The organism is Paenibacillus lignilyticus, from assembly GCF_017942085.1.
Lineage (GTDB): Bacteria > Bacillota > Bacilli > Paenibacillales > Paenibacillaceae > Paenibacillus_Z > Paenibacillus_Z lignilyticus.
Map to the genome: position 1 here is coordinate 1 of NZ_JAGKSP010000007.1, position 57,671 is coordinate 57,671.

The window sequence follows — 57,671 nt, forward strand, 5'->3', positions numbered from 1 at the left end:
TTGCGGCGTTTTCGCCGCTGAGAGTCGCATTTTGCGACTCTCGGCCATCGGCGTGAGCGGGGTCTTGGGTTTCTTGAAGCTGAGAGTCGGGTTTCGCGACTCTCAGCCTCTTTTTGCGGCGTTTTCGCCGCTGAGAGTCGCATTTTGCGACTCTCGGCCATCGGCGTGAGCGGGGTCTTGGGTTTCTTGAAGCTGAGAGTCGGGTTTCGCGACTCTCAGCCTCTTTTTGCGGCGTTTTCGACGTTGAGAGTCGCATTTTGCGACTCTCGGCCTCCATTTTTCTTATAGAGCTCCCCTGCAAGGGATTAGAATTTGAACCGCGGTGCCAATGCCCAGCCGGCTATAGATATGAACGCCGTAGCTGTCTCCGAACGTCAGCTTGATGCGGCGATCGACGTTGCGGATGCCGTAGCCGGAAGCCCCGTCGCCATCCTCTTCGCCGAGTATCCGTTCGAGCTTCTCCGGCCGCATGCCCATGCCGTCGTCGATGACATGGAGCACAAGGGTGTCTTCCTGTATGCACGCCTTAATAATCACGTTAATGCCGGCTTCATCGTCCCAGATCCCGTGATTGATCGCATTCTCGATAAAAGGCTGCAGCATCAGCTTGATAACCGGATAAGGCAGCGCGGCTTCTTCAATGTCATAGTGGATATGAAGAAGGCCTTCGAAGCGCAGCTGCTGGATGGCGATGTAGGACTTCGTCAGTCGCAGCTCTTCGGCGAAGCCGACAATGGTTTTCCCTTTGTTGAGTGAAATGCGGTAAAACTTCGCGAGATGGGTTACCATGTCCTGGATGCGGTTGTCGCCGCTGCGCATCGCCAATGACGAGATGGAGGCCAGCGTGTTATAGAGGAAATGCGGATTGATTTGCGCCTGCAGCATGCTCATCTCCGCTTCCTTCTTCGCAATCTCCTTCTTGTACACCTCGTTAATGAGTTCCTTCATGCGTCTGGCCATCTTCATCATGGCGAAGGATAACAGCCCGACCTCATCATGCCAGGTCGACACGGCCTGCACATCGAAGTCCTCCGACTCGATCCGGCGCGTGAGCTGCAGTAGCTTCTCGATGCGAATCGTGAACCATCTTGCCGTTATATAGATGAGGATGATGGATAGAATTAAGCTGGCGATGGCGATCGTAAACAGGCGAGAGAACGCGATCTTTACGTTCATCAGCAGGCTGTTATAAGACACGATGGAAACGGTTTTCCATCCATTGTCGATGGAGTTGAATACGACAAAAACACGCTCGCCTTTGTACATGCCGATAAAGCTGCCGGCTTTGCTGTTTCCCCAATCCCCCCGCACGAACTCCTTCAGATTATGGTTAATCTTGCTCTTGTCCTTGCCGGAAATAATCGCCCCATCCTCGGAAACGATGAACAGCTCTTTGTTGTTGTTTTCTTTGGCCATCAGAGCGTAAATGTCGACTTCCGGAATATCCATGGTCAGGATGCCGTAGGGGTAGTTCAGGCTGTTATTGTCCAGCAGGCGGGCGAGTACGATGCGGGACGGTTTGCGCTCCTCAAGGCCCTGCGTCACTTGTTCGCTCGTTGGATTAGTCGCCGGCATGACGGTGAACGTCACGCTGCCGTAGGACTTACTCGCCAAGCTATACCAAGGGTAACGCATCAAGTCATTCTCTGCGCGTTTAATAAACACCTGATCGGTCGGCAGCGTCAGATTTGTCGTATAGACGGTCACGCTGCTCAGATCCGTGTTGGTGACCAGCAAATTACGGAACGAGCTGTTGATATATTCATAAGCATCGACGTATTGGTTATTGTCTGAATAGTCCATGGTCAGGAAGTCGCGAAGCCGGCTGTCCAGGTACAGGGAGGAGGACACTTTGGAATAGGAGTCGAGCTTCATCTTCAGATTGGAGCCAATCTGATCGGTCGTGGAGAGCATGTTGGAATACATCTGCCGAGTCAGCTCGCTCTTCATCGTTTCATAGGAATAGACGGCGAAGAAGATGAGCGGGACTACGGAAACAAGACCGAAGACAACGAACAGCTTGTTGCGTAAATGCATGTTGAGAAAAGGTCTTATGAGAAGGCGATAAATGAGGCCGGGCACGAAGCTTCCCTCCGAATCAGTAAATTTGTTTGCGATAGTGGTTGGGAGTCATGCCTGTCGTCTTATGGAAAATGGAACAAAAATAAGAGACGTTCTCATAGCCGACCAAGCCTGCGATTTCATGAATTTTGAGCGATTTGTCGGCGAGCAGCGCGGTTGCCCGTTCCATTCGTGTCTCCGTAATGACCTCCAGAATGGTGCGTCCGGTCTTCTCTTTATAGATGGTGCGGATGTAATTCGGCGATAAGTAGACTTCCTTCGCGATATCCTCCACGGTTAGCGGCTTGTGATAGGAACGGTCAATAATCTCTTGAATGTGCCGGGCAATATGCTGATGGCGGTCTTTATCCTTCTCGGAGATGGCCATGATCAAGCTGTGGCAGACATGCAGGACATGCTCCCCGATATCGTCAAGGGTCTGGCAACGGCTCATAATCTCCCATTCGCTGCTGAACGGGCCGATTTGCAGCTCATTAATCGCACCGCTGAAATGCTGCTCCACGGCCGTAATGAGACGAACGGCTGCGGAGCGGGCGAGGTGAGGGTGCACGTGTTTCTCTCGCAGCTTATGAATGAACAGATTGACCTCTTGCTCCGTTTCCTCCGAGCGCTGATGCACGATGGTGCGGCAAAGCGCGGCACGGTGCTCTTCAACCTCCACCTCTTCCGTAGACGGCTGATGAACGTCTTCGGCGGATAACAATGCCCCGTTACCGAAATAAAAGGCCTGCTCCGCAGCGCTGCGTGCCTCCTTGAAGAGGGTATAGGCATCCTCCAATTTGTCGCTTGTCCGGGACAAGCCAATGGTAAGCGAAACGGGAAAATCCGCTTCGATCAGCTTCTGCAACTGCTGCCAGATCTCCCGTTCGCCGTCAAAAAGGGAGTCCGGGAATACGCCGGCGAATGTGCGGTATTCCCAATCGATCAGCTCCCCAATATAGCCGAGTGCGAGGAGACGCTTGTGCACCGCTTCGCCAATGCTTCGCTCAAGGGGGTCCGGCATTCTCGTATCCGGGGCAGATCCGTCATTGCGTCTTGGACGGTCGATCACCAAGCAGGCGGTTTTGTAAGGACCGCGAAAGGGCGGCGAGGTAATGGAGTCCAGCTGCAGCAGCTTCTGCACCAGTTCGACGCGCCGATCCGGTGTTTCCTCCATGAGAAGATTCCGCAGCAGTTTTTCTTTGGCCATCTCCTCCGAGCGCTCGGTTAGTTTGGCTTCCTCGCACTTCTGTTTGACCTTCTCCATGAGATGCCGCAGCTCTTCCATGTCGATGGGCTTGAGCAGATAGCCCGATGCTTCGACGGCGAGTGCGGCTTTAATGTATTGAAACTCATCGTGACCGCTCAGGAATACGATTTTGACCCGTTTTCGAATCTGCTTCGCCCGTTTCACGAACTCCAATCCATCCATGATCGGCATGCGAACATCGGTCAGGATAATATCGGGGTCCAGCTGCTGGGTTAACTCCAGCGCTTCTCGGCCGTTTCGGGCAGTCCCTACAACCTGAATCCCCATCGATTCCCAAGGCACATAGCTAGTAAGCGTTTCCAATTCTATCTTTTCATCGTCTACGAGCAGTATCGAATGCATAGGCGAGCCACGTCCTTCCTATGTGAGAGCGGGATGATCGTTACTTGTTTTATTGTAGTCGCCCTACGGTATTTCAACAATGGCATGGCATGAAATCAGGTGTTTTGGGGTATGAATTCGCGGATGTTTGCATGGAATGCCTGCGGAAAGCTCCCCTATAATGAGGGTATTCAAGACGATAAGGCAGGGGGAGAGCGTAATTGAAAGCGCATATCGAACAACCGTTGCAGCGTGCGCCGCTGCTCGGAAAGAATAACGGTAAGTGGAAGCGTTTGCGCCAGCAGAAGTATTTATGGCTCATGATCATGCCCGCATTCCTTTGTACGCTGCTGTTTTCATATACCCCGATGTTTGGACTCTATATGGCGTTCATCAATTATCAGCCCGGCGGCTCGTTTTTCGGCTCGTTTTTTCACAGCGAGTTTGTCGGTCTGCGGTGGTTTCAATACTTCTTCGACAACGGCGACTTCTGGCTGATCATGCGCAACACATTGGCCCAAAGCTCATTGAGTCTGCTGTTCGGATTCCCGGCACCGATCATTCTGGCCATCGCGATCAATGAAATCAGCAGCGGGGCGTTCAAACGGATTGTGCAGACGATTTCGTATTTGCCGCATTTCATCTCCTGGGTTATTGCAGCGAACATCATCGTCACGCTGTTGTCGTCGCAGGGGCTTGTGAATAAAGTGCTGATGCTGCTGCACATCACCGACAAGCCGGTCGGATTCTTCCAGAACGGGCATTATTTCTGGTGGATTATCGCTTCCTCCAACATGTGGAAGGACATGGGCTTCAACGCGATCATGTACCTTGCGGCCATCGCTTCCATTAATCCGGAGCTGTTCGAGGCGGCCAAGGTAGACGGCGCTTCCCGTATGAAGCAGATGCTGTATGTGACGCTGCCCGCGCTTCGTCCGACGATTGTCATCCTGCTCATTCTGGCAGTCGGGGGTATTCTGAATGCCGGGTTCGACCAGCAGTACTTGCTGCAAAACAACCTGGTCTTGAAGTATTCCGATGTTATCGACACCTATACGTACAGGTACGGCTTGCAAAATGGGATGTTCTCCTATGGCGCGGCTGTAGGATTGTTCAAGTCGGTGGTCGCTTTTATCTTGGTGCTGCTGGTGAATAGGCTGGCGAAGAAAGTTAATGATCAATCGCTTTTCTAACAGGGTCTGGGGAGGAAAGAGAGCATGAAAAGCAGGGCAATGGGAGACATGCTTTACTCCGGCGCGGTGTATGCCTTTCTACTGGCAGTCGTATTCGCAACGTTCTATCCGTTCTGGAACGTGCTGGTGCTATCGGTCAACAGCGCTTCGGATACCATTAAAGGCGGTATCTACTTCTGGCCGAGAGAGCTTTCATTTACGAGCTACAAAGAGATTCTGACCGATGGTCAAATCATTCACGCCGTGTGGGTAACCGTAGCACGGACGGTGATCGGGACGCCGCTTACGATTCTGGTCATCAGCTTGCTGTCCTATCCGCTGAGCAATCGCGATTTGGTGCTGAGAAAGCCGATTACGCTCTATTTCATCTTCACGATGTATTTCGGCGGCGGATTGATCCCCTACTATATGGTGCTGAAAAACGTACATTTGATCGACTCGTTCTGGGTGTTTATTTTCCCGGGGCTGATGAACGTGTTCTACATGATTCTTGTGCGGACGTATATCGAGCAGCTTCCGCAGGAGCTGACGGAGTCGGCTAAGATCGACGGGGCTAACGATTTGCAAGTGTTCATCCGCATCATTCTGCCATTGACGACACCGGTGCTGGCGACGATCGCTCTGTTCACGGCCATCGGTCATTGGAACGCTTGGTTCGATTCGTATGTGTTCACCTATAAGCCCAGCTTGAAAACCCTTCAGGCGGTGCTAGTTAAGATACTTAATCAGTACCAAACAGGCAGTATGGTGTCCGAAGCCCAGCAGCTGGCCGATTCCTCGAAGAGGCTTGCGGTATCGTCGGATACGATCCGTATGGCAGCGACGATGGTCGCAACACTTCCGATTGTGCTGGTTTATCCGTTCCTGCAGCGGTATTTCGTGAAAGGCATGACACTGGGCGCAGTCAAGAGCTGATTTTATTTGCGGGTGCTGAAAGGAGCGTGAGCGGGGGCAGGGGCGGCTAATTTGGCGCACGGGCAGCAAACGATCGAATTACCACGGAATGTCTTTGGAAAAAGCCAGCAATCATCTATCATTGTATACGGGGGGCGCTACAAGCTATGAAGAAGAAACGTATATTCACAGTCATGCTCACAATCACGATCTTTGCAACGTTGCTTATCGGCTGCAGCAGCAAGAATAACAACACCGCAACGAATAATCAAAACGATACCGCGACTACGGCCAATTCTACGGATTCCGCCAATGCGGACAATGCGGCGGAAACGAATAGTAAACCGGCAGAGCCGATCACGCTTACCTTTTTCGATAAAAATACGGGCGATGCCTTCACGAACCCGGTAGCGCTGGAAGTTACCAAACGTACGGGCGTCTCCGTTGAAATTCAGCAGCCAAGCGGCAATCCGTCGGAGAAGCTGAATCTGATGCTTGCCAGCGGCGACTTGCCGGATATCATTCTGATGGACCGCGGCAGCGATATCGTGAACAAATATATTGCAGCCGGCGCTATCATTCCACTGGATGATCTGATCGAGAACTTCGGCCCTGACGTGAAGTCGCAATACGGCGAAGTCTTGCAAAAGACGCGTTATACGGACGGCAAAAACTACTATTTGTCCAACTGGTATGGCATGGATAACAGTCCCGTATTCGGCATTCAGATGCGCAAGGATTTGCTGAAGGAGCTCGCGCCGGACAAAGCGGAAGGCGGCCAGGCGTTCACGACGGATGAATTCGAGCAATTGCTGAAGGACTTCAAAGCGAAATATCCGAACATTGACGGGAAAGCTTCGATTCCGCTCACGTTAAACGCGGAGAATATGGGCGCAGTCCTTGGCACATTCAAAGGGATGTGGGGGATGAAAGCCTACTACGAAGACGGAGGCAGCCTGAAGTTCGACGTTAAGGACCCGAAATACCGTGAAATGATTCTATACATGAACAAATTGTACCGCGAAGAGCTGATCGATCCGGAATGGGCGGTCAATAAAACGCAAACATGGGAACAGAAGCTATCCAATGGCTTTGTTTTCTCAACGGCTTCGGCCTATTGGGATCCGGGTAACGCGAACAACGCTTTGCTGAAATCCGGCGGCGTGGATAAACAGCTGTTCTCCTATAAAGTGGTTGCACCGGGAGTTGATCCAAGCGCGACGACGTTCGGTCCGCGCAGCCCGCTCGGCTGGGATGCGATTGCCATCTCCAAGAACAACAAGCATCCGGAAGAAACGATGAAATTCATTAATTTCCTGGCCAGCGAAGAAGGGCAATATCTCCTCATGTGGGGGATCGAAGGCCAAACTTGGGATATGAAAGACGGCAAACATACGCCGAAGCCGGAAGTTCTTCAAGGCTTGAAGGAAGACTGGGCCGCTGAACAGAAGAAGACCGGTCTTCAGAAATGGACGTGGTTCGTCAAGAACGGACTGGGCAGCGACGGTACCCCTTATCACATCGGCGACAACAATCGGGGCGAAATCGACCTGATGGCGTTCAAGAATCTATCCGACACGGTATGGGATACGTCACCGTACGATAATCTCGGACCAGGGGGCGGAACGCCGGAATCGCTCAGCTACCAGAAGGTTCAAGATATTATGAAGCAATCGATTACGAAGATCATTATCGCGAAGAGCGAGCAAGAGGCAAATGCCGGTTTCGACAGCATGCTTGCAGAGATGAAAGCAGCAGGCGACGAGAACGTGGAAGCGATTATTACGGATAATTACAACAAACGCCAAGAGCTGTGGAAGTAAATCGATTTGCCGGGAGAGGGCTTGGTGAGCCCTTTTCGGAAGCTGAGAGTTCGAAACTGGAACTCTCAGCGACCCAATGTCACTGTCAGCCCCCAAATAACCTATACGGTTATCTCCGGGGAATCGGGATTCGAAGGGCCGCCGGATTCGGCGGCTTTTTGGCGTGCGCGGAACCGACGGACTTTCATCAGGTTGCCGCAAGCTCGCTCATCGCAGAACCGTTTGGAGCGGTTTCGCGTTTCGTCGTAGTAAACCGCCCGGCAATCCGGATTATCGCAGATACGCAAACGGGAGGGTTCGCAATCGGTGAGCAAGCGGCCGAAAGAAGCGGCGACCTCCGCTCCGATGCGGGACCAGCCTGTTTGTAACGGAGTGGTATCCAGGCGGAAATCGGAGTTCGATTCCGCGATGTGGAGAATCATGGGTCCGCTCGATAATGCACGGTTCAACCCTTCAAGATTTATGGGATCCACCGCTTCGCTCACGGTCAGCTTCTGAACGATATGGAGGATATGCTCCCGCAGCTGTTTCAACTCGTTAACTTCTTTCGCGGTCGGAGCCCCCGGATAAGGAAGGCTGTGAACGGTCAGCCACTGTTCCAACCAGTCCGGCTTATCCAACAGTTCCTCGGTATGACCGCTGCCTCTCCAGTCGCGATAGTCGCTTCTCAGAAAATCCTCCCATAATAAAAACATCGCGCACGCCCCTCTTGCTTCCTGTGGAATTTTCTTTATTGTAACACCCAAGGCATTCCTTAGCTAGTTACTTGACGGGCATAGCCGTTCATGTTAAAGTGTGTTCCGTAACTGCTATTTTATAACTAGATAGTTACAATTAATGTAACCTTCTATTCGATCCGCTACTCATAGTTATCCTATGCCATGTACAAAGTAAAAGAAAAAGAAAAGGTGAATATACGATGTACCCCATGCGTAATCAGAACCGCAGCTGCACGGATACGAATCAAATCCAATCCTTTCTCGAGCAAGCTCGGACTGGCTTTCTCGGATTATCCGCAGGCGATGTCCCCTATGTTATCCCGCTTAATTATGTTTGGGTGAATAACGCCATCTATTTTCATGGGGCAGAAGAAGGTAGGAAAATCACTTATATCGCCCAGAACCCGCAGGCTTGTTTCACTGTCTGTGAGAATTACGGGACCATCACGAGCCCGGTACCGGCCGATACGGATACCGCCTATATGAGTGTCATCATCGAGGGAGCGTTGCTTCCTGTTACGGATATCAACGAGGCAATGGAAGCGATGCAGGTCATGCTGGATAAATATGTGCCCGGTTATTATGATCGACCTCTGGGGCGGGTTCATTTGGAACGGTATATTTCCAGTTTAGGCAGTAAAACCGCCATTTATAAATTACCTGCCGATTCGTTGTCGGCCAAGGAGCAAGCAGCACCTTTGGAGCGGATGTTCTATGATGGGAAAACCGTTCATCATGACCGGGCATAAAGAAGCGGGGCAGATATGCGTATCTGCCCCGCTTTTGTCATTTCGCCAGCGGGAGCTTCACTTCGAAGGAAGTTCGCCCATCGTCGCTTGCCGCGGAGATCGTACCGTGATGCAGCTCGACGATGTTTTTGGCGATGGCAAGGCCAAGCCCTGAGCCGCCCGTATTCCGCGAACGGGAGTGCTCGCCGCGATAGAACCGCTCGAACAGCAAGGGAATGATGGATGATGGCAATGGCTCCCCATAGTTAGCGATTTCGACGACGGCATGGCTGTTATCGATTCGTGTCGTGATATCGATGCGCCGGCCGCTTTTTCCATATTGGATTGCGTTGACGATTAGGTTCTCGAATACCCGGACCAGCTTGTCCCCGTCCGCATTGATGATAAGGGGATGATCGGGAAGAACCAGACGACACTCCATCTCCGCCTGTTCGAATTGCAAACGAAATTGGCCAGCCAATTGTCCGATCAATTCAACGAGATTGATCGGAGAGGGCCGAAGCTTCATGCCGCCGCTTGTCCGCGTATATTCGAACAGATCATCGATCATCGATTTCAAGTGCATCGATTTCAGGTGCGCGATTTGAACGTATTGCCGCAGCTCGACTTCATCCTGATATCGGTCATCATTGATCAGGCCCAAATACCCGACGATGGACGTCAGCGGCGTGCGCAAATCGTGGGAAACATTCGTGACCAGCTCGACCTTCGTCCGCTCGGCGCGCCGTTCTTCCTCGATGGACAGCTTCAGCTGCGCCGTCATGCGATTGATATTGTCGGCCAAAGCTCCGAGCTCGTCTTCTCCGCGAATCGGAAGTCGGAAATCGAAATTGCCGCCGGCGATCCGTTCGATGCCTTGCGAAATTTCCATCAGGTAGCGAATGGTCGATCGGCTGAAGACGAAGAAATAGACAATCGTAAACAATAGGCCTGCTAAAGTAAAGGAGACGGCAACACCGAGCTTGTCGTTCACGAGGTCCACGATATTGGCGAGGAACGGGAAATCGGTGCGATACACGGCTAACGCAAACAAGCCAAGAAAAACGACCGTCATGCTGGACGCCAACGCGCTTAAGGCGAACAAATACAACATTTTGAAACGAAGGCTCACCCATGGACTTTTATGGATCAATTTTATACCCAACTCCCCACACGGTCTGGATAAGCTTAACGCCGCCCAGCTCGCTCTCCAATTTATCGCGAAGCTTGCTTATATGAACCATCACGGTGTTGTTGGACTCCATGAACTTGTCCTTCCATACCGCTTCGAAAATCGCCTCCGCACTGAACACCTGCCTGGGATGGCTGGCCAGCAAATACAAAATATCAAACTCCGTGGACGTCAAATTCACATTTCGTTCCTCAACGGTAACGGCATGCAATTTCTTGTTGATTTTCAGAGATTGGATCTGAATCTCATCCTGGTCTTGAGCCGGCTGCGCCTGCGTATTCAAAAGCATGGACCTGCGCAGCAGCGACTTAACTCTGGCCAGAAGCTCCAGAGCATTGAACGGCTTGACCATGTAATCGTCGGCCCCCGTCGTCAGTCCCATGATCTTGTCCATGTCCTCCGCTTTGGCGCTCAGCATCAGGATCGGAATGCCGTCGTACTCCGCACGCACCGTGCGAACAACCTCCAGGCCATCCATCTCCGGCATCATGACGTCGAGAACGATCAGTTGGACCGACTCCTTGGCCATCACGTCCAGCGCTTCGCGACCGTTGTTTGCAGTTAACACTTGGTAGCCTTCGTTGGTTAAGAAAATTTTGATCAGCTTGGCGATTTCCAGGTCATCGTCCGCGATCAGAATTTGAATCGGGTTCATAGAATCTCTCCGTTTGAATTGAGTTGAAATACCGCATTTGTAGCATTAGCTTATCAGATATCGTCTCCGCAACCTACCGCATGAATCCACAAATAAGAAAAACTTAAGGTTTCTTTTAAGGCGTTTTATGAACCTCTCCGGCTCGGGGCGTTATCGTAAAAGGGCAAGAGCATTTCACGATAACGAGGAGGTTCGTGCGAGATGGAACAACAGGTATACCAAGCCGAACACTATATAGACGGTCATTCGAAAGCTAATGTCGTGCAAGCAGCTTATTCCGAGATTCACCAAGGGCATCTGGTCTTAATTAACCGCGAGCACCCCATCCGGCAGGAAGTTTCTACAGACCGATTGCTGCCGCTTAGTTCGTTTCCGGCGATCCATACGCTGAGCGAGAATATGCTGCTGGATCGGACTTGCTTGCGGCATTTGGCTGATTTGCTTGAGGCTTGTGAAGGGATAAACGATATTATCGCGGTCAGCGGATATCGAACCCGTATGGAGCAGGAGCAGATTTATGAATCCTCGCTGGCCGAGAACGGCGCTGCATATACGGCATGTTATGTTGCGTTGCCCAATAAGAGCGAGCATCAGTCGGGACTGGCCATAGACGTTGGCAAGCGGAACATAGACGTGGATTTCATCGCGCCGGCGTTTCCCGATAGCGATGTCTATTTGACCTTCAAGCAGCTGGCTGCGGGGTATGGGTTCGTCCAACGATACAAGGAAGGAAAAGAAGCCATTACGCATATTTCTTGCGAGCCGTGGCATTTCCGTTATGTCGGTTATCCCCACGCCGCGATCATGGATCGCAACGATTGGTGCCTGGAGGAATACATCGATCAGCTTCGAAGCCACCCGTACGAGGAGGATCATCTTGTATTCGAGGATGAGCGTGCTTACGTCGAGATTTATTATGTACCGGCGGCAAGTGAGGGGTCGACGACGACCATTCCCCTTATACCTTGCGAGCGTTATGCGGTTTCGGGAAATAACTGCGATGGATTTATCGTGACGGCATTCCGGGTTAAAGGAAGCCAAGCTTATGTCTAAACCGAATTTCGGCGGACTCGATTGGATAAAATTTATTGTCGCTCTTATGGTCGTTGCCAATCATACAGGTCCGTTTCTGTCCTACAGCGCCACGGCTGATTTTGTTCTAAGCAATTTGCTTACGCGCATCGCCGTTCCGGTCTTTTTCATGACAGCGGGGTATTTATTTTATCGCAAACTAACCGGGGATCCGGCGAAGGACCGTAAAACGCTGTACGGTTACATGCGGAGAACCGGGAAGCTATATCTGATCGCGATCGTGCTGTACATTCCGCTGAATGTGTATAAGGGTTATTTTTCGGATTCCTTCACCGTTTATTCGCTGTTCAAGGACATTGTGTTTGATGGCACGTTCTATCACCTGTGGTATTTGCCGGCATTAATGCTGGGGTTGTTGATTACTTACGTGATCGATCGGATGAAGTCCATGAACGCTATGCTGGCTGTCGCGGGCGGCTTGTACGTCGTGGGACTGCTGGGGGATAGCTATTATGGCATTCTGCCAAGCGGCAGCGGAATCACTCGAGTGTACGCGGGCATGTTCACCGTGTTCGATTACACGCGCAACGGGTTCTTCTATGCTCCGATCTTCTTGGCGCTCGGCGCTTGGGCGGCCAAGCATCCGTCTCCGGCCAGATCGCCGATGGCCAATGCGACTTTATTTGCCTGTTCGCTCGGCATGATGGTTCTCGAAGGCTCGATACTGCACGCCTTCGATATTCCGAGGCATGACAGCATGTATATTTTTGCGCTGCCCGCGACGTATTTCTTGTTCCATTGGGCGATGCAGTGGAAGGTCCGGTCGAGCAAAACATTCCGAGAGTGGCGAGTATGGGTCTACATTCTGCATCCTATTGCGATCGTGCTCGTTCGCGGCGGTGCTGAGGCAACGCATCTGGAACGGCTGTTTATCGCGAACAGTTTGCTCCATTTTGCCGCCGTGTGCCTGGTGTCGGTCGGGATGTCCGCCGTTACGGTATGGGCTGTGGAGAACCAACGGAAACGGAAGCACAGGCCAAGTCGCTTTGTGCTGGAGCAATCCTAATGGGCTTGACTACAAATAAGAAATATTTAAGGAATCCTTTATGGCGTGTTATAAACCTCCCCGGCCCGCGGCGTTATCTTAGAGATAGAGCAACGGACAAGAAACTTAGGAGGCATTACACATGAAAACAAAGCTGTACCTACTATACGGCGGTAAATCCGTCGAGCATGACGTGTCATTGAAAACGGCAGTTACCGTACTTCTTTCCATAGATGAAAGCCGCTTTGAGGTATATCCGATTTACATTACGCGCGATGGCTTATGGTGCTCGCCCGGACGTCTTTCCAAGGAAGGTTTAACGGTTGAGCAGTTGATCGCGCGGCCCTCGTCTACAGACGCAGCCCGTACAATCGGCGAAATATTGACGGGCGTGCTTGCGCTGCCCGGACCTAAAGTCGTCATGCCGCTTCTGCATGGCCCGAACGGGGAGGACGGCACGGTGCAAGGGTTGATGGAGCTGCTGAACATCCCCTACGTGGGGAACGGCGTGCTGTCGGCTGCCCTTACGCTGGACAAGGCGATGTCGAAACAAGTATTGGCCCAAGCCGACATCCACCAAACGGAATACGTCGTTTGCCGCTACGAGGAGTGGAAAAGGGATGAAAAGGCGATCCTCTCCGGCGTCGAGGAGAGCATTGGTTATCCCTGCTATGTGAAGCCGGCTTCTCTCGGATCGAGTATCGGCATTAGCAGATGCTTAAACCGAAAAGAGCTGCTGGCCGGCATTCTCGAGGCGTTCTCTTATGATAAGAAGCTCGTGTTCGAACGCGAGGTGTCCGGCAGAGAGATTCAAGTGGCGGTCATCGGCAATGAAAGGCCGCTTGCATCGCTGCCCGGGGAATTTATCCATGACCATAGGTTCTTCGATTACGAATCCAAGTACTTCGATAAGCAGCTCCGCATGTCCATTCCCGCTGAGCTGCCGAACGGCTTGACCGAGCGAATCCGCGAGCTGGCGATCCGAGCCTACCAAGCTCACGGCTGCGAGGGACTTGCCCGTGTCGACTTCTTCCTGGACAGAGAAGGCGATTTGTTCTTGAACGAGATTAATGCTTTGCCCGGATTCACGAATTTCAGCATGTATCCGGTGATGTGGGAACGCACCGACGGAACGACATATGCGCAGCTGGTCGAGAAATTGATCGACCACGCAATGGACCGTCATGAGAACAAACAAACGATTCGATATTCGAAATAAGCGAGGTGGAAGGGATGTTAAGAGACACATGGGCTGAAATTAGTTTGAGCCGCATTCGCGAGAATATGCAGACCATTCGCCGCACCTTACATCCTTCCGTCAAGCTGATGGCCGTCGTGAAGGCGAACGGCTACGGACATGGCGACCTTGAGTCAGCTGCGGCGGCGGAATCGGCAGGGGTGGATTATCTGGCCGTCGCCTACCTTGAGGAAGCACTGCATTTGCGCGCCAGCGGCATCAAACTGCCGCTGCTCATATTGACTCCTATTAAACCGGAGTTGGTGCAAATGGCGCTCGAGCATGATTTAACGTTAACCGTAACGAGCGCCAAATGGTTTGCGGAGCTGCGGAAGCTGATTCCGTATGCCGCTTCGGGAAAGCTTCGTATTCATGTGAAAATGGACACGGGCCTTGGGCGGATCGGAATTCGAACGCAACAAGAATGGGATGAGCTTGTTCCATGGCTTCGCGCGGAGGATGTCGAGGTGGACGGCTTCTACACGCATTTCGCGACGGCAGGGCAAGCGGACACCGGCTTTCTGGAGCAGCAAGCCGCGCGCTTCCTGGAAATGAAGGAATGGGGGCGCTCGTCCGGCTTAGCCATCCGTCATTATCATTGCGCGGGCAGCGCCGCGGCATTGCGGTTTCCGCAGCTGGCGATGGATATGGTGCGGATCGGGGCGGCCATGTACGGCTTCTATCCGGAGAAGCTTGTGCGCTCCGTGAAGCTTGAGCCGGCACTAAGCCTGCATAGCCGATTGATTCAGGTGAAGCGGCTGGCCAAAGGCGACTATCTCGGCTACGACAATTCGTACCAAGCCGAGGAAGACGAGTGGATCGGAACTGTGCCGATCGGGTATGCGGATGGCTGGAATCAGCGGATGCAAGGTACGGATGTGCTGGTTGAAGGACGGCGTGCCAAGATCGTCGGCAAGATCTGCATGGACCAGCTGATGATCAAGCTTCCGCGGCCTTGCCCGGAAGGTACGCTGGTGACGTTGATCGGACGGCAAGGAGCGGAGCGCATTACGATCGCAGAGCTTGCGGAACCGCTTGGCTGCGCGCAGCAGGAGATATCCACGTCACTGTCTTCGCGCGTCACGAGAACGTATACCGAATACGAAGAAACGCGGACATTAGTGGACAGCATGACGCTCGGACTATGGAATGAGCACATGATCATCGATCACGCTGAACATCAAATATGTAACCTTTAAAATTTATATAGATAGTTACTTGCATTCACTCCCGGCACATGATATAGTACTTCATGTAACCAATTAAGTTTATTTAGATGGTTACATTGTGGTGTGGAAATCGTGTAAACCGAGTGTGAATGTTTTGCTATACAAATTCGCTCAAACGCTTGATGACAGTTTCATGCAGTTGATATTTCGTTCCCTCAAGAACATTACTCTCCTGAGATTCAAGCCTGCGTAGCTGGGCTGCGCGTAGTTATCACAAGCTAATTTACATCAAGTCACTGCGCTAGTTTGCTCGGCCACCCACAAACTCAAATCAAAAGGAGATTATCAAATGACTAATCCACAAAGCATTCGTCCATTTCACGTGAACATTCCGGAAGCGGAACTAACTGAATTGCGCAATCGCATCAACGCAACAAGATGGCCGGAGAAAGAAACGGTTTCCGATCAATCGCAAGGCACGCAGCTTGAAACGATGCAAGAGCTTGCTCGTTATTGGGCAAACGAATACGACTGGCGCAAAATCGAAGCGAAAATCAACGCCGTGCCTCATTTCCTTACGGAAATCGACGGTCTGGATATTCACTTCATCCACGTTCGCTCGAAGCATGAGAACGCAATGCCGATTCTCATTGCGCATGGATGGCCGGGTTCGATCATCGAACAGATGAAGCTGATCGAACCGCTGACCAATCCCACGGAGCATGGCGGAAGCGCATCGGATGCTTTCCATGTCGTCATTCCATCGATGCCCGGATACGGGTTCTCGGGTAAGCCGACGACGACCGGCTGGGATACGGAACGCATCGCGCGCGCTTATGGTGAACTGATGACGCGTCTTGGCTACGAGAAATATGCTGCACAGGGCGGCGACTGGGGTGCAATTGTCGTGGATGCTATGGGCGTTCAAGAGCCTAAGGGATTGCTCGGCATTCACACCAATATGGCGAAGGTAATTCCGGCTGATGTTGATGCGGCGATCTGGTCCGGCAACCCGCTGCCGGAAGGTCTGTCCGATGAAGAGAAGAAAGCATGCGAGCAAGTTCGCGAGAATAAATTCTATTACGCCTTCATTATGGGAACGCGCCCGCAGACTTTGACCGGTCTGGTGGATTCGCCTATCGGTTTGGCAGCGTTCATGCTGGATCACGACTGGAAGAGCCTTGCCCTCATCACAAGAACGTTTGCCGGCATTCAAGAAGGTTTAACGCGCGACGATGTTCTCGACAACATCACCCTCTTCTGGCTGACGAACTCCGCGATTTCCGCGGCTCGTATTTACTGGGAGAACAAGACGTCCTTCTTCGCCGTTCAAGGCGTCAAACTTCCGGTTGCCGTAAGCGTATTTCCGGATGAGCTCTTCGAAGCGCCGAAGAGCTGGACAGAGAAGGCTTACCCGAATCTGATTCACTACAACAGACTTCCTAAGGGCGGACACTTCGCTGCTTGGGAGCAGCCGGAATACATGACGGAAGAAATCCGCACAGGACTACGGTCGTTGCGATAAACGAAGCTATATATGGAAGTAAAGGAGCTTGCCGCGAGGCAGCTCCTTTTATTTTTACCCTGTATAAATAGGACGTCGCGTTATGGTTAAGACTAATTTTCAAGCTTTCGGATAAGACATGGAGTGTGGATAGGGAGTAACAGAGGATGCTGAAAGTAACAAACCGCTTGTGGATGAAATCTGTTTCATTAAGATGGCTTTTCGGGCTGAAGCTCGTTTACGATCTCGTCCTGACCGGGATGTTTTATTTTGAGAACTCCATCACGGTCTTTTGGAAGCTAAGCTTTATTGTGTTTTCTGTACTGGTTTTTTTATTCGTCAATCTCTTCTATTCCAGTTTGAAAAAGCATTGGCTATTATACCTTTTGGTCATCGATTTCTTGGTATCTGCTTCGTACGGCTATATCTACATCGGGGGCAAAATCCCCAACCATCTGTTTAACGGCATTACGGCTCTAGCCATATTCATGTTCGTGAAGAATACCCGGCTGCTCATCGCATCCGGCGTGCTGCTGCTGTTTCTCTACTTGGCTGCCATGTGCACCATAGATTGGACGTTGTATCAGCATCTGAATGTATCGGGTTATTTTATATCCTCTTCGTTTATCGTGTTTGCGTGTATTGTGAGCTTTATGATTCATTTCTATAAAAGAGCAAGCGCGGATACGATGCAGCTGTATGATCAACTGAAGCAGTCCCATGAGCAGTTGAAGGAATATGCCCTCCAAACAGAGGAATGGGCGGCCGCCAGGGAGAGAGTAAGAATTACTCGGGAAATCCATGATGCGGTCGGTCATAAGCTGACGGCATCGCTGGTTCAAATTCAAGCGGCTCATAAGCTCAGCAAGCTTGATGCCGCACGCAGTGAGCAAGCCTACCTGGAATGCGAGGGGTTAATCCGATCTGCTTTGCAAGAGGTGCGTCTATCCGTAAGGGTGATCAGAGATGAACCTCATAGTTTGACTTCCTTCAATGAAAAGCTAACCAGCCTAGCGGAAGAATTCACTAAATTCGCCAAGGTTCACACGGTCTTGGAGGTTAAGGGGACGCCGGCTGCGCCTCTTCCGGGAGATCTTCAATTAACCGTTTATCGGATCATTCAAGAATCCCTTACCAACGCTCAGAAGCATGGCCACGCGACGAATGCCGTCATTGTGTTGACCTATGCCGAAACCGGATTTTCATTGACGATACGTAATAACGGAGAGCGGCCTGTTGAACTCAAGCCGGGGTTTGGGTTAATGAACCTGCAAGAACGAGTGATGGAATGGAACGGAGAAGTCCGTTTTAGGATGGATCCGGGCAACGACTTTGCTGTAGAAGTAACGATTCCTTATTCCAAAACAGAAACGGAGCAACGAAGTTGAAAATCCTCATTGTCGACGACCAGCGCCTGATGAGAGAGGGGCTTGCGACCATCATTGGTTTGGAGCCGGGGATGGAAGTGATCGGGACGGCCGAGGATGGCAGGGATGCTTTTGCCCAAGCGGTGGAAAAGCAGCCTGACGTTGTGTTGATGGATATTCGTATGCCGGGCATGGATGGCGTGGAAGGATCGGAACTGATTCTCAAGCACTTTCCGGAGACGAAGGTGTTGATTCTGACGACGTTCGATGACGCGGAACTCATTTTGCAGGTTCTGGAGAAAGGCGTTCATGGCTACTTGTTGAAGGACATGCCGTCGGAGGCTATCATCTCTGCGATCCAATCGGTATACAACGGCGGAACGGTGCTTCAACACGATATTACGGCTATGCTGCTCAAGGAATTAAAGAAAGTGTCGGATATGAGCCCTGATCCGGCGCATCCGCTAAGTAAATCGGAGCCGCATGAGCTGAGTCAGTTGACCGAGAGAGAGAAAGATGTGATCGCGTTACTGGGCAAAGGTCTTAATAACAGAGAAATTGCCGGGTTGCTGCATCTTTCGGAAGGTACCGTGAAGAATCATGTATCCAATTTAATCGCGAAGCTGGGGCTGCGCGATCGGACGCAGGCAGCGATCTATGCGGTACGTCATCTTTTATAAGGAAAGGGCGTGACTTTTGGCAGGTAAGCATGAAAGTGTTCATGCGCGGCGTTCCGATGGGAGGGCTCTTGCCAGTTGGAGTTCATGACTTTTCACAGCATTGCTTAAGCCCTTTTCTTGATATAATACCTGGATGTTAGAAGAGAGGAAGGGATGTAATGAAAAAGGGTTGGTTTGAACTAGGCAAGGACAAGTGTGATAAAGGTTATCTCCGCGATGGCTCGGGCAGCTCGAAGACGTGGAAAATCCATATTTATTCGTATGAAGACGAAGACGATTCAACGCCGGATGCCACTTTGATCTTGAATAAGACCGAAGGAAACGGCAATGGATATTTCTTAGTTGAGCTTTCCGTTACCTATATAGGCCGAGCCACCATGTTTGATGAGGTCATTGCGTTGGTCAATAAGCTGGATGCGCTCAGCAGCGATAACGATTCCCTTAGTTTGACGGAACATTTGATGGTTTGTCACGAGTTTTTTGATTGTGGCCGAAGTATGGCGCAATCCAATAATTTGAATGTTAGAATGCAGTCCCAGTAAGCCGGGGCTGCGTTTTTTATTATCCAACATTAACCATATAAATTAAAATGGATAGTTACTTGCTTTTCGAGTGTAACCATGATATATTGTAACCAGCAAAACAAATATAGATAGTTACTTAAGAGGAGGATGTTAAATATGTACAGAAAAATAATCACTTGGACTCTTCTCGTTGCTCTTGTCGGCGGATCTATTTATGAAATAAATTGCTTCTTGAACTATTAAGATCCGGGCGGAGGAGAACGAACATTGACATTCAAAAAGAGCATGTTGATTGTATTGGCGATGGCCCTGGTAATGATTATTGGTTATTCCGTCTATATGTCCCATCACAATAAAGAACTGGCGAAGGAGCAAGAGCTGTTAACGACGTTTATTAAAAACTCGAATACGCCTTACGAAATCGCGGTATTTGCCGGTGGATGCTTCTGGCCCATGGAAGAGGTTTTCGAGAAAGTGGATGGCGTCTTGCGCGTCGAGTCGGGGTACACGGGAGGACATAAGAAGAATCCCACGTATGAGGAAGTGGGCTCCCAAACTACAGGGCATCTCGAGTCGGTAGAGGTGCTCTATAACCCGCATCAGCTGACGTATGAAGACCTTTTGCAGGTTTATTGGCGAAGCATTGACCCTACGGATGCGGAAGGCCAATTCGCCGATCGCGGCAGTGAATATCGAACCGCCGTGTTTTACAGCAGCAAGGAGCAGAAGGAGCTGGCTGAAGCATCGCGAGATGAATTAGCGGCATCCAAGAGGTTCAAGCAGCCGATCGTTACGAAGATAGCAGCTGCTTCTACCTTTTACAAAGCCGAAACCGAACATCAGGATTATTACAAGAAAAATCCGCTCCAGCATGGGCTGACCGAGCTCGCCTCCGGCCGCGACTCTTTCCTGAATAGCGCTTGGGGCAAGGATCGGGAAGTGAAATTGCATGCCAAGATCGGGTTCAATCAAGCGTTCGATAAAGAAGAGAAGCTGAAAACGTTGACTAAGCATCAATTTAACGTCACTCAGAGGGATTTCGAGGATCCGCCATTCGAGAACGAATACTGGGCCAATGAAGAGGAAGGGATTTACGTCGATATCGTTTCGGGCGAGCCTTTATTCAGCTCTCAGGACCAATTTGATGCCGGTACGGGCTGGCCGAGTTTTACGAAGCCGTTAGAGTCGAACAATATTGTTTTGAAACCGGATCCCGGCTTATTCTCGTCGTCGACCCAAGTAAGAAGCCGTCACGCGGATTCCTTTCTGGGGCATGTATTCGATGACGGGCCCAAACCAACGGGACTGCGATACTGCATAAACTCATCGTCGATGATCTTTATTCCGGCTGCCGAGCTTGATAAAAGCGGGTACGGCGAATATGCCGGACAATTTGCAAAGGAGAAGCTGCCCAGTGAGAGCTGAATTCGCACTTCGCCAATTGAACAAACACATCAAAAAAATCATTCGTGTGCTCCAACCATGTCCGCCGGAGAAACGAGCCCTGATCCCGGCAGGCTACAGCAACAATATCCACTGGCATTTGGGCCATGTTCTGGTCATCACGCATTTTGATGTTCTTGTTCTTTCGGGGCAGCCGGACCTCTTCTCCTTGCCTGAGCGCTATCAAGATTTCTTCGCCTATGGCACGAGGCCCGCGGATTGGCAGGGAGAACCGCCTGAGTGGGACGAATTGATCGCCAAGCTCAAAGAATTGAACAAGCATATCCACGAGACGCTGAGGGACAAACTGGACGAGCCTGTAAGAGAGAACGTCCTGCACGCCGAGAATATCGGCGAGCTCCTCTACTTGACCGCGATGCATATGCACTATCACCAAGGTGTTGTGTACGGCATGCTGAATTCGTTGAATGTTGATAAATAACATACGGGGAGATGGCTATATGAAAACGAACGCTAAACAAGGCGCAGCCGTGAATTTTAATAAAGAAGAGAAGTTAAAGCAGCTAACTAAACAACAATATGACGTAACGCAGCGCGGTATAGACGAGAGACCGTTCGCTAACGAATACTGGGACAACGAAGAAGATGGCATTTACGTCGATGTCGTTTCCGGCGAGCCTTTGTTCAGCTCCAAGGACAAATATGATGCGTGTACAGGCTGGCCCAGCTTCTCCAAGCCGCTGGAGTCCGATAATGTCGTGCTGAAACGCAAAGGTTTCTTCTCTGGAACGGAGGTTAGAAGCCGCAATGCGGATTCCTTCCTGGGCGACGTGTTTAACGATGGACCTGCGTCGACGGGGATGCGGTTCTGTATGAACTCTGCCGCCATGGAATTTATACCGAAAGCCGATCTGGAGAAAAGAGGCTATGGCGCATATGCCGCGCTGTTTAGCGAAGAGTCATAATAATGATGCAGCCTCTATTCTATAGAGGCTTGCTTATAAAAAAAGGCGGCCGAAGTTCCTGACAAGGAATGAGGTCGCCTTTATTGTCTTTCACTAACATCCCCGCGGGGAGCGAAGAGCGGGCCTCCAGGTTACCGTGCGAGCGGCAAAGCCGCGAGCACCTGGTAACCCCAAACGCGCGCCGAAAGTAAAGCGTGTCCCGAACGGGACGAAAGCGAGGACATGCACGCACCTGATCACACGCGTCTCTGAACCGGACTACGTTCTCATGTTCCCGCGAGGGACACCAGGTGGATAAAACCCGCCAAAAGGGAAGCGTGTCCCGAATGGGACGAAAGCGATCGTACGCGCCAAACAAAACTCGCGAGCGCTTCTCTGTGGCTCCAACGTTATTCAAATTCCGGGTGTCCAGAGGGACGGGTCCCTCGGGGTCCCTTGCAGGGGGATTTAGGGGGTCTAAAAAAGTTGTTGACTTCACCCCGAAATTAAGATATCTTTAATTCAAGATAATTAACTCCAAGACATTAAAGGGAGGTGAACGCAAATGTCATTCCAACTCGATGACGACCAAGCGGTCTCGCTTAAAGCTTTCGTTGTGCTTTCCAAAGCCTTCAGAACGTTAATGGACAAAGCCGTTAAAGATATGAAGCAATACGAGCTGTCCTCTTCCGAATTTACGATTCTCGAAGTGCTCTACACGAAGGGCCGAATTCCGCTTCAGCAAATCGGCGAGAAGATCCTGGTCACCAGTGGCAGCATCACGTACAATATCGATAAACTGGAGAAGAAAGGGCTGCTTAAGCGGATCCCGTGTGAAGACGATCGCAGAGTCATCTTTGCGGAAATCACGCAAGCCGGGAACGACTTGTTTGATGACATTTTTCCCAAGCATGCCGCTTCCATACACTTGATGTCACAAAGTTTATCGCAAGAAGAGAAGCTGACCCTTATTGAGCTTCTGAAGAAATTAGGAAAAGGCGTAGAAAGTTAGAAGCATCCATAACGCTTTTTTTTATCATATATCTTTAATTCAAGATTATTAAAACCAAAACAAAATGGAGGTCATAAGAAATGTTAGCATTAGGATTATTAATTATTCGCGTAGTAATTGGTTTGTTGTTTATCGGACACGGTGCACAGAAGCTGTTTGGCTGGTTTGGCGGTTACGGTCCGAAGGGAACGGGCGGCTGGATGGAATCGATCGGCATGAAACCCGGCGTTCTGATGGCTGTTCTGGCTGGGCTCATGGAATTCGTCGGCGGGGCGCTCTTCGCAGCCGGATTGTTCACACCGCTGGCAGCCGCGCTTATTGCACTAACCATGCTTGGCGCAATCGTGAAAGTACACGGGAAGAACGGTCTATGGGTAACGGCGAACGGTTATGAATACCCGCTTGTCGCGCTCGCAGTTGTAGTCGGTGTTGCTTTTGCCGGAGCAGGCTCGTATTCGCTGGACGCACTGTTGTTTAACTAATACGTCTGCCCAATATCTTTAATCAAAGATTGTTAAAATAAAACTATATGGAGGTCATAAGAAATGTTAGCATTAGGATTATTGATGATTCGCGTAGTGATTGGTTTGTTGTTTATCGGACATGGTGCACAGAAGCTGCTTGGCTGGTTTGGCGGTTACGGTCCGAAGGGAACGGGCGGCTGGATGGAATCGATCGGCATGAAACCCGGCGTTCTGATGGCTGTTCTGGCTGGGCTCATGGAATTAGTCGGCGGGGCGCTCTTCGCAGCCGGATTGTTTACTCCGCTGGCAGCCGCGCTAATTGCACTAACCATGCTTGGCGCAATCGTTAAAGTCCATGTGAAGAACGGGCTTTGGGTAACGGCTAACGGATATGAATATCCGCTTGTGGTTCTTGCGGTCGTGATCGGCGTAGCCTTCGCCGGAGCCGGCGCGTATTCGCTGGATGCCCTGATTAACTAATCACGGACACCTCATTATTTTCGGGAAAATGGCGGAATACTAACTGAAATAGCTGCTGATTCTGCACTAAACTAACAATAATTCAATGGGAGTGATTGTTCATGTCATTACAGACTGCCGGTATTCACCACATTACAGCCTTTGCAAGAGATCCGCAGGCGAATGTCGATTTCTACGCAGGTATCCTTGGTCTGCGACTTGTAAAACGGACGATTAACTTTGATGCTCCGGATGTGTATCACCTGTACTTCGGCGACAAAGCCGGCACACCGGGCACCATTATCACCTTCTTCCCATGGCCGAATTCCCGCAAAGGTAAAGTTGGCGGCGGGCAAGTGGGGATTACCACCTATGTAGTTCCTGTTGGAGCACTCGGCTTCTGGGAAGATCGTTTGAAAGGCTTTGGGATTGAAACAACGAAGGTGACTCGTTTCTCCGAGGACTATCTTCAGTTCACGGATAACGAAGGGCTGCGGCTTGAAATCGTGGAACGCGAAGCCGGCGCGAACAATGAATGGTCCTTTGGCGGTGTTCCTACCGATAAAGCCATTAAAGGTTTTGGCGGAGCGGTATTGTTCAGTACCAAATCGGCGCAAACGAGACACGCTCTCGAGCATATCATGGGCATGACCCAAATCGGCGAGGATCAAGGCTATGCACGTTTCCAAACCTCAGCTGATCTCGGGAACCTTATCGATGTACCGGTAGCGGACATGGAGTGGGGAGCAGGCGGCGCAGGTACGGTGCACCATATTGCATGGAGAGCGAAGGATTTCGAGGAACATGCACAGTGGCAAACGGAAGTGCTGAACTCCGGCTATCAGCCGACTCAGATTATTGATCGCCAGTACTTTAACGCGATTTACTTCCGGGAAGCCGGCGGCATACTGTTCGAGATCGCTACGGATCCACCGGGATTCGCAAATGACGAAGCTGCAGATGCGCTGGGCGAGAAATTGATGCTGCCATCTTGGTTTGAGCCAAAACGTGATCAGATCGAAGCGAATCTGCATCCGATCCAAGTTCGTGAATTGGAGGCGAATAAGCAATGAGGCATATTTTCGAACAGGGCACATCTGCCGGTGCGCCGACATTAGTGCTGCTGCACGGCACAGGCGGAACGGAGAGAGATCTGATCTCGCTCGGACAACGGATCTCTCCTGGTTCTTCGCTGCTAAGCATTCGAGGTAACATTTTGGAGAATGGCATGCCGCGCTTCTTCCGGCGGTTGGCCGAAGGCATCTTCGATGAAGAGGATCTTGTTTTCCGTACCAAAGAGCTCTACGACTTCCTGGACGAAGCCGCAGCTCAATACGGCATTGACCGCAGCAGCTTCGTCGCTGTCGGGTACTCCAATGGCGCTAACATCGCAGGAAGCCTGCTGTTCCATTATGCCGATGCTTTCAAAGGCGCGATCCTGCATCATCCGATGGTTCCGCTGCGTGGAAAGGAGCTGCCCGTCTTGTCGGGTACTCCGATCTTCATCGGTGCCGGCACGAACGACCCGATCTGTTCGGCAAGCGAGACAGAGGAATTGCAGCAGCTGCTCGGCGGAGCGGGAGCCGATGTTGCCGTCCATTGGGAGAACTACGGTCACCAGTTGACCGCTTCCGAGGTCCATGCAGCCACGAAGTGGTTTGAAGAGCATTTTCCGCAAGCTTAATTGATGGATGGATGCTCAAAAGGGAGGTGCGAGGAAATCCATGATCTCCATAGATCCGTCGGCTCAAGGCGATCGAGATAATTATAAGCTTCTTATCGGCAGCGTCGTTCCGCGTCCCATCGCGTTTGTGACTACACTATCGGAGCAAGGGGTGTTGAACGGCGCGCCATTCAGCTATTTTTCCATCGTTTCCAGCAATCCGCCGCTCTTATCCGTAGCCGTTCAGCGCAAGAATGGCGTGATGAAGGACACGGCGCGAAATGCGGCTGCAACAGGCGAGCTTGTTATTCACATCGTGGATGAGACGAATGTGAAGGCCATTAATGAAACGGCAGCGAACTTGCCACCGGATGAAAGCGAGATAACAGTAGCAGGGCTCACGCCAATGGATAGCGAAACCGTTAAAGTGCCGGGGATTGCGGAGTCTAAGATAAGAATGGAATGTGTGCTGGAGCAGGCTATAGAGCTTGGCGGAACAGGCGGTACGCCGGGATGTGACCTGTTGATTGCGCGAGTGGTCCGTTTTCAGATCTCGGAAGAGCTTCTGGAGAATGGGAGAATCGATGCGCACAAGCTGGCTCCTGTCAGCCGCATGGCAGGCAATTATTATGCAAACTTGGGCAGATTGTTTGAGATGGAACGTCCGAGGTAAAGGAGTGAGCCATTATGCTGAATATACTTAATCGAATTAATGAGCTATCCAGGAAGCAAAAAGATATCGGCTTAACGGATGCCGAGAAAACGGAACAGGCCGAGCTGCGCAAAGAATATCTTCGGATCTTTCGCGGTTCTGTAGGCAGTCTGCTCTTGCATTCGACGATTATCGATCCCGATGGGAACGATGTTACACCGGAGAAGCTGAAACAGGAACAGGCGAGAAGAGCAGCACACTAGTACCGGCTGGCATAGTTAAAGAAAGAAGCAGCGAGACCATCGCTGCTTCTTTCTTTATTTGAAAACCTTAAAGCGTTCCTCGATCGGCTTGAATTGCTTCTCTCCGGCCGGCGCAGTCGGTTTACCGAATGGCATATGAGCAATGAGCTTCCACTTCTCGGGAATGCTCCATTCGTTCTTCACCTTCTCATCGATCAGCGGATTGTAATGCTGAAGACTTGCACCTAACCCTTCGTTCGCTAAGGCGGTCCATATGACAAATTGATGCATGGCATTCGTATGCTGCGACCAATCCGGAAACCTGTCCTGATATGTAGGGAATTGCGCCTGCAGCCCTTCGACAATGCTTTCATCCTCGAAGAAAAGAATGGAGCCGTAGCCCGCTTTGAAGCTGTCCATCTTCTGCTGCGTGGATTCAAACTGCTCTGCCGGCACGATCGCCTTCAACACCTGCGTCGTGATATCCCACAGTTTATCGTGCTGCTCCCCCAGGAGCAGGACGATCCTGGTACTCTGCGAATTAAAGGCCGATGGCGTATGCTTCACGGCATCACTAATGATTTCTTCGATACGACTATCCGGAATGGGTGATTCTTTGCTCAGCGCATAGATGGTGCGTCTCTCGCGGATCCCCGACAGAAACGCATTGCTTGTTGTAGAAGCCATTGGTACCTCCTCTGATGCTGTTTTAAAAGCACCTTATTATTTGGTAAAACACGACCGGATATGTATGCTTGTCTTCGTTTGCATGCTTGTGTATGATTGTTGTGACTATTCTGTATATTGATTATGTTTTATAGGTAAAACTCGCGGAGGTGGAAGGAATGGAAGCTCTGCTGGGGATCGATATCGGAACCTCAAGCGTCAAATCCATGCTCATGGATGTAGAAGGCCGAATGCTCGGGTTTGCTCAACTGGACTATGAGACGCACATTCCATCCCCGTTTTATGCCGAACAAGATCCGGAGGAATGGTGGCATCTAACCTGCAAGACAACGGCGGCGGCGCTGCAGCAGGCGAACCTCGGAGCAGAGCGGATTATCGGAATCGGCCTCTCCGGACAGATGCATGGGCTGGTGGCTCTGGATGAGAATGGCGAAGTCATTCGACCGTCAATCATCTGGTGCGACCAACGCACCGTTGGCGAGAAGCTTGAGCTTGAGAAGGTATTCACACCGAAAGAGCTGGGCGAGCTGATTCAAAATCCGGTGGCGACGGGGTTCCAGCTTCTTTCGCTCATGTGGATGAAGAACCATGAACCGGAGTTGTATCGCCGTATTCGGTCCGTAATTCTCCCGAAGGACTATGTTCGATACCGGCTAACGGGCGCTATCGGCGTGGAAACGACGGACGCATCCAGTACCTCGGCTTACAATGTCGCGGACAGATGCTGGTCGGAAGAGCTGTTCGCGAAAGTGGGCATTGATCAAGCCTTATTCCCAACCGCCGGGGAGCCGTGGCAAATCAGCGGGAGCGTTACGCGGCAAGCGGCGGCCGAAGGGCCATTCGCTGTAGGGACTCCGGTCGTGTACGGCGGGGCGGATCAGCCGATGCAAGCCATTGGAAACGGTATTGTTTCACCGGGTACAGTTTCCTGTACGATTGGAACAGGCGGTCAATTGTTCGCTCCGATCGTTCGGCCTGTCTATGATGAGCTGCTTCGTACGCACACTTATGTGCACGCTGTGCCGGATCGCTGGTATTTGCTCGGAGCCTCCATGAGTGCCGGACTTTCGCTCAGATGGTTGGCCGGGCAAATTTTGCACGACACCGACTATCCGCGGTTAGATGAACGAGCTGAAGCCATACCGGCCGGCAGCGAAGGGGTTATTTTCTTACCTTATCTGGCCGGTGATCGTACACCTCATATGGATCCGCATGCGAAAGGGATGTTCTTCGGTTTGACGCTAAAGCATACCGATGCCCATCTTGTTCGATCGGTACTGGAAGGAGTCGGCTACTCGATGCGGGACAGCTTGGAGATCTTCAAGTCGCTTGGCGTCGGGATGGATAAGCTGATCGTTTCGGGAGGCGGCGCGAAGAGCGATCTGTGGAAGCAGATTCTCGCCGATATTCTCGGGGTCGACGTATATGTAAGCACGATGCGGGAGCAAGCATGCTTCGGAGCGGCGATGATTGCAGGCGTAGGCGTGCAGGTCTACAGCAGCGTGGAGTCGGCGTGTGCCGCTATCGTTAGCATCCATGAACAGCCTGTTGTACCGATTCAAGCAAACGCAGCTAAGTATGAGCGGGGCTATCGAACCTACAAACAGCTTTATGAGCGTAATCGGGACTTATTTCTTCCTACCTCAGAAACGGAATAGAACGGAGTGAATCATTCATGAGCCAGCCTGCAGAGATACCTTGCGATTTGATTCTAAATCAACGCGAAGCCAGCCAGTTCGATTGGGGAAATGTTCAGCGATTGTCGATGCAAGTTGCGATTGCGCAAGTGTCTGATGAGGATTACGTGTCCATTGTTCAGCAGGAGCAGGATCAGGAGCAGGAGCAGTCGCCCAAGGAGATTATTCGCGTCTATTCCGGAACTTCGGCTGCCGTGCGGAAGCCTTCGATCATCGTGGAATTTCGTACGGATGCACGTCCGAATCCGTTAACCTTAACTGTTCCGTGGGATTCCATTGGAGGCGGTGCGCATTCACTATTCGTCAGTTATAACGGGTACTCCGTCCGCTTCTATGTCGACGGTGTGCTGGTGGACGAAGATTGGCCGATGGGTTCACTGCCGTTGACGAATGCGGTAATCAAGGTCGGCGATTCCGGCGATAAGCTCTCTGTATGGAAAAACGCGATCACCCCCGAGAGACCTTCAACGCAGCTGGAGGATCAATATCTTGGCGTGGAGCCGACTTCGATCCAGTATTGGAAGCCGCGCGGACACAATACCGGCGTCGGGGATTGCATGCCGTTCTTCGATGGCGAACGATTCCGCTTGTTTTACTTGTACGACCGCAGAGGCCATGCGAGCAAATGGAGTCTTGGCGCGCATCAATGGGCTCAAATTAGTACGCGCGACTTCAAATCCTGGGAGCATCATCCCATGGCAGTGGCCATTACGGCCGACTGGGAAGGTTCAATCTGCACAGGCTCGATCATCGTAAAGGATCACACCTATTATGCTTATTTTGCCGTAAGGGCCACGGACGGCTCCCCGGCCAAATTATCCTATGCCACAAGCACGGATGGTTCGGAGTTCCGCAAATCCGAGCAGTACATAGGGCTGTCCACTAAGTATTCGCTGGCATCGGTTCGGGATCCGCATGTGTTCCGGGATGAAGACGGCCTATATCATATGCTGATTACAACGAGTCTGCTCTCGACTTCTCGCAATCAGGGCTGCTTAGCCCATTTGACGTCCGCGGATCTCGTGGATTGGACGGAGCAGGAGCCGTTTATCGTACCGGGGTATCATGATGAACCGGAATGCTCGGATTATTTTCAGTGGGATGGCTGGTATTATCTGATTTTCAGTAACGACGGCGTGGCGCGGTACCGTTATTCACGAGAGCCGATGGGCCCTTGGCTGCGGCCGGCGATGGATGTTTTCGATTGCGTGCAATGGCGCGTGCCTAAGACGGCGGCCTATCATGATGGGCGCAGAATGGCGGCCGGTTTCCTATCCACGCCGGATCGGTACGCGGGAGAACTCGTCATTCGTGAGCTTGTGCAGCATGCCGACGGTACATTAGGGTTCAAGCCCATGCCGGAATTGGCAGCGGATCCGATTGCTTTGCATGAGATTGGCCCGGTAGCATTGAGTGACTTTAACGGACTTATTTATCGCGATATCGAGTTCGAGGGGGCTGCTGATCTGATCGTTTCTTGTCAGGCGACCCCCGAAAACCGCAACTTATATTACGGCTTATCCATTGCCGGTCCGAACGGATTCGAGGACGGTCATACGATTCGATTCGATCCTTCTCGGCGCAAAGTCGGCATTCATCGTGCCCATTGTTCCTCTTTGCTTGAGAATGAAGCGGCTTCGATCTATGAAGTTCCGGGCTTGCACGAAACCACCTCGATTGAGGCCGTGATCAAACAGGATTGGATCGACCTCTGCGTGAATGGCAATCGGACGTTAATTTCAAGATTCCAAAGGCAGGCACAAGCACCGCTGAAGCTGCGCTTGTATGCTCAATTCGGCAGCGTCGCGTTCGATGATATTCGGATTGGGGAACTGGCTTAACCATTTGAAAAGTTAGGTGCCTTCGAAGTTTAAGAAATCCTTTAGGTTTTCCCCCACTTCTTCTTAACAAGTTTTCTTTATCCTTAGAAGCATCAAGAGATAAGGGAGGCTTGGGGGATGAAGAAGTGGGTTTTTTGTTTTATTGTGCTCGTATCCCTGCTGTTCGGCTATGGTGTGCGGGAGACCAAACTGAACGCGGATAATGAAATCCAATTGAATGAAGGCAAGCAAGCTCAAGCGGCGGAAGCCCAAATGAGTGAGCTTCATATAGATGAAGATCAGATCTATCAAGGCGACTTATTGCTAGTGAATAAGGATTATCCGGTGCACCCGGAAGGCGAAGAGAGCGGCGCGGTCAATTTGTCTCAGCATTTAGAGCTGGTGAACGGATTCCGTTTACAGGATAATGAAATTATGCTGTCGCCAACATTGGCACGTAAATTCGCGGACATGGTAAAGGCTGCGAAGAACGATGGCGTGAGCCATTTTATCATCAACAGCGGGTATCGGAATCATGAGGAGCAGAATCGGCTTTATGCTCAGAAGGGTGCTGACTACGCGCTGCCGGCGGGCTACAGCGAACATCATCTGGGGTTATCCCTTGATATTGGTTCGGCGCAGGCAGAAATGAGTCAATCGCTTGAGGGCAAATGGCTGAAGAAGAATGCATGGCGCTATGGATTTATTTTGCGGTATCCCGAGGACAAAACGGAGATCACAGGGATCGAGTCGGAGCCGTGGCATTTCCGTTACGTCGGGTTGCCGCACAGCGCGGTGATGCAGAAGAAGGATGTTGTCCTGGAGCAATATATGGACTATTTGAAGGAAAAGAAGCAAATCACGATTACCATTGATAAAGAAACTTTTGAGATTTCGTATTATCCGATCACCGGGACTACCACGATTCCGGTACCGGCGAACGGGAGCTATGAAGTGTCAGGCAACAATAAGGACGGGGTCATTGTGACCGCCCAAATCAAGTAATCGAAGTATGAAACTTACGAGCATGCCTCATGCTAATGGTATCCAGGGAGGAACCGATGAAGTCGATCACAATTCTAATCGCAGACGATGAGGCAGAGATTGCCGATCTAATCGAGCTGCATTTACTCAAAGAAGGCTATAACTGCATAAAAGTCGGGGATGGCCACGAGGCGGTTGCTGCGATTCAGAAGCAGCCCATTGACTTGGCGATTCTGGATATCATGATGCCGAAGCTGGATGGCTATGAAGCGACAAGGCAGATTCGTGCTCATTATAACCTGCCTATTATCTTCCTAAGCGCCAAAACGACCGACCTCGACAAAATTACCGGACTCGTCAGCGGCGCGGATGATTATGTAACCAAACCGTTCAACCCGATGGAACTGGTTGCTCGCGTGAACGCGCAGCTGAGGCGTTCGATGCAGCTGAATCAGCCTGCGGCTGCGAACACATCGGTTGTGGTGGAAGCGGGAGGTTTGCTGATTAATCCGGAACAGCGCACCGTTGTCCTTTATGGGGAAATGATCGAGATTACGCCGAAAGAGTTCGATATCCTGTACCTGCTGGCCAGTCATCCGAAGAAGGTGTTCAGCGCGGAGCAAATTTTTCTCCAGGTGTGGGGCGAGGCTTATTTTGAAGGCAACAATACGGTTATGGTTCATATTCGTACCCTGCGCAAGAAGCTGGGTGAAGATGTTCGTAAAAACAAGCTGATCAAAACGGTGTGGGGAGTGGGGTATTCCTTCCATGGCTGAGATGGTCCGCAGCTTCCGATTCAAGATGCTGCAATACTTTGGCTTCAGCATGGTTTTGTCGGCTGGCATTACTTATCTGCTCTATAGGGTGCTGCAGCTCTATTATTCCACAACAAAGCGGGAAAGTCCGCTCTATACGATACGGACGTTCATTGGCGAAATAGGGGATATCAACTTCTTCATGATTGTGTTTATCCCCCTCTCCATTTTGTTTTTCTTCCTCTTCACGAGCCGTTATGCGTCCTATTTTCGCGAAATATCGAGCGGGATCAATCAGCTTGCCAACGGCGACTTCAACAATCGTGTACAGCTCTCCTCCAATGACGAGTTCGAGGATATTGCGCGGGATATTAATCTGGCCAGCGAGAAATTGAAGCAAGCGCTGGAGCGAGGCGATTTTGCAGAAAACAGCAAGGAGCAGCTGGTCTTGAATTTGGCGCATGATTTGCGCACGCCGCTAACCTCGGTGCTCGGTTATCTCGATTTCATTCTTCGCGGCGATCAGCTGACACCGGAGCAAATCAACCATTATACGAGCATCGCGTACACGAAATCGCAGCGGCTGGAGAAGCTGATTGACGAGCTGTTCGAAATTACCCGAGTGAATTATGGCAAGCTGCAAGTGGAGAAGAAGCCGCTCGATCTGAGCGAGCTTCTTATTCAGTTAAACGAGGAGCTCTATCCGGCGCTGGAGAAAAACAATCTGACTACGCGCCTGAATGTGGCTCCGCATCTGACCGTCACGGGGGACGGCGAGCTGCTGGCACGTGTGTTCGAGAATTTGCTGACCAATGCCATTCGCTACGGCAGAGAGGGACGTTTCATCGATCTCAATGGCTGGATCGAAGCGGAGGAAGCCGTCATTCAGGTGCTCAACTATGGCACCTGCATTCCTCCGGAGGAACTGCCGTACATCTTCGATATGTTCTACACCGGCGATAAAGCACGAACCCAGCGCAGCGAAGGAAGCACGGGTCTTGGCCTGTCCATCGCGAAGAACATCGTCACGCAGCATCAAGGGACCATTACGGCGCAGAGCGACGTCATTCGCACGTTGTTCGAGGTCCGTTTGCCGCGCAATATGGAACCGGGCGGAGTCGGCGAAGCTGACGGGGATGAGGGATAGGCTGGTCGCTGAGAGATCGATTTCGGAACTCTCGGCATCGAATCGGCGCGATTTCGGCGGTGAGAGTTCGTTTTTCGAACTCTCGGCCTCCAACGCGAGGGGATAATGGTTAGTGTGGTCGCTGAGAGATCGATTTCGGAACTCTCAGCGACCACCTGGGAAGCATGCTCGTACAGAGTTACGAGATGAATAGCAGGAGCTCGCTGGTGCCAAGCGGGCTTTTTTATTTTCGAAAGCGCCATAAATTGACAACGCTTACATATAAATATGGTACAATCTAGTTGCTTGCCGCTCTTTTATGAAATGGGTTTCATCGCTGCGGCGGGCAAGTTTATTGCTCTATTCCTGTTTATCGATTTGATCGTAAAGGGGGTGAGGCGAAACGAAGGGACGGACTGTGCGGTCCGCCTAAGTTGCGTGATCAGTTGCCTGATGAACATTCGAATATGGAGAGGAGCAATGAAGTAATGTTGAAACGAATGGGTATGTTCATTTTCAGCTGGGTGGTGATGGTGACGATGATGGGATCGGGCTTGGGCGGCATGAATGTTCCCAAGGTAAATGCAGCTGCATATACGGCGGTTGTTAACCCCAGTGTCCAATATCAGACGTGGGAAGGCTGGGGCACGACGCTCGCTTGGTAGGCGCACCGTGTCGGAGGTGCAGCCGATTCGGTACGCAACGATTATGCGGACCGTTTGTTCAGCACGAGCGGGCTGAATTTGAACATCGTGCGCTACAATATCGGCGGCGGCGAGAATCCCGCCTATCCGAACCATATGGACTTGCGGGCGAGAATCCCCGGCTATAAGGCTTCGGCTGCCGCAAGCTACGATTGGACGGCGGACGCCAATCAACGCTGGGTGTTGAACGCCGCGAAGTCGCGAATCAACTCGAGCGAGTTTATCGCCGAGGCGTTCGCCAACTCGCCTCCGTGGTGGATGACGAAGAGCGGCAGCGTTACGGGGAATACCAACGCAGATGAGAACCTGAAGGTAGATATGTATGATGATTTCGCGGATTATCTGACTACGGTTGCGCAGCATTTTCAGAGCAACTGGGGCGTGACTTTCCGTACACTCTCTGCCTTTAACGAACCCAGCTCCGCTTATTGGACGTTCGGCAATCGCCAAGAGGGCAACCGCATGTACCCCGCCAATCAACAGATCATGATCGGTGAGCTGTACAATTCGCTGACCACGAAAGGCTTAACGACAGGCATCAGCGCGCCGGAAGAGACGAGCATCGATCTTGCGAGGGATACGATCAACAGTTACTCGGCGGCGACGAAGGCGAAGCTTGTGCAGTACAATTCCCATACGTACGGCGGCAGTGACCGTGTTGGCTTGAACACCGCAGCCGGCGGCAAGCGGATTTGGAACTCCGAACACGGCGACGGGGAAGCGAACGGGATTACGATGTCGCGGAATATTTTATGGGATATCAAATATATGAAAAATTCAGCATGGGTCTATTGGCAAGCGGTAGAGACGCCTGGCGGCTGGGGAATGATCGAAACCGATCTGAACAATGCCGGCGCGAACCTCGGCACCTTTACAGTGAAGAAGAAGTACTATTCCATGGCCCAGTGGAGCAAATACATCCGCCCAGGCTACAAAATCCTCGATATCGCCGATGGAGATTCCATTGCAGCCTATGATAGCGCGGGAAGCAAGCTCGTCATCGTTACGGTCAACGACTCCTCTGCTTCCAACACGGTGACCTATGACCTGTCGCAATTTGCGAATGTGACCGGTTCGGTGACGGGGACGCGGACCAGCGGCACGGAGAATTTGGCTGCGGTCTCCGGCCTTGCGCTCTCGAACAAGAAATTTACGGCGACGGTTCCGGCCGGTTCTGTCAGCACATTCGTCGTCACCGGCGTGTCAGGTGTCAGCACGCCGACAATCGACACGTCTGCCTACTACAAGCTGGTGAATCGCAACAGCAGCAAGCTGATGGATGTCAGCCAAGCATCGCAGGCGGACGGAGCCGATGTCATCCAGTGGACAGATAACGGCGGTACGAACCAAATGTGGCAATTCGTTTCCGTCGGCAGCGGCTACTACAAGCTGGTAAACCGCAATAGCGGCAAGGTGCTCGATGTATCAGGGCAATCCACCGCGGATGGCGGCAATGTGGTCCAGAATACAAGCGGCACAGGCCTTAGTCAGCAATGGCAGCCGGTACTCGTCGGAAGCTATTACAAGCTGATTAACCGCAATAGCGGCAAACTCGCGGATGTTAGCGGCGCATCCACCGCGGATGGCGGCGATGTCATCCAGTACTTCGACAACGGCGGAACGAATCAGCAGTGGCAGCTCGTGAAAGTGAATTGACGGCGGAGCATAATGAAATCCTGACCAGCCGGACCCTTAATAGGGTCCGGCTTTTCATTGCCCACGTTGCCGTAAGCCCGGCGAATTAATAGATTGAATCTCCCTATCAGAGGGGAGGGGCCGTGTTCTAACGGTTGGCATAGCGCTTATTTGAATTATTTATGCATCATATGAACGCTAAGTCTCGGACTGGCGATTGGACACTTATGCGGAGTATGATTGGAATATGGTGCGCGAAACGATTGAAGTTGTCTTTTATATAGGGGGAGAATGCGTGTATATCGGTGTCGATGGTTCCAAGAATCAATGGGTAGCAGCTTTACTGGCAGGCACTAAGGAAGGGACAACCATCCGCTATGTCCAGGTGGAGCATTTGGAAGAGCTCTGGGCTGAATTCGGCACCGCTTGCCGGAAGCTGTTGATTGATATGCCGCTTGGGCTCAGCAGCAGCGGCAAACGTAGGTGCGATGAATTAGTAATGGACATGCTGGGTCCTGCCAATAAGAAGAGATGCTTCCATGCGCCCAGCTACAACGCGTTAGAGGAATGGCGGCGGCTTTCGCATGCGGACTCGGAAGGTGTTCCTTCCCTGTCGCCAAGAGAGAGATACGATGCGATTAATGGCATTAATGTGAAAGAGACGCAGCTGAATCTGACCCCTCCCGGCTATGCATTGGTTCCCAGAATCGCGAATGTGCGTGATTTCGTGTTAAGCATCGCGGACCGTTCCATGGTCTCGGAAGCACACCCCGAAGTTTGCTTCATCGCCTTATCGAATCGTGGCAGCTTCTCAAGCAAGCATCATCTCCCCGGCCTATTCGAACGGCTCGCGGTTATTCAGGCCGAGATCCCGAATTATATCCACGATCTCGCTAATGGCGGAAACCGGGTCTGGAGCAACGTTTCAGCTAAAATGGACGATGTCCTGGATGCGACGGTCCTTGCGCTGACCGCACGAATGATGATGGAGAACCCCGCAAGCATAAGGCGTATAACGGATGAGCCGCCGATCAACGATCAGTCGGGCATTCCGATTGAAATCGTCTATGCCAGCAACAATCACAATTCCAATAGAACAGAGGTAAAGATCTTCAATTGACGCTGATGTGGCCGTAAAGTACGATATGCGCGAAGCGCAATGGAAATCATGTGCTAATCCAGCCGCAAAGGGGGAAGATTGGTTACTTACCGTGCAGCGCCACGTATGAAGGCTTCATTCCATCCACCATGGGTCGACATGATTAAACTCTATTGGGAGGTTCTATCATGAAAAGAAGCAGCAGGATCTCGGCTGTACTGGTCTTCGCGATGCTGGCTATGTTGCTATCCACATTAGTCCTGCCGGCAAGTGTTAGCGCTTACAGTACGCCGAATACAAGAGGCGGTATAATGGGGCAATGGTATTTCGGCACGCAGGCTGAACTGAATACGGCCGCAGACAATGTCGTGGCTGCAGGCTTGAAGTGGGTAAGGTTAGATTTGAGATGGGACATCGTGCAAGCAGGCGGAGCTTCCTCCTACGACTGGAGCTGGCCGGACAAAATGGTCAATACCGCTCTGAGCAGAGGGCTCAAAGTCATGCTTGTGGCAGGCTATACGCCAAGCTGGGCGAATGGCGGCAACTCGGACACGCGTTACTATCCCAATGCCGCGAACATTAACGCGTGGAAGAACTTCCTCGATCTTGGCGTAAGGCGCTACTTACCGCTTGGAGTAACTACCTATGAGCTGTGGAATGAGCCGAACTACTCGGTCCAATCCAGTCCTTCTTTATTCGTCAGCAACATTCTGATTCCGGGAGCGACGGCCATTCGAGCGGCATCTGCCGATTTGCATGTACCGGTCACGATCGTGAACGGCGCGCCGGCGAACCTGATCAATGTGTCCGGCATTGTGGACCCTTACGCTTGGGTAACGGGGATTTATGCGAACGGGGGGAAGAACTATTTTGACGCATTGGCGATCCATCCGTACTGCTGGCCTGCCGCTCCGACAACGCCTAGCGTCTGGAATGCTCTATTGCGCGCAGATGAAATTCATACGATTATGGCCAACAACGGGGACGGGAATAAACAAATATGGGCGACGGAATTCGGATACCCCACTTCCGGTCCGAATACGGTAACCGAGCAGCAGCAAAGCGACTATATCGTATCTGCTTTCCAAGTGTGGACGCAGTCTGCATGGGCAGCTTGGACGGGGCCGATGTTTCTGTACACGTACAAAGACGGCAGTACCAATTTGAATGATCCGGAATCGAATTTCGGTTTGCTTCGCAACAACAATACGTTCAAGCCGGTGATGAGTCAGCTTCTCGCGGTGATGACGAATTCTCCGCCGCCGCCGGCTCCGGCCACCTCAGGTTACGGCGGTACAACGCCTCCGCCAACGACAGGCACCTTTAATGCGACCCAAGTCAGCTCGGCAGTAACGATCGACGGTAATGTGGATACGGCTTGGACCGGCAAAGTAACCAATGCCATCTCCAAAGTATCCATCGGAACGGTATCGGGATCATCCGATCTCTCCGGCAACTTCGGCGTCCTGTGGGACAGCGCCAATCTCTATGTCATGGCCGACATCAATGACGATACGCTCCGAAATGACTCGGCTGCGGCATCGGATGATGACAGCATCGATATATATTTGGATATGAACCATGATCATTCAACGACGTACGGCGCTGATGACTTCATGTATCAGGTCGGCTACGGGGACACGACGGCCAGCGAGCTTAAGCACAGCGCAACGTCTGGCGTAAGTGTGGCGACAACAGCAAGAACCGGCGGTTACCGGATCGAGGTGAAGATTCCGTGGACAACGCTCGGCAAAGTGCCGACGGCCAATATGAGCTTCGGCTTCGACATGATGATTAACGATGATGACGATGGAGGCGTGCGCGACTCGCAGATGGGCTGGAATGACGGAACCGCGAATGCGTATCTCAACCCGAGTCTATTCGGAGACGGGACGTTAATCAGCTCGCCGCCGCCATCGGGCGGCGGAACAACGGTTTATGAGGCAGAGAACGGAACTTACGCCGGCGGCGGCCAGCAGCAGACGGCAACCAATGCATCCAATGGGAAAGTCGTTGGCAACTTAAACAGCGTCGGTGCTTCCTCGCAGGTGAGCAACGTTGATGGAGGCGCAGGAGGCAATGCGACATTGGTGATCCGCTTCTCGAATGCGAATACGGCTGCAAGAACGCTAAGTCTGTACGTGAACAGTGTGAAAATCCAGCAAACGAGCTTCGCGCCGACAGGCAGCTGGAACACATTCGCCAATACGAGCTCCATTACGATTCCGCTGAATGCCGGCGCAACGAATACGATTAAGATTCAGCGGGACTCGGCCGATAATCCGGCAGCGGATATCGACAGCTACACGGTGACAACATCCGCCTCCTTTTCGGGCCTCTTGATTAACGGCTTTGAGAATACGGCACAGTGGGCAGGCGAGGCTGCGCGAACGGCGGATACAACGAAGAAAACAGAAGGCGCCCAGTCCATCAAGTTCCATTACACCGTGCCATCGAGCGGCTGGGCAAACGGCTATTACACCATTAGCAATCCTTATGCGGATATCGCAAATGCGACCAGCTTGAAGATTGATGTCTATCCGACAACGCAGACGCCGACGGGGCAAACCGAACCGATCGTGCTTAAGCTGCAGGATCAGACGGGCGGCGTTATCTACGAGGATCGGCTGCCGAACTTAACGGCGAATCAGTGGAACACCGTGACCATCAGCTTGACCGGAATTGCGCAGGAGAATCGTCATCAGCTTAACAGCGTGAATCTGTATCTGTGGTCCGGATTCACGGCTCAAATCAACGGCAGATCGACATTGGACTACTATTTCGATAATCTGCGAGTGCAATAGTTGTTACAGCTATAAATGAATCAAGCCGTCTCAAAAAGTCGCCGTGCAGCGACAGTTGAGGCGGCTTTTTTATGGGAAGGCAGGAATATCGGCACATATTGCGCAACATCCTCCTGCAGCAGCTCTGGAAAGTATCGAAATGTTGCATAACAAGTAGCTTTTTCTGCTCAGATGAATGGTTAGCGCAGGTGAGGGGCGTTTTGTGAGAGCAGCCCAAGCTAATCTGAAGCGTGACGCAGCGCATGCATTATTCAATGCCGAGCTTCTTCGCTTCCGCATTAACCTCGTTAATCATCCGATCCAGCCCTTTGGCCTTGTAGCCGTCGAGGATGGATTTCCAGATGACCTCAACGGGCAGCTTGCTGATCATCACGCGGATCATGTCATCGTTGTCGAAGATGGTGAACGTATCCTTCGTTGGCGTGGATAGGTTGGTCAGCCGCGGCTCGTACGCCTGCTTGCTCGTCATGCGCATGGCGTAATCGATCAGCTCCTGCTGCGCATCGTAGGCTTCGGGCGAAATGCCGGAGAAATTGGGGTCCAGCCCGAACATGCCGTCCCAATTGGCCAAATTCGCGAAGGCTGTGAACGATGGATATTTTAGCAAAATATTCGTGTTCGGGTCGATCTTCCGTATCGTATCGCCGCTCTTGGTGTAATCGACGTCTAGGAGACCATAATGCCGCATCTCCAGAAATTCGGGAGAATTCATGTAGTCGAACAGCTGCAGAATGCGGTCCATCTTAGCCTCGGACACCTTCGACGAGATATAGCTCTCGGACCAGAAGGTTTTGAATACCGCGCTATATCGGTTCCCGTCCATGCTTGGAAGAGGCTTGAGGAAGCGAACGCTGTCATAGAATTCCTTTTCCTCCGGGTGCAGCTTCTGCCAGCGGTTCTTATTCATATTGGTGTCTACGGAGCGGAACATCCCGGATGTAATGATGGCGGCTACTTTGCCTTCCGCGAATTTATCCACGGCCATATTCCCTCTTGTAAGAGGCAGATCGGGATCTATTAATCCGGCTGAATAGAGCTCTCTTAGCAGCTTTAACGACTCGACGGCGTGTTTAGAGAATACAGCGGGGATATAGCGGCCATCCTCCTTGATCCACTTGAAATCGCTGCCGCTCCCGTCGCTTGTTGCCGCCGGTGAGCCGTATAGCCAGAACAATCCGCCCAGTAACAGCTTGGAGACGGAAGTCAATCCCGTAATATGCTTGTTTTCCGGGTCTTTCTCGACGATCGCTTTAAGCATGGTTCGGAACTCATCCCATGTCTCCGGTTCCTTGGTAATGCCCGCTTGCTGAGCCAGATCCCAACGATAGACGACCAGGCGGTCGAGGACGTTATAATCGGTGCTGTCGTAGGTTTTGCGCGGGATAAAATACAGTTTGCCGTCGTTCTTTAGATCTTGGAATTCAGTCGTCGCCAGATACTGGTTCAAATACGGATAGGCGGACAAATCACTCGGCAGCGGCTTGATGACGCCTTGATCCCTCCAATTTCGGTAGTACTGGGTATTGACGGCATCGACGGCGAAAATATCAGGCAGCTGGCCGGAGGATGCCCACATCTGAAACTGCTGCACGTAATTCGCGGTCGTCATCGGAATCGGTTTGATCGTAATGTTGAGCTTCTTCTCTAACCGTTGTATAAGCGGGTCCTCTGCCAGCGGATTATCCGTCAGCTCCCAGATCGCCACGGAAATCTCCAAATGCTCGGGTGGAGCGGAGGAAGCGGGCTGGGACGGCAAACGCTGCTGATCGTTGCTGCGGCAGCCTGCGCTCGCAATGACAAGCAAGACCGCCGCAAGCATCAAGGCCAGCCGCCGTGTCGCGATGTTCATAATCTTCACTCCTCGCCGCCCCCAATGCTCAACATGCGATACTGCTTCGGGGTTTGCTGGGTGTTCTTCTTGAAGATGCGGGTGAAATAGAAGTAATCTCGGAACCCGATGGTCTCCGCAACCTCGCCGATAGGCAAATTCGTCGTCCGCAGCAGGTTCTTCGCTTCCTTTAACCGCACATTCGTTAAGTATTCCGTGAAGGTTACCTTAATCTCTCGCTTGAACAGCTGGCTCAAGTAATTCGGATGCAGGTAGAAGATACGCGAGATGCTTTGGATGGAGATATGATTGCGATAATTTTCATGCATGTATTTGATGATTTCTTTCAAGTTCGCGTGCTCGGTCTCCCCTTCCGCAGCGCGGGATGCACTTATAGGAAGAGGTCCGTCGTTTAAGCTCTCCTTCAAACTGTCCATCATCTGATCGAAGCTTGGAAAGAGATGATACAGCTGCTCCTTGCTAAAGATGTAGTCGTCCTCGGATGTATGGGAAGCAGAATGAAAATAAACGATGTTATAAATGCGCAGCGTGTGGTAGATCGAGAGGCATTGCTTGTTTGAAGGCAAACACATCTCATCCAGCAGCGCTCCCGCAAGCGCGAATTCGCTCTTGACGACCGCTCGCTCCAACTTGCGGATCAGAAGTGCGGCGGTATCATCCTTAGTCTGCGATTCCTCCCAGTACAGATCTCTGCGATTATGGATAAAGAAATCCCAGGCCCGCACCGTGCATTGTTCGATTAACTGCATCATGCCCTCTACATTTCGATCTGCTTGCAGGATGCCTATACCCAGAATCCCATCCGGGAGAGGGGAAGGGAGGGCTGCCGATAACGCATCCCGATTCGATGCCTGCACCCAATAGACGCTGCGGGCATATCCGAGATTAATGCCTGCATAGTGCGTCTCCGCAAGGAACGTTAACCGGCCTTTGCCTACGGAAACGAGAAGATAGACCTTGTCTGAGGTGATGCCGGCGTCAGCCAAAATATCATGGAAAGCGGACTGTGCCCATGCCGCAGCCGGATCATCGAGCAATTCCAGCAGCTTGCCTTCGCGCTTATGCTTAATTTCATCGAGGTTGCCTGCTGCCGTTTGAAGCAAGGTATGAATTTCATGATCGTCGAAGGGCTTGAGGCAGTAGCCCAGCACGCCGTAATTCAATGATTTCTGCACATATGCGAATTCGGCGTAGCCGCTGATAACGATGATCTGGATATGTTTATCCAGCTCTTTAATCTGCTTAATTAACTCGAGTCCCGACAACCCCGGCATACGAATATCGGTGAACACGACATGCGGCTGGAGCTCTTGAATCAATTCGAGCGCTTGAGTGGCGTTATTGGCTTTGCCTGCGACATAGAAGCCGGACTTTTTCCAATCCACGCCTGCCGCCAAACTCTTCAGAACCAGGTTCTCATCGTCCACGAGAAGTACTTTATACACGGATATCCCCTCCAGGTTGTACGTAGTGACTTGGCATCGTAAGGGTTATACATGTTCCATGGCCGGCTTCGCTTTCGAAGGTCAGCCCATATTGGAAGCCATAGGCTAAACGCAGCCGATTATTCACGTTAAGTAAACCAATGCTGTCGCTGTCCGGCGAATCCTGGCTGTCCCGGCTTAACGAGGACGGCTTCTCCAGCAGTTTGCCTTGAATGCGGCGCAGCGTATCCTCATCGACGCCCATGCCATCATCGGTGATGCGAAGCACGAGCGTATGGCCATGCTCGATCTGGCCGGCGATCGTGAGGTTTCCTTTGGAGGTTTTCGGTTCAAGTCCGTGGAAGATCGCATTCTCGACGAGCGGCTGCAACATCATTCTGAGCACCGATACTTGCAGGGCTTCGTCGCTAAAATGATAGGTAACGTCGAAACGATCCTCGAAACGGATCAGCTGCAGGTATACGTAAGACTTGACCGCATTCAGCTCCTGATCGAGCGTGACATAGCCGGAGCCTTTGATGCTGTAATGAAACAGCTTGCCGAGCGCCTTGGTCATTTCGACGATTTGGCGATTCTCGGCTTCGAGCGCGACGCCTTTAATCGATTCTAAGGTGTTATACAGAAAATGCGGATTGATCTGGCTGCGCAGATAAGCGGTGGCGGCTTTCTCCTTCTCGATCTCGGCTTCCAGCAGGTGCGTGTTCGTCTCGACGAGACGATGGGTGAGATTGTCGATCTCGCTCAACATGCCGTTCAAATTCTCGGCAACCACGTTCATTTCCACATTGCCTTCCAGGTGAATGGTTGTTTTCAGATCCTGGATGCTGCCGGATTTGATGCCGTTAATGAATCGCACGAGCCGCTGAATGGGCTGTACGATGTTATTGGTAATGACCGCGAAAGGCACGGCCATTAATAGAATCGATAGGATGACGATGAGAATGCTGCGGTTGCGCACGGAGCCGAGCTCTGCGAGCAGCGCCTCTTGGGGAACGAAGCTGAGCACGGAGGCATTGATCTGGTCCAGCCGCTGGATTTGGATGGCTCCCTTAACCCCGCCGATGGAATCGGTCAGCTTCTGCTCGCTGTTGTGCCGGCTGCTTAACGCACTAATGGTTCTCGTAATATCGGGAGAATTCGTCTCCGGATATACGCTGCCGAAGCGATCGATCAGATAGAAACCGATGCCGGGCTCCGCCTTGCTCCTGTCGTCATCGAAGAACATCGCCTCCACGTCGATAATGACGGCAATGTAGCCGATCCGATTGCCATCCGTACCGTTGCCGAGGTCGCTGGAATAGATATTTTGCGCGAACAGCATGCTGTTCTTCGAGGTGGAACTATAGTCATAGGGCTCTAAGCCGCTGACATACACGGTCTTGTTAGATTCGATTTCCTTGTTGGAGCGCTGCACGAAATCGATGCTCCCGTTAAGGCTGTACCGCATGCCGCTGGTGCCGATTAAGACGATGTCCTGGAAACCTTTTCGACCTGCCTTTAATGAGATGATCTTGCGGTCCAGTTCATTGCTCATCTCGTACAGCAAGCTGGGGTCGTTCTGCGTCATGAATTTCTGCACGAAGGGATCGAACCCTAAGCTGAGCATAATCTGGCTGATTTCATCGGTTTTCTGAGTGAGGTTAAGCTTGAATTTGCGAATGGTATCTTCGGTATATTGATTGTTATTTTGGATTACAATTTGAGAGGTTTGGGTGTACAAGGAGTAAATAATCATCAGCATGATGATCACAATGAGTGCAACGGCTAACTGAAGCTGCGTCTTGATGCGCATTCTCGTTAAGTTTCCCATGATAGCACCTGTCCATATCGAGAGTGAGATGATGTTTATGTAAATGAGTATACCATCATCGATTTCGAAAGAGTCGGTTTCAACCAAAGCTCTTAATTTAATCCATATTTTTATAATTTGTTTACATACTTTTAACACTTCGAGTTGCTTATAGGAGGGGGACCGAAGGTCCGCCCTCTGTTTCCGTGCGCTCGAAGCAGGCTTAGTTTTATCCAGTTTTGTCTAATCCGCGGTCATACTTACTTGGCTGCAATGCGCCTATAATCACACTTGTAAGCCATTACATGCCGGGGGGAATTCACTTTGATCCAAAGAAAACCATTAGCCGCACTAACGTTAACGACGATGCTGGCGCTGTCCGTATTGTCGGGCTGCGGGAAGTCGAGCAGCGATAATGCGACAACGAATGCGTCTGCGAATGAGAAGGAATCCACGAACACTGCTGCTACCGCGAATACGAGTACCAACGCGAATGCTGCCAACGCGACGACAGACGAAAGCACCGCGGCTGGCCTGGAAGGGAAAGTCGTCTTCTGGTCGATGTGGAGCAATGCGGAGCCGCAGGCTAAAGTCATCGACGAGGCGGTCAAAGAGTTTGAGGCTGCCAACCCGAAAGTGGATGTTGAAGTGAAATATAACGGCCGCGATATTAACAAATTGATCAAGCCGGCTCTTGAGAGCGGCGAGCAAATCGATATATTCGAGCAAGACCCGGGCTCGGCGCTCGGTAATCTGAAGGATCATGTGTTGAAGCTCGACGAGCTCTTGGAGCAGCCTTCGATCGGCATCGACGGCAAGTCCGTGAAGGATTCGCTGCTTCCGTCGCTGATGGATTGGGTCAAATCACTGGCTGCGCCTGCAGGCCTTGAAGAAGGCTACTATGCGATTCCTCAGCAGCCTTACGCGGTTCTGTTTTTCTACAATAAAGCGCTGTTTGCGGGGGCCGGCATTACGGCCGTACCTACTTCGTGGGAAGAGTTTCTGGCGGATTGCGAGCTGCTTAAGCAAGCAGGCGTAGAGCCAATTACGTTCGATGATGCTTACCGCGATCTCTTCATCGGGGGCTATCTCGGAAGCGCGATGGGCAGCGATTGGACCGACAGCCTGGTCAAAGACAAAACAGGCGAGATGTGGAAAGATCCGATTGTGCTCCAGTTCGCGAAGGACATGCAAATCTTGAATGAAAAAGGTTATTTCTCCAAGAAAATCGCAGGCAACAAGTACCCGGCCGGACAGCAAGATCTGGCACTGGGCAAAGTGGCCATGTACTTGAACGGCACTTGGCTTCCCAACGAAGTAGCGGCAACGGCCGGTCCTGACTTCCAATGGGGCTCCTTCCAATTCCCTGTCGTGGCGAACGGCAATGACAAAGGCGGCCAGCAGGGACTTTCCTTCGGCGCGCAAGGCCTGCTGATGAATAAGAACAGCAAGAACATCCCTGCTGCGTTCGAGCTGGTGAAGTACCTCGTCGGCAAAAAGGCGCAAGAGGGAATGTCGGCGCAAGCGCTCGCGATTCCGGCTACGATCGATTCGACATGGCCTGCTCCGCTTGCGGAAGCTGCGGTTGCATTTGGCAATGCGAAAGTTAACATGCCGTGGGGCTTCGGTATCGACAACGGCGGCGATTTCTCGAGCGGTACGGTTCTCCCTACATTTATGGAGCTCGCAACAGGCAAAATCAAGCCGGAAGCGTATGTAAGCAAAATGGCGGACCAAGCGAAGAAGTTCTATGAAGGGAAGTAAGTAACGCTATTGCAATCGGAACGCGGCGTTCGTGGGAACGCCGCGTTTCGAAATGAAAGGCCGACATGTTGCGGGGGTGCTGTCATGAGAATGAAAAAATCGATTATCGCGCTGTTCTTGGCGCCGGCTGTCATCATTTATTTGGCCATCTTCCTTTATCCGACTTTGCGCACATTCGCTATGAGCTTCTATAATATCCCGGCTCTCTCCAGCCGTATTGCCGAATGGAAGTTTGTTGGCCTCGTGAATTACAAGGACGTAACGAGCAGCACTTATTTTATCGGATCGGTTAAAAACGTACTTGGGATATGGGCGCTCGGAGGCGTGCTGATCTTCACTTTTGCGTTCCTTTATGCGGCCATCCTGACTTCCGGGGTAAAGGGAAAAAACTTCTGGCGGTCGCTTATTTTCCTGCCGAATACGGTTTCCGCGGTGGTCATGTCCGTTGTGTGGCTTCAGTATATTTACAATTCGAGTTTCGGATTGCTAACTTCCGTATTTAATCGCCTTGGTTTAACGGCGCTCGCCAATATACAGTGGACGGATAACGAGCATATTTACTATGCCATGATCATGGCGTTCAGCTTCGGTTCGATCGGTTATTTCATGCTCATTCTGAATGCCGGCATCAACCGGATTCCCGGCGACTTCTACGAAGTGGCTACTTTGGAAGGGGCCAGTCCGTGGACGAAGTTCTTCAAGATCACCTTGCCGCTGCTGCGGGATGTGTTTCGGACAACGCTGGTGTTATGGACCATTACGGCGTTCAATTTCTTCGTCTGGTCGGCGACTTTCGGGCTCGACGATCCGCATACCGTTACGCCGGGGTATTACATGTACCAGAAGGTGTTCGGCATGGCCAAAGGGAACTCCGTGCTGACGGATGGCGCATTTAACGTCGGATCAGGGGCGAGTGTCGGCATCCTGATTACGTTAGCGACGCTGCTTGCTTCCGCGCTCATCAGCCGGCTGTTCCCGAAAGACCGTTTGGAATATTAAGAGGAGGAGGAACCTTCATGCGTAGCGTAGCAATGCGAAAGAAAATGAATCTATTGCCGGCTTACATTCCGCTCTATGCTTGGCTGCTATTCTCCGTCATTCTATTCGGATGGGTCATACTGGCATCGCTGAGTTCAACCCGTGATATTTTCACCAATTCTCTGTTAAAGAGCGGCATTCATTTCTCCAACTATACGGACTTGTTCAAGGAGCAGGACATAGGGCGGTATTTTGCGAATAGTGTTATCTATACGATTACAGCTTGCATCGGCATCGTCGCCGTAGCGGCTCCGGCCGCGTACATGCTTGGCCGAGCTCAGTTTCGGGGCCGCGGGCTGCTGAACATGATGTTCATGTCTGCGCTTGCGATTCCGAGCATTCTCATCTCGATTCCGCTGTTCTCGATCTTCGTGGAATTGAAGCTGACGGGCTCGATCATAACGCTGATTCTCGTTTATATTTGCACGAATGTGCCGTTTGCCGTGTTTTTCCTCACCAGCTTCTTCTCCTCGGTTCCCAAAGAACTTGAGGAATCTGCCGCAATGGACGGCTGCGGTCCGATTCGGGCGTTCATTCAAATCATTCTGCCCGTGGCGCAGCCGGGCATCATCACGTTATCGATCTTCAACTTTCTGGGCGTGTGGAACGAGTACTTCTTCGCCCTGATCTTCTCCAATGATGCCAATTCGCGCACACTCGCGTTATCGCTGCAATCGATCGTTTACGGCTATGCCAACACGGGCAATTACGGCGGTATTTTCGCAGCCTGTATGGTCGTGTTTCTGCCAAGCTTTATCGTGTATTTGTTCGTATCCAAGCGTATTATTTCGGGATTGACCGTAGGCGCCGTTAAAGGATAAAACCGTTGGGAGATGATGGGCCGCCATGTTGGTGACGACCGCAAGTTTGAGGATTGAGGGAGCAAGACCCGAAGGGGAGAACCCCCTGCCGATGTTTAGAAATAAGGATGCGCATCGCAGAGTAACGGATAACGGCAGTCTGAAGCCGGAACATAAGCTCTATATGGGGGACAATACGGGCGAGCGCTATTTGCCGTATCGGATGCAGGATCGGTATTCAAGGAAGCGCGAGACGATTGAGCTGAAGACGATCGTGCTGGAAAATGACGTGCTGAAAGCGGTCTTTCTGCCGGAATACGGGGGTAGGCTGTATTCGCTGCAAGAGAAGGCAACGGGGCGCGAGATTTTGTACAAAAATCCGGTGTTCCAGCCGGCTAATTTGGCGATTCTGAACGCATGGTTCTCGGGTGGCATCGAGTGGAATATCGGTCACATCGGCCATACGTTTACGACCTGTTCGCCGATGCATGCGGCCAAGCTCACCGATGACGAAGGGAACGAGTTTCTTCGTCTCTACGAGTACGAGCGGTGCAAGAAGCTGTTCTGGCATATCGATTTTCATTTGCCGCCGGGAGCTAGGCAGCTTGGGGTCTATGTTCGCATCGTAAATGATCAAGCGGCTGCGGCGCCTATGTATTGGTGGACGAATATTGCTGTGGAAGAGACGGAGAAGTCGCGGGTATTCTCGGGTACCGGCGAGGTTATCTATATCGATCCTGAGCAGAAGGGCTATGGCGCTGACAAGCTGCCGATTCTACCTTCTGTACCGGGCGTGGATGTGTCGTATCCGATGGGATTCCCGTATGCGAGCGAGTATTTCTTCCAAACGCCGGCTGCTGAGCGGTCGCCGTGGGAAGCTGTCGCTTATGAGGATGGACGTTTGTTCTTCGAGCGCTCGACTGCCTTGCTTCGGTATCGGAAAATGTTTTGCTGGGGCAATCATGCGGGAGGCAGACGGTGGTGCGATTTCTTGGCGAAGCCGGGCGAAGGCCACTATATTGAGGTGCAGGGCGGGTTTGCGCCAACGCAGCTGCATGGCATGGAGATGCCTGCAAATTCCGTATGGGATTTCACGCAAATGATCGGAATGCTGAGCATGGATACGGAATCGGCTTATCAGGAGAATTGGGATCAAGCCCGCGACTATATCGAAGAGATAGTCAGTCGGGAGCTCAACGAGGAAGAGGTGTATGCCGCTCATGCGAGATTTCAGGCGCTGGCGTGCAAAACACCGGAACAGTCGCTGCATACGGGCTCAGGCTGGGGCGCGTTAGAGCGAGTGCGGAGGGAGAGCGTTGGCAACGGCACGACTGCAGCTGTTAACGCCGGTGCAGTCGCGATTCCGCAAGGCTTCGTCTTCGCGGATGAGACGCTGGGAGCGGAGCAGGAGCCGTGGCTAGTCCTTCTGCGGGAAGGTTATCTGCCGGAGCATGATATAGAAGCGATTCCGCCTTCGTGGATGATGCAAGAAGAATGGATGGACAGGCTGAAGAGCAGCCTGGAGCATGCTGATTATCGCTCGTGGACGGCACTCTTGCATCATGGGGTGATGCTTTATGAGAAAGGGCTGGACGCGGAAGCGATCGAGGCGTGGGAAGCATCGCTGCGCTTAAAGCCTTCGGCATGGGTATACCGGAATTTAGCCGTGGTGATGAAGCAGCGGGGCGAGACGGATCGTGCGCTGGCTTATTATGAGCAGGCGTTTACGGTTTCCGGCCGTTTCCCGGACCGCGCGTTCGTGGAAGAGTATCTTAATCTTGTCATTCAGAACAAGGATTACGAGCGGGCATGGCACTTATATGAATCGTTGCCGCCGGCATTCGCGAGCAGCGACCGCATTCAAATTATTGTAGGCGCAGTCGCGCTGGAGCTTGGGCATGACGCATTCATGGAGAAGCTGTTCGCCACGGAGTTCGCCGTCATTCGCGAGGGCGAAACCTTGATCATTGACCTGTGGTTCAAGTACAACGCGAAGAAGCTGGCGGAGCAAAGGAACGCGGAGTTGACACCAGCGCTGATTGAAGAAGCGATGCAGCAATGTCCGCCGCCGCTTCATATTGATTTCCGGATGATCGGCTAGGGGAATGGAGCAAATGGGCGGCGGGGATCGGAGGCACCAAGCATCGAGACCGGGCTCGAGTAAATGTTGTGAATAAAGCAACATTCCACTCCATCAGTGAGCTGAGAAAGCCGAATGTTGCACCAATTGCAGCATTTTTACGAGAAAAGGCAGCCAGGCGACCCCAAGAGGCGAAAATGCTGCAAATTAGGCAGCATCTCCTCCGGAAGGCCTCCTTATCTTCGGAATTGTTGCACAAACTGCAACAATTCCAAGCGCAGGATACGATTATAGGGATCCTCCCGTGCGAAGCTACATTTGACGGCAGCGCATACGAATGCACCCGCCGCCATCACCGTCCACAAATTAAAGAAACCCGCGTACTCCATAACGCCGGGTTTCTTTTTTTACTTTCTCGTAAACTTATAAACCGCCTTAATAAACCCGCCAAACACCTCGTGGCTGTATGTGAAGCCGCGGCTCAGGTAGAAATTCAACGCCGCATCATTGCCGTTGGATACATAGATGAAGATGATGTCCACATTAGGAGAGCTCTCCAGCCAGTCGATCGACATGTCGAACAGCTTGGAGCCCAGCTTCATAGCCCGATAGCCGTCACGGACATATAAATTGTTCAAGCAGCCAATCTTCGCGGGCAAGTCATCCCAATTCGGATAGAAGCCTTTGCCTCCGCGAGGAGCCCAGTCCGGGTAGGCATTCCTGCTCCTTTCATCCGGCTGATCGATGGTCGAGAATACATAGCCGATCGGCACGCCGTCATCCTTCGCGACTATGACCTGGCTTTCCGGCGCTTGGTCATAGCTTCGTTTCATCCTCGTATCGAAATTCATCGCATCGAAGACTTCCGGCAGCATCGTTGCTTTAGATTGCTGGAAGGCCATCAGTTCATTGCATAGCGCCCGACATGGCTCAATATTATCATCCCGCACAACTTCAATCGTGATGTTCCCCATCGTTTCACCTCATTAAATAACTTGACGGTTGTTGTCCAATTGCCTAGCCTTAGAGTATCACAGAAGGACCGATGGAACGCAATCCCTGCAATTTCTTTAGAAAACTAAGCAAAACCTATACTTCCTTAAGTTTACGAAAGCAGGATGTCTTAGTAAAATGGATTGAATTTGAAAATACTAACGGAACGAATACTTTCCAATGACGCGAGTTGTAAGCGATTACAGTAATATATCGGCCATAAATAAACCACAATCGGAGGCATTCCTATGAGAAAAGCGATTCTGGTTGACGATGAAATGTTTGCCCGCAAAGGGCTGGTAGGACTTATCCCTTGGGAGAGTTGCGGCTTTCAGATCGTTGGCGAGGCTGAGGATGGGGAAGAAGCGCTCGCGCTAATCGAGCGGCAGATGCCGGATCTCGTCATTACCGATATTCGCATGCCTGTGCTGGATGGGCTCGAGCTCATTCAGACCGTTCAGGAGCGGATCAGCAAAGCGATTAAGTTTATTATTATTAGCGGCTACGGCGATTTCAAATATGCACAGCAAGCCGTTCGTTACGGCGTCCATGATTACTTGCTCAAACCGATTGACGAGAACGAGCTCATGGAAACGTTAACGCGCATTAATGAAATGCTTGATGAGCGTCCGCCGTGGCAAGAGGGGGGCAAGCTGCTTTTTCAAATCTCCCTGTTCGAACAGCTCGTCGCGGGCAAATCAGATGAGAAGCTGCTGGCGGATGCGTCGCAGTTCTTAGGGCTGCCGATGAATAAACCGCTGCGATACGTTACGTTTGAGCTTAATGATGTCCCTTCTCACCTGAGTGAGGATGAGAAGATTGAGCAAATTGGCGAGGTGAAAGAAACCGTACTTAAGGTGCTGAACAGATACATGCCGGGCAAAGAACCGTTCATCTACATTCCGAGTCCCTACGGACTTGGATTTCTGATTCCGTCGGATCAAGGGTCGGATTGGGTGAAGCGGCTAGCGGATGATCTCATTCGAGCGATGGCGGGCAGAAGCGAAGGCGTATCACGGGTATATGTCGGGGAGCGAATCAACGGACTGGATCAAGTGAAAGCTTCCTATACGACCGCGATGGAAACGATGAAATATAAATTCGCGCAGGCGCCAAAAGAGGCGATCCTCTATGAAGATATCAAAGGCATGGTGCTGCAGTACAAAGAAATCGAGCAGACCCAGTATGCCGAGCTGATGGAACGCTTGGAGGAGCATGACAGCGAGGCCATAACGAAGCTCGTGGATGCGATGTTCGCCGCTTTCCGGGAGCAAGGCTTCGCCTTGGAATCGATGCGTGCCTCGATCTCCAGATGCGTGCACGGGGCAACTCGGATTATTCAGACGATGCAAGGCGACGAGAACAAGCTGGCGGCGTTCAAACCCATTATGCACTGGTATAACGAACCTCGAACATTGGAAGGCGTTAAAGGGCTGCTCATGGCATTCCTGACCGAATGCACGGCATACATGGCGTCGCTGCGCACCAAGATTGGAAAAGGCGAGATTGGCAAAATCAAAAGCTATATCGAGATCAACTATGCCAGCAATATCAGCCTGAAGAGCATTGCCAAGCTCTTTTATATGAATCCGGTTTACTTGGGTCAGCTGTTCAAGAAGTCCTATGGCATGTACTTCAATGAGTTTCTGCTGCAAATCCGGATTCAGGAAGCGAAGAGCCAGCTTCGTCAGACGGACAAGAAAATCTACGAAATCGCGGCAAACGTCGGGTTCGGCAATGCGGACTATTTCGTCTGCCAATTCGAGAAGGTGGAAGGGAAAACCCCGACCGAATACAAAAACGCGATGATCGCAAAAACATAGAAGGCGCGGGAGGATTCACGATCAATGAGAATAAGCAGCGCCTTCCATAACATCAGGCTTCGAAGCAAGATGCTGATGATTTATTTTCTATCCGTATTAATTCCGGTCGTTCTTACGAACGTTATCTTCTATAACATTACGACGAATAACGTGAAGAATCAGAAGCTGAAGGACTTGTCGCTGGCCATTGAGCAGATGCGCAACGAGTTCATGTATCAGATTGATGCCGTAGTGGGCATCTCCTCCGTCCTTTATAACGATTCCATCATGAATGATTACTTGGATCAGCGCTATGTGGATTCGTCCGATTACGTCTTGAACTACCACTCCTATATTACGGACATGCTGGAGAAATACGCGCCTGTATACAGAGCGATTCAGAACATTACCATCTACACGAACAACGATACGATTATTTATGGCGGCTATGTCTCGCCTATTTCGCAGATTAGTCCCGATGCGGAGTGGTATAAGCGGCTGATAAGCTCGGGCACGGCCAATCCGATCCTCGTGCGCAATAACTTGTCGATAACCGATCCGGGAATCAGTATTGTCAGGCGAATGAGCAGCTCTGCGGGGCAGAATAATTTTGAGAAGATCATCAAGATCGACCTTGATCCCGGTCTGATTAAGCAGGTCTTAAGCAATGTAACCGTGGAAGGCAGCGTATATCTGCTCGAAGGGGATAACGTTCAGTATTCGTCTGGCAAGAAGTACAGCGAAGAGAACTCGGAGAATGACGGCATCGTATTCGATGAAGGTTTTGCGAATAAGGAATATTTGATGAATTGGCACCTTGTAGGGAAGTTTCAGGAACGGGAAGTGCTGGTAGAGGTACGCAAATCCAGAGAATTCGTCATTTATATGGCGCTCCCGAACATTCTTGTGCCAACGCTCATCATCGTCTGGTTCACGCGCTCGCTCAATCAGCGGCTGTTTCGCATTTTGAAGCAGATGAAGCGGGTGAAGAACCATAGCTTCGAGCTGATCGACAACGAAGAAACCAATGACGAAATCGGCCAGCTGACAACGGAATTCAACCGGATGACGATGCAAATCAAAAGTCTGATCCACGATGTCTATATGGCGGACATTCAGAAGAAGGAGCTGGAGCTGAGCCGCAATCAGTCGCAGCTGCATGCGCTCCAAAGTCAGATCAATCCGCATTTTCTGTTCAACTCGCTGGAGACGATCCGGATGCGGAGCTTGATGAAATCCGAAGAAGAGACGGCCAAAATCATTCATCATATGGCGAAGATCTTCCGCAAATCTCTATCTTGGGGCAGAGATATGGTAACGGTTAGGGATGAGCTCGATTTGGTCGAGAGCTTCCTGCAGATTCAGAAATACCGCTTCGGGGACAAGCTGGATTACAGCATTGAGGTGGATCCGGACGTTGCCACGGAGAAAATACCGAAGATGACGCTGCAGCCGCTCGTGGAAAACTCGAGCATTCACGGCATCGAGCCCTTGAAGAATGCCGGTTTCATCACGATCAGCGTGCGCAAATCTCCGGGCGGACTTCTCTGCGTGGTCAGTGATAACGGCGTGGGGATGACGGAAGAGAAACGAAACGAGCTGCTGCAAAACCTGTATTCGACCGAGGACGAGATCGGGGAAAGCATCGGCATTCGCAATGTGTATTTGCGACTGAAGATGTTTTACGGCGAGCATGCGACCTTCGACTTGGAGAGCAGCAAAGGGTCGGGGACGTCGATTCGGATCGAAATACGATCTCTTTAATTTTCTAAGCGCGACATATAGTTTACCTGGTAAACAAAGATTGCTCGGCTTTGTATACTGAAGATGTTCAATTGAAGCGCTTACAAATTATAGAGCAGGAAGGGGACTTTTCTTTGAAAACGAGAAAGAAATGGCAGCTAGGCATCATGTCGCTCACGCTGATGATGAGTATTGTCGGCTGTTCCAGCGGCAATAACAATGCAAATGAAAACGCTCCAAAGGAAACGGGCAATACTGCAACGACTAACACAGACACAACGACGAACACAACAGAAGCAGCCGAGCCGGCGAAAGAGGAACCGGTAACCTTCACTTTTTTCAATGCTACGGCTAACAAAGACACAGATACGAACAAGACGGAAATCGGTAAAATCCTGGAGGATCAAACAGGCGTCAACTTCAAGATGGAGCATCTTGTAGGCGACTTGAATACGAAGATCGGAACGATGATCGCCAGTAACGAATATCCGGATATCCTGGCGCCGGATTCAGGCATCGATAAAGTGTTGGAAGCAGGCGCATTCATTCCGCTTAACGATCTTATCGATCAATATGGTCCAAACATCAAGCGCGTATACGGCCCTTACATGAACCTGATGAAGTCGGACGACGGCAACATTTACTTCCTGCCATTCAGTGCCACAGTCGGCGAATATAAACCGAACCCAACGATTGACCAAGGCGCTTTCTGGGTGCAAAATCGCGTCCTGAAGGATGCCGGCTATCCGAAGATCAAAACGTTCGACGAGTATTTTAACCTGATTAAAGATTATGCAGGCAAACATAAAGACGACAAATTGACCGGCTTCATGTCCCTGACGCATGACTGGCGCTTCTTTGCAACAACGAACCCGCCGAACCATCTTGCAGGCTACCCGAATGATGGCGAGGTTCAAGTCGATATGACTTCGATGGATTCCAAAATCTACGCAGCTAACGATGATACCAAACGTTGGTTGAAGAAGCTGAACGAGTTTAACGCGGAAGGATTGTTCGACAAATCTTCCTTCGTAGACAACTACGATCAATACTTGGCGAAGCTGACTTCCGGCAAAGTACTTGGCTTCTTCGATTACGGCTGGCAGGTGAACCAAGCGCTGCAAACGTTGAAAACCGAAACGGTGAAAAACGGCGGCAACGATGACCTGGAGTACTTCCCGCTGCCAATCGTATTCGACGCAGGCGTGAAAGACCAATACATCGATCCGGCTTCCTTCGTTAACAACCGCGGCGTGGGTATCACGACAAGCGCCAAAGACCCTGTCCGTATCATTAAATTCTTCAACAACCTGCTTACGGACGAGAACCAGAAGCTGGTACAGTGGGGCATTCAAGGCAAGAACTATGAAGTGGACGACAAAGGCAGATTGTACAGAACGCAAGAAGAAATCGACAAGCTCAAAGATAACGACTATAAACGTCAAGTGGGTATCGGCTACTTCGAATACTACTGGCCAATGTACGGTCAAGGCTCCACATTCCCGGATGGCAATGCCGTAAACCCGGGCAGACAACCGGAAGTTGCACAAGCATCCTTTACAGCTGCCGAGAAAGACCGGCTTGCTAAGTACGGCGTTCAAACGTATGCAGAAATGTTCTCCGCTCCGGATGACCGTCCTTGGTACCCGGCATGGAGTATCGCGCTTGAGCAAGGCACGGACGCACAAATCTACACGGCTAAGAAACCGGACGTACAACGCAAATATTTCGCGAAAATCGTCCTTGCATCCCCGGATAAATTCGACGCTTTGTGGAACGAGTACGTAGGTGAAATCGAGAAGCTTCCTGTAGCGGAATACGAGAAAACGATGACTGAAGAAGTGAAAGAAAAAACAGCAAAGATTAAAGGCTAATCAAGTGTAGGGGAAGGCCGGAACTCGCATGCAGTACGGGGCCGGCCTTTCCTAATTTAAACGCATAGAACCGGGTAGGTATGGAGAGGAGTGATCGCAATGATAAAAACCAAGCAGCAGGACGTGACTGCCGATCGGATACTTCTCGGTCAGAAATCCGGTATCGGCTTATTTCTGGAGAAGCTTGTGAAGCAGCGGGTGCTTGTCCTAATGTCCGTTCCGTTCCTTATTTGGCTTGTTATCTTTAAATATATTCCGCTATGGGGCTGGTCGATCGCATTTCAGAACTATAAGCCGGCGAAGGCCTTCAGCGATCAGAAATGGGTAGGTCTGAAGCAGTTTAAGTTTATGTTCTCCGATGATCGGTTTCTGCTCGTGCTTCGCAATACGCTTGCAATGAGCTTGATCAATTTCGTTCTGGGCTTCGTGACAGCGATTACACTGGCCATTCTATTGAATGAGTTAAGAAAAGTAGCGTTCAAACGGGTCGTCCAAACGATCAGTTATTTGCCGCATTTTATATCATGGGTTGTCGCAGCTACGATCATTCAGACCGTTCTCTCCGCTGACGGCGGGGTGTTGAACGAAATTCTGATGGGTCTTGGGCTGATCAAGGAACCGATTCTCTGGCTGGGAGAAGGGAAGTACTTCTGGAGCATTCTGGGGATATCGGAAGTATGGAAAAACGTAGGCTGGAATACGATTATTTATTTGGCCGCTATGACTACAATCGATCCTGCGCAGTATGAAGCTGCCGAGATCGATGGAGCAGGACGCTTCCAGCGTATCTTCCATGTTACGCTTCCGGGTATCCGCCCCGTTATCATCATCCTGATTATTCTGAACCTTGGACAGATTCTGGAGACTGGCTTCGAGCCGCAATATTTGCTTGGCAATGGACCGAACCTCGATTATTCCGAGAATCTTGA

General features: G+C 51.4%; 49 protein-coding genes and 1 pseudogene (1 of these 50 running past the window's edge). 40 read left to right on the forward strand and 10 right to left on the reverse strand.

What is annotated here, in order from left to right:
* Positions 1–282 precede the first annotated feature (282 nt).
* Together I8J30_RS17750 and I8J30_RS17755 are read right to left on the reverse strand one after the other, a co-directional pair.
* Entirely contained in the window at positions 283–2,082 is a 1,800-nt protein-coding gene (locus tag I8J30_RS17750) for a cache domain-containing sensor histidine kinase (RefSeq protein WP_210660143.1), read from the reverse strand.
* Between the two features lie 16 nt (positions 2,083–2,098).
* On the reverse strand, positions 2,099–3,673 hold the full coding sequence (locus tag I8J30_RS17755) for a response regulator (protein ID WP_210660145.1): 1,575 nt from the start codon (positions 3,671–3,673) through the stop codon (positions 2,099–2,101).
* Between the two features lie 200 nt (positions 3,674–3,873).
* Here I8J30_RS17755 and I8J30_RS17760 point away from each other — a divergent pair, with 200 nt between their 5' ends.
* The 3 genes from I8J30_RS17760 to I8J30_RS17770 all read left to right on the forward strand — a co-directional run bounded on the left by I8J30_RS17760 (position 3,874) and on the right by I8J30_RS17770 (position 7,562).
* Positions 3,874–4,845 (forward strand): ABC transporter permease, encoded by a 972-nt coding sequence (locus tag I8J30_RS17760; RefSeq protein WP_420831234.1) that lies wholly within the window; start codon positions 3,874–3,876, stop codon positions 4,843–4,845.
* A 24-nt stretch (positions 4,846–4,869) separates the two neighbouring features.
* Positions 4,870–5,760, forward strand: coding sequence for a carbohydrate ABC transporter permease (locus I8J30_RS17765; protein ID WP_210660147.1), 891 nt, complete (start codon positions 4,870–4,872; stop codon positions 5,758–5,760).
* Between the two features lie 146 nt (positions 5,761–5,906).
* Entirely contained in the window at positions 5,907–7,562 is a 1,656-nt protein-coding gene (locus tag I8J30_RS17770) for an extracellular solute-binding protein (protein ID WP_240548164.1), read from the forward strand.
* A gap of 101 nt (positions 7,563–7,663) precedes the next feature.
* Here I8J30_RS17770 and I8J30_RS17775 read toward each other — a convergent pair whose 3' ends face one another.
* Positions 7,664–8,257: a CGNR zinc finger domain-containing protein gene (locus I8J30_RS17775; RefSeq protein ID WP_210660149.1), complete on the reverse strand. Its 594-nt coding sequence runs from the start codon at positions 8,255–8,257 to the stop codon at positions 7,664–7,666.
* A 224-nt stretch (positions 8,258–8,481) separates the two neighbouring features.
* Between I8J30_RS17775 and I8J30_RS17780 the strand changes: the two genes are divergently transcribed.
* Entirely contained in the window at positions 8,482–9,030 is a 549-nt protein-coding gene (locus I8J30_RS17780) for a pyridoxamine 5'-phosphate oxidase family protein (protein WP_210660151.1), read from the forward strand.
* Positions 9,031–9,067: 37 nt separating this feature from the next.
* On the opposite strand, the gene I8J30_RS17785 is transcribed toward I8J30_RS17780, so the two are convergent.
* Together I8J30_RS17785 and I8J30_RS17790 are read right to left on the reverse strand one after the other, a co-directional pair.
* Positions 9,068–10,162, reverse strand: coding sequence for a sensor histidine kinase (locus I8J30_RS17785; protein WP_240548165.1), 1,095 nt, complete (start codon positions 10,160–10,162; stop codon positions 9,068–9,070).
* Positions 10,152–10,856, reverse strand: coding sequence for a response regulator transcription factor (locus tag I8J30_RS17790; RefSeq protein ID WP_210660160.1), 705 nt, complete (start codon positions 10,854–10,856; stop codon positions 10,152–10,154). The genes I8J30_RS17785 and I8J30_RS17790 overlap by 11 nt, the downstream gene beginning before the upstream one ends.
* A 201-nt stretch (positions 10,857–11,057) precedes the next feature.
* On the opposite strand from I8J30_RS17790, the gene I8J30_RS17795 reads away from it, so the two are divergent.
* The 18 genes from I8J30_RS17795 (at position 11,058) to I8J30_RS17880 (ending at position 26,275) form a co-directional block, all read left to right on the forward strand.
* Positions 11,058–11,909 carry a D-alanyl-D-alanine carboxypeptidase family protein gene (locus tag I8J30_RS17795; protein WP_210660162.1) on the forward strand — a complete coding sequence of 284 codons (852 nt, stop codon included), beginning with the start codon at positions 11,058–11,060 and terminating at the stop codon, positions 11,907–11,909.
* Positions 11,902–12,954, forward strand: coding sequence for an acyltransferase (locus tag I8J30_RS17800; RefSeq protein ID WP_210660165.1), 1,053 nt, complete (start codon positions 11,902–11,904; stop codon positions 12,952–12,954). The genes I8J30_RS17795 and I8J30_RS17800 overlap by 8 nt, the downstream gene beginning before the upstream one ends.
* 121 nt (positions 12,955–13,075) lie before the next feature.
* Positions 13,076–14,152 (forward strand): D-alanine--D-alanine ligase family protein, encoded by a 1,077-nt coding sequence (locus tag I8J30_RS17805; RefSeq protein ID WP_210660167.1) that lies wholly within the window; start codon positions 13,076–13,078, stop codon positions 14,150–14,152.
* 14 nt (positions 14,153–14,166) lie between these two features.
* Complete coding sequence (gene alr, locus I8J30_RS17810; protein WP_210660169.1) at positions 14,167–15,369, forward strand: alanine racemase; 1,203 nt, start codon at positions 14,167–14,169, stop codon at positions 15,367–15,369.
* A gap of 319 nt (positions 15,370–15,688) precedes the next feature.
* The gene (locus I8J30_RS17815; protein ID WP_210660171.1) at positions 15,689–16,864 is read left to right on the forward strand and encodes an epoxide hydrolase family protein; all 1,176 of its coding nucleotides are present in this window, start codon (positions 15,689–15,691) and stop codon (positions 16,862–16,864) included.
* Positions 16,865–17,010: 146 nt separating this feature from the next.
* Positions 17,011–18,231 carry a sensor histidine kinase gene (locus tag I8J30_RS17820; protein ID WP_210660174.1) on the forward strand — a complete coding sequence of 407 codons (1,221 nt, stop codon included), beginning with the start codon at positions 17,011–17,013 and terminating at the stop codon, positions 18,229–18,231.
* Entirely contained in the window at positions 18,228–18,890 is a 663-nt protein-coding gene (locus I8J30_RS17825; RefSeq protein WP_210660176.1) for a response regulator, read from the forward strand. Before I8J30_RS17820 ends, I8J30_RS17825 begins: the two co-directional genes overlap by 4 nt.
* 158 nt (positions 18,891–19,048) lie before the next feature.
* Complete coding sequence (locus tag I8J30_RS17830; protein WP_210660179.1) at positions 19,049–19,432, forward strand: hypothetical protein; 384 nt, start codon at positions 19,049–19,051, stop codon at positions 19,430–19,432.
* Between the two features lie 321 nt (positions 19,433–19,753).
* Positions 19,754–20,839 (forward strand): peptide-methionine (S)-S-oxide reductase MsrA, encoded by a 1,086-nt coding sequence (gene msrA, locus I8J30_RS17835; protein ID WP_210660724.1) that lies wholly within the window; start codon positions 19,754–19,756, stop codon positions 20,837–20,839.
* Entirely contained in the window at positions 20,829–21,299 is a 471-nt protein-coding gene (locus I8J30_RS17840; RefSeq protein ID WP_210660181.1) for a DinB family protein, read from the forward strand. Before msrA ends, I8J30_RS17840 begins: the two co-directional genes overlap by 11 nt.
* 19 nt (positions 21,300–21,318) lie before the next feature.
* A complete protein-coding gene (gene msrB / locus I8J30_RS17845) occupies positions 21,319–21,783 on the forward strand; it encodes a peptide-methionine (R)-S-oxide reductase MsrB (RefSeq protein WP_240548167.1) in 465 nt (154 codons plus the stop codon).
* A gap of 544 nt (positions 21,784–22,327) precedes the next feature.
* Positions 22,328–22,774 (forward strand): MarR family winged helix-turn-helix transcriptional regulator, encoded by a 447-nt coding sequence (locus tag I8J30_RS17850; protein WP_210660190.1) that lies wholly within the window; start codon positions 22,328–22,330, stop codon positions 22,772–22,774.
* 80 nt (positions 22,775–22,854) lie between these two features.
* Entirely contained in the window at positions 22,855–23,256 is a 402-nt protein-coding gene (locus I8J30_RS17855; protein ID WP_210660191.1) for a DoxX family protein, read from the forward strand.
* Positions 23,257–23,319: 63 nt separating this feature from the next.
* Positions 23,320–23,718, forward strand: a complete 399-nt coding sequence (locus I8J30_RS17860; protein ID WP_210660193.1) for a DoxX family protein — start codon at positions 23,320–23,322, stop codon at positions 23,716–23,718.
* Between the two features lie 101 nt (positions 23,719–23,819).
* The gene (locus I8J30_RS17865; RefSeq protein WP_210660195.1) at positions 23,820–24,770 is read left to right on the forward strand and encodes a ring-cleaving dioxygenase; all 951 of its coding nucleotides are present in this window, start codon (positions 23,820–23,822) and stop codon (positions 24,768–24,770) included.
* On the forward strand, positions 24,767–25,381 hold the full coding sequence (locus I8J30_RS17870; protein ID WP_210660197.1) for an alpha/beta hydrolase: 615 nt from the start codon (positions 24,767–24,769) through the stop codon (positions 25,379–25,381). The genes I8J30_RS17865 and I8J30_RS17870 overlap by 4 nt, the downstream gene beginning before the upstream one ends.
* A 40-nt stretch (positions 25,382–25,421) precedes the next feature.
* Positions 25,422–26,033 (forward strand): flavin reductase family protein, encoded by a 612-nt coding sequence (locus tag I8J30_RS17875; RefSeq protein WP_210660206.1) that lies wholly within the window; start codon positions 25,422–25,424, stop codon positions 26,031–26,033.
* 14 nt (positions 26,034–26,047) lie between these two features.
* Positions 26,048–26,275: a DUF896 domain-containing protein gene (locus I8J30_RS17880; protein WP_210660208.1), complete on the forward strand. Its 228-nt coding sequence runs from the start codon at positions 26,048–26,050 to the stop codon at positions 26,273–26,275.
* A 54-nt stretch (positions 26,276–26,329) separates the two neighbouring features.
* Here the strand turns inward: I8J30_RS17880 and I8J30_RS17885 are convergent, their stop codons facing one another.
* Positions 26,330–26,941, reverse strand: coding sequence for a nitroreductase family protein (locus tag I8J30_RS17885; RefSeq protein ID WP_210660210.1), 612 nt, complete (start codon positions 26,939–26,941; stop codon positions 26,330–26,332).
* A 158-nt stretch (positions 26,942–27,099) separates the two neighbouring features.
* Here I8J30_RS17885 and xylB point away from each other — a divergent pair, with 158 nt between their 5' ends.
* The 10 genes and pseudogenes from xylB (at position 27,100) to I8J30_RS17930 (ending at position 39,565) form a co-directional block, all read left to right on the forward strand.
* The gene (xylB, locus tag I8J30_RS17890; protein WP_210660212.1) at positions 27,100–28,599 is read left to right on the forward strand and encodes a xylulokinase; all 1,500 of its coding nucleotides are present in this window, start codon (positions 27,100–27,102) and stop codon (positions 28,597–28,599) included.
* 17 nt (positions 28,600–28,616) lie between these two features.
* Complete coding sequence (locus I8J30_RS17895) at positions 28,617–30,479, forward strand: glycoside hydrolase family protein (RefSeq protein WP_210660214.1); 1,863 nt, start codon at positions 28,617–28,619, stop codon at positions 30,477–30,479.
* A 117-nt stretch (positions 30,480–30,596) separates the two neighbouring features.
* The gene (locus I8J30_RS17900; RefSeq protein ID WP_210660216.1) at positions 30,597–31,463 is read left to right on the forward strand and encodes a M15 family metallopeptidase; all 867 of its coding nucleotides are present in this window, start codon (positions 30,597–30,599) and stop codon (positions 31,461–31,463) included.
* Between the two features lie 56 nt (positions 31,464–31,519).
* Complete coding sequence (locus I8J30_RS17905; protein ID WP_210660218.1) at positions 31,520–32,218, forward strand: response regulator transcription factor; 699 nt, start codon at positions 31,520–31,522, stop codon at positions 32,216–32,218.
* Positions 32,211–33,344 carry a HAMP domain-containing sensor histidine kinase gene (locus I8J30_RS17910; protein WP_210660219.1) on the forward strand — a complete coding sequence of 378 codons (1,134 nt, stop codon included), beginning with the start codon at positions 32,211–32,213 and terminating at the stop codon, positions 33,342–33,344. The genes I8J30_RS17905 and I8J30_RS17910 overlap by 8 nt, the downstream gene beginning before the upstream one ends.
* A 467-nt stretch (positions 33,345–33,811) precedes the next feature.
* Positions 33,812–33,988, forward strand: a complete 177-nt coding sequence (locus I8J30_RS17915) for a hypothetical protein (RefSeq protein WP_210660221.1) — start codon at positions 33,812–33,814, stop codon at positions 33,986–33,988.
* Positions 33,989–34,036: 48 nt separating this feature from the next.
* A pseudogene (locus tag I8J30_RS34240) lies at positions 34,037–34,651 on the forward strand (glycoside hydrolase); the annotation flags it as partial.
* Between the two features lie 273 nt (positions 34,652–34,924).
* Positions 34,925–35,683, forward strand: coding sequence for an RICIN domain-containing protein (locus tag I8J30_RS34245; RefSeq protein WP_420831235.1), 759 nt, complete (start codon positions 34,925–34,927; stop codon positions 35,681–35,683).
* A 274-nt stretch (positions 35,684–35,957) separates the two neighbouring features.
* Positions 35,958–36,782, forward strand: coding sequence for a DUF429 domain-containing protein (locus I8J30_RS17925; RefSeq protein WP_210660225.1), 825 nt, complete (start codon positions 35,958–35,960; stop codon positions 36,780–36,782).
* Positions 36,783–36,949: 167 nt separating this feature from the next.
* Positions 36,950–39,565 (forward strand): sugar-binding protein, encoded by a 2,616-nt coding sequence (locus I8J30_RS17930; protein ID WP_210660227.1) that lies wholly within the window; start codon positions 36,950–36,952, stop codon positions 39,563–39,565.
* Between the two features lie 247 nt (positions 39,566–39,812).
* On the opposite strand, the gene I8J30_RS17935 is transcribed toward I8J30_RS17930, so the two are convergent.
* From I8J30_RS17935 to I8J30_RS17945, 3 genes are read right to left on the reverse strand one after another with little or no spacing between them, the layout of a single operon-like run.
* A complete protein-coding gene (locus I8J30_RS17935; protein WP_210660229.1) occupies positions 39,813–41,414 on the reverse strand; it encodes an extracellular solute-binding protein in 1,602 nt (533 codons plus the stop codon).
* 5 nt (positions 41,415–41,419) lie between these two features.
* Complete coding sequence (locus I8J30_RS17940; protein ID WP_210660231.1) at positions 41,420–42,859, reverse strand: response regulator transcription factor; 1,440 nt, start codon at positions 42,857–42,859, stop codon at positions 41,420–41,422.
* Entirely contained in the window at positions 42,852–44,669 is a 1,818-nt protein-coding gene (locus I8J30_RS17945) for a sensor histidine kinase (RefSeq protein WP_210660233.1), read from the reverse strand. Before I8J30_RS17945 ends, I8J30_RS17940 begins: the two co-directional genes overlap by 8 nt.
* Before the next feature lie 303 nt (positions 44,670–44,972).
* Between I8J30_RS17945 and I8J30_RS17950 the strand changes: the two genes are divergently transcribed.
* The 4 genes from I8J30_RS17950 (at position 44,973) to I8J30_RS17965 (ending at position 50,351) form a co-directional block, all read left to right on the forward strand.
* Positions 44,973–46,412 carry an ABC transporter substrate-binding protein gene (locus tag I8J30_RS17950; protein WP_210660235.1) on the forward strand — a complete coding sequence of 480 codons (1,440 nt, stop codon included), beginning with the start codon at positions 44,973–44,975 and terminating at the stop codon, positions 46,410–46,412.
* Positions 46,413–46,496: 84 nt separating this feature from the next.
* On the forward strand, positions 46,497–47,411 hold the full coding sequence (locus I8J30_RS17955; protein WP_210660237.1) for a carbohydrate ABC transporter permease: 915 nt from the start codon (positions 46,497–46,499) through the stop codon (positions 47,409–47,411).
* Between the two features lie 17 nt (positions 47,412–47,428).
* Positions 47,429–48,271 (forward strand): carbohydrate ABC transporter permease, encoded by an 843-nt coding sequence (locus I8J30_RS17960; protein ID WP_210660253.1) that lies wholly within the window; start codon positions 47,429–47,431, stop codon positions 48,269–48,271.
* A 91-nt stretch (positions 48,272–48,362) separates the two neighbouring features.
* On the forward strand, positions 48,363–50,351 hold the full coding sequence (locus I8J30_RS17965; protein ID WP_210660255.1) for a DUF5107 domain-containing protein: 1,989 nt from the start codon (positions 48,363–48,365) through the stop codon (positions 50,349–50,351).
* A 386-nt stretch (positions 50,352–50,737) separates the two neighbouring features.
* Here I8J30_RS17965 and I8J30_RS17970 read toward each other — a convergent pair whose 3' ends face one another.
* The gene (locus tag I8J30_RS17970) at positions 50,738–51,304 is read right to left on the reverse strand and encodes a GNAT family N-acetyltransferase (protein WP_210660257.1); all 567 of its coding nucleotides are present in this window, start codon (positions 51,302–51,304) and stop codon (positions 50,738–50,740) included.
* A gap of 267 nt (positions 51,305–51,571) precedes the next feature.
* On the opposite strand from I8J30_RS17970, the gene I8J30_RS17975 reads away from it, so the two are divergent.
* From I8J30_RS17975 to I8J30_RS17990, 4 genes are all read left to right on the forward strand, one after another.
* Positions 51,572–53,146: a response regulator gene (locus I8J30_RS17975; protein ID WP_210660266.1), complete on the forward strand. Its 1,575-nt coding sequence runs from the start codon at positions 51,572–51,574 to the stop codon at positions 53,144–53,146.
* A gap of 24 nt (positions 53,147–53,170) precedes the next feature.
* Positions 53,171–54,889 (forward strand): sensor histidine kinase, encoded by a 1,719-nt coding sequence (locus I8J30_RS17980; RefSeq protein WP_210660267.1) that lies wholly within the window; start codon positions 53,171–53,173, stop codon positions 54,887–54,889.
* Between the two features lie 146 nt (positions 54,890–55,035).
* Positions 55,036–56,742: an ABC transporter substrate-binding protein gene (locus tag I8J30_RS17985; protein ID WP_210660728.1), complete on the forward strand. Its 1,707-nt coding sequence runs from the start codon at positions 55,036–55,038 to the stop codon at positions 56,740–56,742.
* A gap of 210 nt (positions 56,743–56,952) precedes the next feature.
* Positions 56,953–57,671, forward strand: partial view of an ABC transporter permease gene (locus I8J30_RS17990; protein WP_420831236.1) — the 5' portion only. 145 nt of this gene lie beyond the right edge of the window; the window shows 719 of its 864 coding nt (coding positions 1–719); the start codon lies at positions 56,953–56,955; the stop codon falls past the right edge of the window.

What these genes read in the sequence shown, in the direction of transcription:
- I8J30_RS17755 (WP_210660145.1), bottom strand. Translation starts at nt 3,673, where the DNA reads ATGCATTCGATACTGCTCGTAGACGATGAAAAGATAGAATTGGAAACG.
- I8J30_RS17765 (WP_210660147.1), top strand. Translation starts at nt 4,870, where the DNA reads ATGAAAAGCAGGGCAATGGGAGACATGCTTTACTCCGGCGCGGTGTAT.
- I8J30_RS17770 (WP_240548164.1), top strand. Translation starts at nt 5,907, where the DNA reads ATGAAGAAGAAACGTATATTCACAGTCATGCTCACAATCACGATCTTT.
- I8J30_RS17775 (WP_210660149.1), bottom strand. Translation starts at nt 8,257, where the DNA reads ATGTTTTTATTATGGGAGGATTTTCTGAGAAGCGACTATCGCGACTGG.
- I8J30_RS17780 (WP_210660151.1), top strand. Translation starts at nt 8,482, where the DNA reads ATGTACCCCATGCGTAATCAGAACCGCAGCTGCACGGATACGAATCAA.
- I8J30_RS17790 (WP_210660160.1), bottom strand. Translation starts at nt 10,856, where the DNA reads ATGAACCCGATTCAAATTCTGATCGCGGACGATGACCTGGAAATCGCC.
- I8J30_RS17795 (WP_210660162.1), top strand. Translation starts at nt 11,058, where the DNA reads ATGGAACAACAGGTATACCAAGCCGAACACTATATAGACGGTCATTCG.
- I8J30_RS17800 (WP_210660165.1), top strand. Translation starts at nt 11,902, where the DNA reads ATGTCTAAACCGAATTTCGGCGGACTCGATTGGATAAAATTTATTGTC.
- I8J30_RS17805 (WP_210660167.1), top strand. Translation starts at nt 13,076, where the DNA reads ATGAAAACAAAGCTGTACCTACTATACGGCGGTAAATCCGTCGAGCAT.
- alr (WP_210660169.1), top strand. Translation starts at nt 14,167, where the DNA reads ATGTTAAGAGACACATGGGCTGAAATTAGTTTGAGCCGCATTCGCGAG.
- I8J30_RS17815 (WP_210660171.1), top strand. Translation starts at nt 15,689, where the DNA reads ATGACTAATCCACAAAGCATTCGTCCATTTCACGTGAACATTCCGGAA.
- I8J30_RS17820 (WP_210660174.1), top strand. Translation starts at nt 17,011, where the DNA reads ATGCTGAAAGTAACAAACCGCTTGTGGATGAAATCTGTTTCATTAAGA.
- I8J30_RS17830 (WP_210660179.1), top strand. Translation starts at nt 19,049, where the DNA reads ATGAAAAAGGGTTGGTTTGAACTAGGCAAGGACAAGTGTGATAAAGGT.
- msrA (WP_210660724.1), top strand. Translation starts at nt 19,754, where the DNA reads ATGTCCCATCACAATAAAGAACTGGCGAAGGAGCAAGAGCTGTTAACG.
- msrB (WP_240548167.1), top strand. Translation starts at nt 21,319, where the DNA reads ATGAAAACGAACGCTAAACAAGGCGCAGCCGTGAATTTTAATAAAGAA.
- I8J30_RS17850 (WP_210660190.1), top strand. Translation starts at nt 22,328, where the DNA reads ATGTCATTCCAACTCGATGACGACCAAGCGGTCTCGCTTAAAGCTTTC.
- I8J30_RS17855 (WP_210660191.1), top strand. Translation starts at nt 22,855, where the DNA reads ATGTTAGCATTAGGATTATTAATTATTCGCGTAGTAATTGGTTTGTTG.
- I8J30_RS17860 (WP_210660193.1), top strand. Translation starts at nt 23,320, where the DNA reads ATGTTAGCATTAGGATTATTGATGATTCGCGTAGTGATTGGTTTGTTG.
- I8J30_RS17865 (WP_210660195.1), top strand. Translation starts at nt 23,820, where the DNA reads ATGTCATTACAGACTGCCGGTATTCACCACATTACAGCCTTTGCAAGA.
- I8J30_RS17870 (WP_210660197.1), top strand. Translation starts at nt 24,767, where the DNA reads ATGAGGCATATTTTCGAACAGGGCACATCTGCCGGTGCGCCGACATTA.
- I8J30_RS17875 (WP_210660206.1), top strand. Translation starts at nt 25,422, where the DNA reads ATGATCTCCATAGATCCGTCGGCTCAAGGCGATCGAGATAATTATAAG.
- I8J30_RS17880 (WP_210660208.1), top strand. Translation starts at nt 26,048, where the DNA reads ATGCTGAATATACTTAATCGAATTAATGAGCTATCCAGGAAGCAAAAA.
- I8J30_RS17885 (WP_210660210.1), bottom strand. Translation starts at nt 26,941, where the DNA reads ATGGCTTCTACAACAAGCAATGCGTTTCTGTCGGGGATCCGCGAGAGA.
- xylB (WP_210660212.1), top strand. Translation starts at nt 27,100, where the DNA reads ATGGAAGCTCTGCTGGGGATCGATATCGGAACCTCAAGCGTCAAATCC.
- I8J30_RS17895 (WP_210660214.1), top strand. Translation starts at nt 28,617, where the DNA reads ATGAGCCAGCCTGCAGAGATACCTTGCGATTTGATTCTAAATCAACGC.
- I8J30_RS17900 (WP_210660216.1), top strand. Translation starts at nt 30,597, where the DNA reads ATGAAGAAGTGGGTTTTTTGTTTTATTGTGCTCGTATCCCTGCTGTTC.
- I8J30_RS17905 (WP_210660218.1), top strand. Translation starts at nt 31,520, where the DNA reads ATGAAGTCGATCACAATTCTAATCGCAGACGATGAGGCAGAGATTGCC.
- I8J30_RS17910 (WP_210660219.1), top strand. Translation starts at nt 32,211, where the DNA reads ATGGCTGAGATGGTCCGCAGCTTCCGATTCAAGATGCTGCAATACTTT.
- I8J30_RS17915 (WP_210660221.1), top strand. Translation starts at nt 33,812, where the DNA reads ATGTTGAAACGAATGGGTATGTTCATTTTCAGCTGGGTGGTGATGGTG.
- I8J30_RS34245 (WP_420831235.1), top strand. Translation starts at nt 34,925, where the DNA reads ATGGCCCAGTGGAGCAAATACATCCGCCCAGGCTACAAAATCCTCGAT.
- I8J30_RS17930 (WP_210660227.1), top strand. Translation starts at nt 36,950, where the DNA reads ATGAAAAGAAGCAGCAGGATCTCGGCTGTACTGGTCTTCGCGATGCTG.
- I8J30_RS17935 (WP_210660229.1), bottom strand. Translation starts at nt 41,414, where the DNA reads ATGAACATCGCGACACGGCGGCTGGCCTTGATGCTTGCGGCGGTCTTG.
- I8J30_RS17945 (WP_210660233.1), bottom strand. Translation starts at nt 44,669, where the DNA reads ATGGGAAACTTAACGAGAATGCGCATCAAGACGCAGCTTCAGTTAGCC.
- I8J30_RS17955 (WP_210660237.1), top strand. Translation starts at nt 46,497, where the DNA reads ATGAGAATGAAAAAATCGATTATCGCGCTGTTCTTGGCGCCGGCTGTC.
- I8J30_RS17960 (WP_210660253.1), top strand. Translation starts at nt 47,429, where the DNA reads ATGCGTAGCGTAGCAATGCGAAAGAAAATGAATCTATTGCCGGCTTAC.
- I8J30_RS17965 (WP_210660255.1), top strand. Translation starts at nt 48,363, where the DNA reads ATGTTTAGAAATAAGGATGCGCATCGCAGAGTAACGGATAACGGCAGT.
- I8J30_RS17970 (WP_210660257.1), bottom strand. Translation starts at nt 51,304, where the DNA reads ATGGGGAACATCACGATTGAAGTTGTGCGGGATGATAATATTGAGCCA.
- I8J30_RS17975 (WP_210660266.1), top strand. Translation starts at nt 51,572, where the DNA reads ATGAGAAAAGCGATTCTGGTTGACGATGAAATGTTTGCCCGCAAAGGG.
- I8J30_RS17980 (WP_210660267.1), top strand. Translation starts at nt 53,171, where the DNA reads ATGAGAATAAGCAGCGCCTTCCATAACATCAGGCTTCGAAGCAAGATG.
- I8J30_RS17985 (WP_210660728.1), top strand. Translation starts at nt 55,036, where the DNA reads ATGTCGCTCACGCTGATGATGAGTATTGTCGGCTGTTCCAGCGGCAAT.